Annotated in this window: 55 protein-coding genes (1 of these 55 running past the window's edge); 31 read left to right on the top strand and 24 right to left on the bottom strand. The window is 71.0% G+C overall.

The features are described 5' to 3' along the window. The 4 genes in view from CLV30_RS21990 to CLV30_RS21975 are tightly spaced (at most 54 nt apart) and all read right to left on the bottom strand, a layout consistent with a single transcriptional unit that may run on beyond the window. Positions 1-611, bottom strand: the start of a protein-coding gene (locus CLV30_RS21990) for a CYTH and CHAD domain-containing protein (protein WP_106539387.1). Its footprint begins 973 nt before the window's first position; the window shows 611 of its 1,584 coding nt (coding positions 1-611); its start codon is at positions 609-611; its stop codon lies beyond the left edge, outside the window. Next, complete coding sequence (locus CLV30_RS21985; RefSeq protein WP_106539386.1) at positions 608-2,686, bottom strand: RNA degradosome polyphosphate kinase; 2,079 nt, start codon at positions 2,684-2,686, stop codon at positions 608-610. Before CLV30_RS21985 ends, CLV30_RS21990 begins: the two co-directional genes overlap by 4 nt. Before the next feature lie 54 nt (positions 2,687-2,740). Further along, entirely contained in the window at positions 2,741-3,670 is a 930-nt protein-coding gene (gene mshD, locus CLV30_RS21980; RefSeq protein WP_106539385.1) for a mycothiol synthase, read from the bottom strand. Between the two features lie 24 nt (positions 3,671-3,694). After that, the gene (locus CLV30_RS21975) at positions 3,695-4,474 is read right to left on the bottom strand and encodes a winged helix-turn-helix transcriptional regulator (RefSeq protein ID WP_106539384.1); all 780 of its coding nucleotides are present in this window, start codon (positions 4,472-4,474) and stop codon (positions 3,695-3,697) included. A 93-nt stretch (positions 4,475-4,567) separates the two neighbouring features. Between CLV30_RS21975 and CLV30_RS21970 the strand changes: the two genes are divergently transcribed. From CLV30_RS21970 to CLV30_RS21940, 7 genes are all read left to right on the top strand, one after another. Further along, positions 4,568-5,431 (top strand): alpha/beta hydrolase, encoded by an 864-nt coding sequence (locus CLV30_RS21970; protein ID WP_106539383.1) that lies wholly within the window; start codon positions 4,568-4,570, stop codon positions 5,429-5,431. 7 nt (positions 5,432-5,438) lie between these two features. Continuing rightward, the gene (locus CLV30_RS21965; RefSeq protein WP_106539382.1) at positions 5,439-5,699 is read left to right on the top strand and encodes a MoaD/ThiS family protein; all 261 of its coding nucleotides are present in this window, start codon (positions 5,439-5,441) and stop codon (positions 5,697-5,699) included. Between the two features lie 85 nt (positions 5,700-5,784). Next, a complete protein-coding gene (locus CLV30_RS21960) occupies positions 5,785-6,744 on the top strand; it encodes a hypothetical protein (RefSeq protein ID WP_129710958.1) in 960 nt (319 codons plus the stop codon). A 69-nt stretch (positions 6,745-6,813) separates the two neighbouring features. Then, positions 6,814-7,230, top strand: a complete 417-nt coding sequence (locus CLV30_RS21955) for a thioredoxin family protein (protein WP_106539412.1) — start codon at positions 6,814-6,816, stop codon at positions 7,228-7,230. Between the two features lie 268 nt (positions 7,231-7,498). Further along, positions 7,499-7,966: a DUF4395 domain-containing protein gene (locus tag CLV30_RS21950; protein WP_106539380.1), complete on the top strand. Its 468-nt coding sequence runs from the start codon at positions 7,499-7,501 to the stop codon at positions 7,964-7,966. Then, a complete protein-coding gene (locus CLV30_RS21945) occupies positions 7,963-8,811 on the top strand; it encodes a sulfurtransferase (RefSeq protein WP_106539379.1) in 849 nt (282 codons plus the stop codon). Before CLV30_RS21950 ends, CLV30_RS21945 begins: the two co-directional genes overlap by 4 nt. A 3-nt stretch (positions 8,812-8,814) precedes the next feature. After that, a complete protein-coding gene (locus tag CLV30_RS21940; RefSeq protein ID WP_106539378.1) occupies positions 8,815-9,108 on the top strand; it encodes a DUF1416 domain-containing protein in 294 nt (97 codons plus the stop codon). Positions 9,109-9,230: 122 nt separating this feature from the next. Here the strand turns inward: CLV30_RS21940 and CLV30_RS21935 are convergent, their stop codons facing one another. Next, complete coding sequence (locus CLV30_RS21935; RefSeq protein WP_106539377.1) at positions 9,231-9,593, bottom strand: DsrE family protein; 363 nt, start codon at positions 9,591-9,593, stop codon at positions 9,231-9,233. Positions 9,594-9,748: 155 nt separating this feature from the next. Between CLV30_RS21935 and CLV30_RS21930 the strand changes: the two genes are divergently transcribed. Continuing rightward, the gene (locus CLV30_RS21930; RefSeq protein ID WP_106539376.1) at positions 9,749-10,267 is read left to right on the top strand and encodes a heme-binding beta-barrel domain-containing protein; all 519 of its coding nucleotides are present in this window, start codon (positions 9,749-9,751) and stop codon (positions 10,265-10,267) included. 49 nt (positions 10,268-10,316) lie between these two features. Further along, positions 10,317-11,324 carry a CAF17-like 4Fe-4S cluster assembly/insertion protein YgfZ gene (ygfZ, locus tag CLV30_RS21925; RefSeq protein ID WP_106539411.1) on the top strand — a complete coding sequence of 336 codons (1,008 nt, stop codon included), beginning with the start codon at positions 10,317-10,319 and terminating at the stop codon, positions 11,322-11,324. Here the strand turns inward: ygfZ and CLV30_RS21920 are convergent. After that, entirely contained in the window at positions 11,321-12,184 is an 864-nt protein-coding gene (locus tag CLV30_RS21920) for an NAD-dependent epimerase/dehydratase family protein (RefSeq protein ID WP_106539375.1), read from the bottom strand. The genes ygfZ and CLV30_RS21920 overlap by 4 nt on opposite strands. A 21-nt stretch (positions 12,185-12,205) precedes the next feature. After that, entirely contained in the window at positions 12,206-12,643 is a 438-nt protein-coding gene (gene dtd, locus CLV30_RS21915; protein ID WP_106539374.1) for a D-aminoacyl-tRNA deacylase, read from the bottom strand. 92 nt (positions 12,644-12,735) lie between these two features. Here dtd and CLV30_RS21910 point away from each other — a divergent pair, with 92 nt between their 5' ends. Next, positions 12,736-13,728 carry an asparaginase gene (locus CLV30_RS21910; RefSeq protein ID WP_240723254.1) on the top strand — a complete coding sequence of 331 codons (993 nt, stop codon included), beginning with the start codon at positions 12,736-12,738 and terminating at the stop codon, positions 13,726-13,728. A gap of 14 nt (positions 13,729-13,742) precedes the next feature. Here the strand turns inward: CLV30_RS21910 and CLV30_RS21905 are convergent, their stop codons facing one another. Further along, on the bottom strand, positions 13,743-14,990 hold the full coding sequence (locus CLV30_RS21905) for an APC family permease (RefSeq protein ID WP_106539373.1): 1,248 nt from the start codon (positions 14,988-14,990) through the stop codon (positions 13,743-13,745). A gap of 122 nt (positions 14,991-15,112) precedes the next feature. Between CLV30_RS21905 and CLV30_RS21900 the strand changes: the two genes are divergently transcribed. The 4 genes from CLV30_RS21900 to CLV30_RS21885 are packed head-to-tail and all read left to right on the top strand — an operon-like array spanning position 15,113 to position 17,681. Then, positions 15,113-16,429, top strand: a complete 1,317-nt coding sequence (locus CLV30_RS21900) for a glycoside hydrolase family 15 protein (RefSeq protein WP_106539372.1) — start codon at positions 15,113-15,115, stop codon at positions 16,427-16,429. A gap of 48 nt (positions 16,430-16,477) precedes the next feature. After that, the gene (locus tag CLV30_RS21895; RefSeq protein WP_276319992.1) at positions 16,478-16,831 is read left to right on the top strand and encodes a helix-turn-helix domain-containing protein; all 354 of its coding nucleotides are present in this window, start codon (positions 16,478-16,480) and stop codon (positions 16,829-16,831) included. 5 nt (positions 16,832-16,836) lie between these two features. Then, positions 16,837-17,295: a hypothetical protein gene (locus CLV30_RS21890; RefSeq protein WP_129710959.1), complete on the top strand. Its 459-nt coding sequence runs from the start codon at positions 16,837-16,839 to the stop codon at positions 17,293-17,295. A 59-nt stretch (positions 17,296-17,354) separates the two neighbouring features. Further along, positions 17,355-17,681 (top strand): DUF2516 family protein, encoded by a 327-nt coding sequence (locus tag CLV30_RS21885; RefSeq protein WP_240723264.1) that lies wholly within the window; start codon positions 17,355-17,357, stop codon positions 17,679-17,681. Positions 17,682-17,785: 104 nt separating this feature from the next. Here CLV30_RS21885 and CLV30_RS21880 read toward each other — a convergent pair whose 3' ends face one another. Next, a complete protein-coding gene (locus CLV30_RS21880) occupies positions 17,786-19,165 on the bottom strand; it encodes a serine hydrolase (protein WP_129710961.1) in 1,380 nt (459 codons plus the stop codon). A 347-nt stretch (positions 19,166-19,512) separates the two neighbouring features. Between CLV30_RS21880 and CLV30_RS21875 the strand changes: the two genes are divergently transcribed. Further along, positions 19,513-22,053: an ATP-dependent Clp protease ATP-binding subunit gene (locus CLV30_RS21875; protein WP_106539367.1), complete on the top strand. Its 2,541-nt coding sequence runs from the start codon at positions 19,513-19,515 to the stop codon at positions 22,051-22,053. Positions 22,054-22,127: 74 nt separating this feature from the next. Here CLV30_RS21875 and CLV30_RS21870 read toward each other — a convergent pair whose 3' ends face one another. Then, the gene (locus tag CLV30_RS21870; protein ID WP_106539366.1) at positions 22,128-22,592 is read right to left on the bottom strand and encodes a hypothetical protein; all 465 of its coding nucleotides are present in this window, start codon (positions 22,590-22,592) and stop codon (positions 22,128-22,130) included. A 101-nt stretch (positions 22,593-22,693) separates the two neighbouring features. Further along, complete coding sequence (locus CLV30_RS21865; protein WP_106539365.1) at positions 22,694-23,113, bottom strand: hypothetical protein; 420 nt, start codon at positions 23,111-23,113, stop codon at positions 22,694-22,696. 190 nt (positions 23,114-23,303) lie between these two features. Between CLV30_RS21865 and CLV30_RS21860 the strand changes: the two genes are divergently transcribed. Beyond that, the gene (locus CLV30_RS21860) at positions 23,304-24,047 is read left to right on the top strand and encodes an HAD-IIA family hydrolase (protein WP_420841985.1); all 744 of its coding nucleotides are present in this window, start codon (positions 23,304-23,306) and stop codon (positions 24,045-24,047) included. Between the two features lie 133 nt (positions 24,048-24,180). Here the strand turns inward: CLV30_RS21860 and CLV30_RS21855 are convergent, their stop codons facing one another. The 4 genes from CLV30_RS21855 to CLV30_RS21840 all read right to left on the bottom strand — a co-directional run bounded on the left by CLV30_RS21855 (position 24,181) and on the right by CLV30_RS21840 (position 30,108). After that, positions 24,181-25,929: a serine hydrolase domain-containing protein gene (locus CLV30_RS21855; protein WP_106539363.1), complete on the bottom strand. Its 1,749-nt coding sequence runs from the start codon at positions 25,927-25,929 to the stop codon at positions 24,181-24,183. After that, positions 25,926-27,236, bottom strand: a complete 1,311-nt coding sequence (locus CLV30_RS21850) for an exo-beta-N-acetylmuramidase NamZ family protein (protein ID WP_106539362.1) — start codon at positions 27,234-27,236, stop codon at positions 25,926-25,928. Before CLV30_RS21850 ends, CLV30_RS21855 begins: the two co-directional genes overlap by 4 nt. Positions 27,237-27,261: 25 nt before the next feature. After that, positions 27,262-29,118 carry a glycoside hydrolase family 3 protein gene (locus tag CLV30_RS21845; RefSeq protein WP_106539361.1) on the bottom strand — a complete coding sequence of 619 codons (1,857 nt, stop codon included), beginning with the start codon at positions 29,116-29,118 and terminating at the stop codon, positions 27,262-27,264. Positions 29,119-29,229: 111 nt separating this feature from the next. Continuing rightward, a complete protein-coding gene (locus CLV30_RS21840; RefSeq protein ID WP_211300103.1) occupies positions 29,230-30,108 on the bottom strand; it encodes an A/G-specific adenine glycosylase in 879 nt (292 codons plus the stop codon). Positions 30,109-30,464: 356 nt separating this feature from the next. Between CLV30_RS21840 and CLV30_RS21835 the strand changes: the two genes are divergently transcribed. After that, a complete protein-coding gene (locus CLV30_RS21835; RefSeq protein WP_129710962.1) occupies positions 30,465-31,664 on the top strand; it encodes a hypothetical protein in 1,200 nt (399 codons plus the stop codon). A gap of 275 nt (positions 31,665-31,939) precedes the next feature. Here the strand turns inward: CLV30_RS21835 and disA are convergent, their stop codons facing one another. Beyond that, positions 31,940-33,034 (bottom strand): DNA integrity scanning diadenylate cyclase DisA, encoded by a 1,095-nt coding sequence (disA, locus tag CLV30_RS21830; protein WP_106539359.1) that lies wholly within the window; start codon positions 33,032-33,034, stop codon positions 31,940-31,942. A 169-nt stretch (positions 33,035-33,203) separates the two neighbouring features. Next, on the bottom strand, positions 33,204-34,571 hold the full coding sequence (gene radA, locus CLV30_RS21825) for a DNA repair protein RadA (protein WP_106539408.1): 1,368 nt from the start codon (positions 34,569-34,571) through the stop codon (positions 33,204-33,206). Between the two features lie 357 nt (positions 34,572-34,928). On the opposite strand from radA, the gene CLV30_RS21820 reads away from it, so the two are divergent. Further along, positions 34,929-36,638, top strand: coding sequence for an LPXTG cell wall anchor domain-containing protein (locus CLV30_RS21820; RefSeq protein ID WP_106539358.1), 1,710 nt, complete (start codon positions 34,929-34,931; stop codon positions 36,636-36,638). A gap of 85 nt (positions 36,639-36,723) precedes the next feature. Here CLV30_RS21820 and CLV30_RS21815 read toward each other — a convergent pair whose 3' ends face one another. Further along, positions 36,724-37,476: a DUF3109 family protein gene (locus tag CLV30_RS21815; protein WP_106539357.1), complete on the bottom strand. Its 753-nt coding sequence runs from the start codon at positions 37,474-37,476 to the stop codon at positions 36,724-36,726. An 86-nt stretch (positions 37,477-37,562) separates the two neighbouring features. On the opposite strand from CLV30_RS21815, the gene CLV30_RS21810 reads away from it, so the two are divergent. The 3 genes from CLV30_RS21810 (at position 37,563) to CLV30_RS21800 (ending at position 40,321) form a co-directional block, all read left to right on the top strand. Next, positions 37,563-38,513: a Ppx/GppA family phosphatase gene (locus CLV30_RS21810; RefSeq protein ID WP_106539356.1), complete on the top strand. Its 951-nt coding sequence runs from the start codon at positions 37,563-37,565 to the stop codon at positions 38,511-38,513. A gap of 141 nt (positions 38,514-38,654) precedes the next feature. Then, complete coding sequence (locus tag CLV30_RS21805; protein WP_165358565.1) at positions 38,655-39,380, top strand: M15 family metallopeptidase; 726 nt, start codon at positions 38,655-38,657, stop codon at positions 39,378-39,380. A gap of 80 nt (positions 39,381-39,460) precedes the next feature. Continuing rightward, the gene (locus CLV30_RS21800; protein WP_106539354.1) at positions 39,461-40,321 is read left to right on the top strand and encodes a sugar phosphate isomerase/epimerase family protein; all 861 of its coding nucleotides are present in this window, start codon (positions 39,461-39,463) and stop codon (positions 40,319-40,321) included. A 257-nt stretch (positions 40,322-40,578) separates the two neighbouring features. Here CLV30_RS21800 and CLV30_RS21795 read toward each other — a convergent pair whose 3' ends face one another. Further along, a complete protein-coding gene (locus CLV30_RS21795; protein WP_106539353.1) occupies positions 40,579-41,061 on the bottom strand; it encodes a hypothetical protein in 483 nt (160 codons plus the stop codon). A 445-nt stretch (positions 41,062-41,506) separates the two neighbouring features. Between CLV30_RS21795 and CLV30_RS21790 the strand changes: the two genes are divergently transcribed. The 10 genes from CLV30_RS21790 to CLV30_RS21745 all read left to right on the top strand — a co-directional run bounded on the left by CLV30_RS21790 (position 41,507) and on the right by CLV30_RS21745 (position 49,532). Beyond that, entirely contained in the window at positions 41,507-42,112 is a 606-nt protein-coding gene (locus CLV30_RS21790) for a TetR/AcrR family transcriptional regulator (RefSeq protein ID WP_106539352.1), read from the top strand. Positions 42,113-42,210: 98 nt separating this feature from the next. Further along, positions 42,211-42,987: an ABC transporter ATP-binding protein gene (locus CLV30_RS21785; RefSeq protein ID WP_106539351.1), complete on the top strand. Its 777-nt coding sequence runs from the start codon at positions 42,211-42,213 to the stop codon at positions 42,985-42,987. Continuing rightward, positions 42,984-43,712, top strand: coding sequence for an ABC transporter permease (locus tag CLV30_RS21780; RefSeq protein WP_106539350.1), 729 nt, complete (start codon positions 42,984-42,986; stop codon positions 43,710-43,712). Before CLV30_RS21785 ends, CLV30_RS21780 begins: the two co-directional genes overlap by 4 nt. A gap of 141 nt (positions 43,713-43,853) precedes the next feature. Further along, positions 43,854-44,783, top strand: a complete 930-nt coding sequence (locus tag CLV30_RS21775) for a proline dehydrogenase family protein (protein ID WP_106539407.1) — start codon at positions 43,854-43,856, stop codon at positions 44,781-44,783. Further along, positions 44,780-45,586, top strand: coding sequence for a pyrroline-5-carboxylate reductase (gene proC, locus CLV30_RS21770; RefSeq protein ID WP_106539349.1), 807 nt, complete (start codon positions 44,780-44,782; stop codon positions 45,584-45,586). The genes CLV30_RS21775 and proC overlap by 4 nt, the downstream gene beginning before the upstream one ends. Before the next feature lie 4 nt (positions 45,587-45,590). Further along, entirely contained in the window at positions 45,591-46,781 is a 1,191-nt protein-coding gene (locus CLV30_RS21765; protein WP_106539348.1) for an acetoin utilization protein AcuC, read from the top strand. Positions 46,782-47,005: 224 nt separating this feature from the next. Next, positions 47,006-47,224 carry a helix-turn-helix domain-containing protein gene (locus CLV30_RS21760; RefSeq protein ID WP_106539347.1) on the top strand — a complete coding sequence of 73 codons (219 nt, stop codon included), beginning with the start codon at positions 47,006-47,008 and terminating at the stop codon, positions 47,222-47,224. Positions 47,225-47,381: 157 nt separating this feature from the next. Then, complete coding sequence (locus CLV30_RS21755) at positions 47,382-47,483, top strand: 30S ribosomal protein bS22 (RefSeq protein ID WP_106539346.1); 102 nt, start codon at positions 47,382-47,384, stop codon at positions 47,481-47,483. 88 nt (positions 47,484-47,571) lie between these two features. After that, positions 47,572-48,612: an NAD-dependent epimerase/dehydratase family protein gene (locus CLV30_RS27080; protein WP_129710964.1), complete on the top strand. Its 1,041-nt coding sequence runs from the start codon at positions 47,572-47,574 to the stop codon at positions 48,610-48,612. Then, positions 48,609-49,532 (top strand): lysophospholipid acyltransferase family protein, encoded by a 924-nt coding sequence (locus tag CLV30_RS21745; RefSeq protein ID WP_205740723.1) that lies wholly within the window; start codon positions 48,609-48,611, stop codon positions 49,530-49,532. Before CLV30_RS27080 ends, CLV30_RS21745 begins: the two co-directional genes overlap by 4 nt. A gap of 132 nt (positions 49,533-49,664) precedes the next feature. On the opposite strand, the gene CLV30_RS21740 is transcribed toward CLV30_RS21745, so the two are convergent. From CLV30_RS21740 to CLV30_RS26115, 5 genes are all read right to left on the bottom strand, one after another. Continuing rightward, positions 49,665-50,516: an HAD family hydrolase gene (locus CLV30_RS21740; RefSeq protein WP_106539343.1), complete on the bottom strand. Its 852-nt coding sequence runs from the start codon at positions 50,514-50,516 to the stop codon at positions 49,665-49,667. Positions 50,517-50,607: 91 nt separating this feature from the next. Next, positions 50,608-51,687 carry a LacI family DNA-binding transcriptional regulator gene (locus tag CLV30_RS21735; protein WP_205740724.1) on the bottom strand — a complete coding sequence of 360 codons (1,080 nt, stop codon included), beginning with the start codon at positions 51,685-51,687 and terminating at the stop codon, positions 50,608-50,610. Between the two features lie 130 nt (positions 51,688-51,817). Next, a complete protein-coding gene (locus tag CLV30_RS21730) occupies positions 51,818-54,976 on the bottom strand; it encodes an alpha-L-rhamnosidase (RefSeq protein ID WP_106539342.1) in 3,159 nt (1,052 codons plus the stop codon). A 131-nt stretch (positions 54,977-55,107) separates the two neighbouring features. After that, positions 55,108-55,398: a LuxR C-terminal-related transcriptional regulator gene (locus CLV30_RS21725; protein WP_205740725.1), complete on the bottom strand. Its 291-nt coding sequence runs from the start codon at positions 55,396-55,398 to the stop codon at positions 55,108-55,110. A gap of 333 nt (positions 55,399-55,731) precedes the next feature. Beyond that, positions 55,732-56,043, bottom strand: a complete 312-nt coding sequence (locus tag CLV30_RS26115) for a hypothetical protein (protein ID WP_129710965.1) — start codon at positions 56,041-56,043, stop codon at positions 55,732-55,734. Positions 56,044-56,291 lie beyond the last annotated feature (248 nt).

Below are 56,291 nucleotides of genomic sequence, written 5' to 3'. Positions count from 1 at the left end.
ACGGCCCCGGCGGTGGTCAGGGCTCCGGTGACGCTGTCGACCGGGATGCCGTGCTCGCGCTGCTCGAGCTCCAGCTCGCGGAACCGCGCGGACACGTCGCCGTCGGCGTCGAGCACGTGAACGGTGTCGTCGACGAGCTCCGCACCCGGCCCGTCCGCGCTCGTGAGCAGCCACCGGTCACGGGTGGTCCGCAGCGTGGAGACCAGCCGCACGGGCGCGTCCCGCACGATGACCCGGACGACGTCGGTGAGCTGGGCAGGCGGCGTGCCGGTGCCGTCGAGCGGCAGCCGGATCTCGTCGCGGACCCCCGGTCCGGACGACGCCACCGGCAGTTTGAGCTGCCACCCGTTGTCGCCGTCGCTGTCGCCAGTACCGTCGCCGGTGTCGTCGCCGGTCCGGCGGCGGCAGGTGATGCCCTCGCGGGCCAGCCGCAGGTCGTCGGTGTCGTAGTACGCCGACGTCAGCTCGACGCCCCCGAGCTCGTCGACGGACGCGACACCGTCGATGGCGGACAGGTCGGGCATCTCGAACAGGCCGTGCACCCGGAACTTCTGCTCGACCTCGCGGGCCGAAGAGGTCCGGGGCTGAGTGGGTTCGTCCGTCGGGCTCACGTACCTGACCTCCGGCGTTGCTTGCGTTCGATCAGCGCGTGTTGCAGGTCGAGCAGCGGCTCGTCGTCGGGCCCGCGGTACTGGCGCACCCAGTCGCCGTCGGGCAGCAGGTGCCAGGACGCCGTCCCGGGGTCGAACGCGAGGTCGAACAGCCCGTTCAGCTCCTGGAGGTGCTCCGGACGGCACAGCCGCACCAGCGCCTCGACACGGCGGTCGAGGTTGCGGTGCATCAGGTCGGCCGAGCCGATCCAGTGCTCGGCGTCGCCGCCGTTCTCGAACGCGAAGATGCGTGAGTGCTCGAGGAACCGCCCCAGGATGCTGCGCACCCGGACGTTCTCGGACAGCCCTTCGACGCCGGGGCGCATCCCGCAGATGCCGCGGACCCAGATGTCGACGGGCACACCGGCCATGGACGCCTCGTACAGCGAGTCGATGATCGACTCGTCGACCAGGCTGTTCAGCTTGAACCTGATGCGGGCGGGCCGCCCGGCGCGGTGATGCTCGATCTCACGCTCGATGCGCTCGACGATTCCGCTGCGCAACGAGTGCGGGGCCACCAGCAGCCGCTGGTACTCCGACTCGATCGAGTATCCGGACAGGGTGTTGAACAGGTGGTTCGCGTCCTCGGCGACCTCCGGATCGGCCGTGAGCAGCCCCAGGTCCTCGTAGCCGCGCGCGGTTTTCGGGTGGTAGTTGCCGGTGCCGATGTGGCTGTAGCGGCGGATGGTGCCGCCGGCCTCGTCCCGGACCACCAGGCACAGCTTGCAGTGCGTCTTCAGCCCCACCAGCCCGTACACGACGTGCACGCCGGACTGCTCGAGCTTGCGGGCCCAGGTGATGTTGGCCTGCTCGTCGAATCGTGCCTTGATCTCGACGAGCGCGAGCACCTGCTTGCCGGCCTCGGCGGCGTCGATCAGCGCGTCCACGATCGGCGAGTCGCCGCTGGTGCGGTACAGCGTCTGCTTGATCGCCAGCACCCGTGGATCGGCGGCGGCCTGCTCGATGAACCGCTGCACGCTCGTGGAGAACGAGTCGTACGGGTGGTGGACCAGTACGTCGCCCTTGGAGATCGCGGCGAACATGTCCGCCGGCGCAGCCGACTCGACGTCCGGCAGGTCGCGGTGCGTGGCCGGCAGGAACGGCCGGTACTTGAGCTCGGCACGGTCGAGGTCGGCGATGTCGTCGAGCCCGGTCAGATCCAGCGGGCCGGGCAGCATGAACGTCTCGCCGTCGCTGACCCCCAGCTCGCGCTGGAGCAGGTCGAGCACGTACGGGTCGACCGTCTCCTCCACCTCGAGGCGCACCGCCGGGCCGAACCGCCTGCGCATCAGTTCGCGCTCCATGGCGGTCAGCAGGTTCTCGGCGTCGTCCTCCTCGACCTCGACGTCCTCGTTGCGGGTCACCCGGAAGGTGTGGTTCTGCAGCACCTCCATGCCCGGGAACAGCTGGTCGAGATGGGCGGCGATGACGTCCTCGAGCGGGACGAAGCGCTGATCGGCCACGGGCAGGAACCGGGCGAAGTTCGGCGGCACCTTGACCCGGGCGAAGTGCTCGGTGTCGTTGCGCGGGTTGCGCAGCGACACCGCGAGATTGAGGGACAGGCCGGAGATGTACGGGAACGGGTGCGCGGGGTCGACGGCCAGCGGCGTCAGCACCGGGAAGATGCGCTCGGTGAACAGCCGTCGCAGCGACGTCTGCTCGGCCTCGTCGAGGTCGTCCCAGCGGTCGACGTCGATGCCCTCCTTGTCCAGGGCGGGCAGCACGTCCGAGCGGAAGCACCGCGTCTGCCTGGCCATCAGCTCACGGGTGCGGTCGAGAGTGCGTTCGAGCTTCTCGCGCGGCATGAGGCCGCCGGCCGCGGGAATCGCGACGCCGGCGGCGATGCGCCGCTTCAACCCCGCGACCCGGACCATGTAGAACTCGTCCAGGTTGCTGGAGCAGATGGCCAGGAACCGTGCCCGCTCGAGCAACGGCAGGTCCGGATCCTCGGCGAGCTCGAGCACCCGGGTGTTGAACGCCAGCCAGGACAGCTCCCGATCGAGGTAGCGGTCCTCGGTCGTGTCCGTCTCAGCCATACGTCAATGCTGGCACGCTCGGGTGAACGGCCGGTAGCTCCTGATCGGCGTGAATCATGGCGATTCCGGGCGCCGGTAGGCGACGTCGACGGCGTAGCGCCGGAAGCCCATCCGTTCGTAGAGGTGCACCGCGGCGGTGTTGTCGCCCTCGACGTACAGCTGCACCGTGCCGACGCCGGCGACGTCGGAGAGATGGCGCAGCCCGGCCGCCGTCAGCGCCGCGCCGAGCCCGCGCCCGTGCGCCGACGGAGCGACACCGAGGACGTAGATCTCGCCGATCGGGCCCCCGGGCGAGTCGTGAGGCGGGTTCGGGTCCTGCGGGTGCACCTTCGTCCAGTGGAAGCCGAGCAACCGGTCGTCGGCGTCCACGGCGAGCAGGAACCCGGCCGGATCGAAGTCCGGCTCCGACTCGGCGGCCTCGATGTCCGCGCGGGTCTGCCCGCTCTGCTCGGGGTGCCAGCTGAAGGCCGCGTTGTTCACCTCCAGCCACGCGTCCTCGTCCTGCCCGATCACGAACGGGCGGATACGCACGCCGTCCGGCGGGACGACGGCGCCCGGCGGCGGAGTGCCCGGTCCGACGTCGCTGCGCATCTGCAGCAGCTCGCGAGCGCGTTCGAGCTCGTGCCGCGCCGCCAGTGCCCGGGCGCCGGGATGGTCGCCGTGCGCCCAGAGCCACAGCTCGCCCGGTGTGCGCTCGAGCAACTCCCGGACCAGCGCGCCGCCGCGGCCCTGCCGGCGGTGGCCGGGATCGACCACGAGCTCGGCGGCGAGACGGTCACCCTGCTCGGCGCTGAACGCGGCACCGAGCAGCGCCGCGTCCGAGCCGGTCGACGACAGCGCCAGAGTGCTGTGACCGCCGGCGACGGCACGCCACACGCCGTCGGAGAACGGCGCGGCGCCGTCCACGGCACGGGCGCGTTCGGCCAGCGTGCGGACCTCTTCGAGTGTTTCCCGGCCGAGTGCGGCGGCGTCGATGATGCCCATGCCGCGAGCGTATGCGCGCCGGCGTCACTCGCTCGCGGAAGCCGGCTCCGTGTCGGCCGGCGCGGACCGGCCGGTGGACGGCGGGTCCTCGTCCGGCGGTGTCACCTCGGTGGACTGCGCACGCGACGAGCGCGACTGCGGCGGGACGAAGCGGTAACCGACGTTGCGGACTGTGCCGATGAGCGCCTCGTGGTCGGCGCCGAGCTTGGCGCGCAGCCGGCGGACGTGGACGTCGACCGTGCGGGTGCCGCCGAAGTAGTCGTAGCCCCACACCTCCTGCAGCAGCTGGGCGCGGGTGAACACCCGTCCGGGGTGCTGGGCGAGGAACTTCAGCAGCTCGAACTCCTTGTAGGTGAGGTCGAGCGTGCGCCGCGCCACCTTCGCGGTGTACGTGGCCTCGTCGATGACCAGGTCGCCGGAACGGATCTCGTCCGGGGCCTCGTCGCCGGACGAGGCGAGCCGGCCCTGGGCGAGGCGCAGCCGGGCCTCGACCTCGGCCGGGCCCGCGGAGTCGAGCAGGACGTCGTCGACGCCCCATTCCGCGTTGATCGCCGCCAGCCCGCCCTCGGTGACCACGGTCATCAGCGGAACGTCGACGCCGGTGGTGCGGATCAGCCTGGTCAGCCCGCGTGCCTGGGTCAGGTCACGACGGGCGTCGACGACGACGACGTCGCCGGTGGGCGCGTCGACCAGCGCGGACGCTTCGGCCGGCAGGACGCGGACGTCGTGCAACAGGAAGCCCAGGGCGGGCAGCACCTCGGTCGATGGCTGCAGGGAGTTGGTCAGCAGGACGATGGATGCCATGGAGACCTCCTGTTGGTGGTCGTCCTCGTCGAAAACGCAAGAGGGACCTGGAGGCGTCGTCGCCCAGGTCCCTCGTGGGGAAGAATAGCGGATATGAGGAACTGGCTCGCGAGCGAGGCCCGTCGCGCGCAACGCGCCACGCGCTCCGGGCAGGGCCGCCGGCTGCTCGCGGCCGACGGCACACTGCTGCACGCGTGGCATTTCCCGCCCCATGACGGCGGCCGCGACGACCTCGCCATCGTCGTCGTGCACGGGTTCACCCAGAGCTCGCGGAGTCCGCAGATGCAGCGCATCGGGTGGTGGCTCAGCGGCCACGCCGGTGTCGTCCTGCTCGACCTGCGCGGTCACGGACGCTCGGGCGGGCACTCCACGCTCGGCTGGCGCGAGGTCCACGACGTCGACGCGGCGGTCGACTGGGCGCACTCGCTCGGGTACGCGCGGGTGGCGACCGTGGGGTTCTCGCTCGGCTCGGCGGTCGTGGTGCGCCACGCCGCGCTGCACCGGGCGACGCGGGCCGTGGTGGCGGTGAGCGTGCCCGGCGAATGGCACTACCGCGGCACGGCGGCGATGCGGACGCTGCACCGGCTGATCCTGACGCGGCTGGGCCGCGGGCTGCTGCGGCTGACGCGGCGTACCCGAGTGTCACCGGCGGGCTGGGCCGAGCCGCAACCGATCGACCCGCGCGCCGCCGCGGCCGAGCTGGACGTGCCGCTGCTGGTCGTGCACGGCGACCGGGACGACTATTTCCCGTTGCACCACGCCTGGCACGTGCATTCGGCCGCTACGGACGCCACGCTCTGGCTCGAGCGCGGGTTCGGGCACGCCGAGGCGGGCGCTACCGAGGATCTGATGGTGCGCATCGGCGCCTGGGTCTCGGAGCAGGTTCGCGCCGACGGCTCCGGCGCGGAGGGCTCCGGTGCGGATGGTTCCGGCGCCGACACGACCAGCCGGGCGTGAGGCCGGCATGGCGCGGGTGACGATGCGGTACTGGGCTGCGATGCGTGCCGCGGCCGGGGTGAACGAGCAGCTCGTCGACGCGGACACGCTGGACACGGCGCTGCGGGCGGTCCGTGCCGGCCACGAGGACGATTCCCGGTTCGCCCGTGTGCTGGGCATCTGCGCCGTGGTCGTCGACGGCACGCCGGCGGGAGCGCGTCCGTACCGCGACATCGTGCTGCACGAAGGATCCGTCGTCGAATTGTTGCCTCCGTTCGCCGGCGGCTGAATCGGAGGACGCGCCGGGGCAGTCGTTGTGGAGTTGTTGCCTTTTCGGCGCAGGGAGGCCATCGGGGTCTGCCAGCATTTCTGACGTGCCCTCCGTTCACGCTTCGTTGGCTGTCGCCGCCCTGGCGGGTGTGTTGGCACTCGCATCGGCTTCCGGCAGCCCGGCGCTCGCGGGCGGAGTGGCGCTGGTGGTGCTGCTCATCGCACTGGGCGCGGTGCGAACGGCCGGCTTCCCGGCGGCCCGCTGGGCCGGTGGGCTGGCGCTCGTCTCCGGACTGAGCGCGCTGGTCTGGACGTTCGCCGAAGAGACCTCGGAACTGACGCCGATGGGTGCGGTGCTCGCGCCCACCGTCACACTCGCCATCGCGGTGCAACTGTGGCGCCGGCATTCGCGCGCCGGCGTCGTACGGTCGCTGACCGTCAGCGTGACGTCGTGCGTGCTGGCCGTGTTGCCGGTCAGCTGGCTGGCGTTGCGCGAGGCCGTCGACGGTGTGCACTCCGTGGGCCTGGCCCTGGTGGGCGTCGCGGGCGTCGCGCTCCTCGAGACGTTGCCGATCTCGCGTGCTGTGCGGCGCGTGGGCGGCGTCCTCGTGGCGGCCGTGGCGGGTGGGACGCTCGTCATGACGGTCGAGCAGGTCAGTGACGCCGTGCCGGCGGTCAGCGCCGTCGTCGTGACCGCCTTCGCCGGGCTGCTGGCCGCCATCTCGTTCGCCGTGGTCGACCGCCTGGCCGACGAGGCCACGGGGGTGCGCGCCCCGGCCGTGCCGCCGGACGACGTGTCGGAACGGGTGCCGCACGGAGCGGGCCACGCGACCGGTCGGCAGGGCGCGTCCAGGGAGCCCGGACCGCCTGCGGCCGCTGCCGAGCAGCCGATCTCCGAAGCGTCCCGGGACAGCGACGATGACGCCGCGGGTCCCGGCACTGCCGGCGACGGTGTGCCGCCGCGGGGTCATTCGGTGGCCGCGCTGCTGCCGTTGCGGGTGACGCTGCCGTTCGCCGCTGCCGGGCCGGCGGCGTACGTGCTCGGACGGATCTTCGTCGGCTGATCGGCGCGCCGCACGGCGGCGCGTGACGCACCCGGAACACGGCCACGCCGTCGTGGTGTTGTGCTGTGCGTGACCGGTCTGCTCGTGGTCGTCCTCGTGCTCGTCGCCGCCACCGTGTTCGGTGTGTGGTGGCGACGCCGTGACGGCCGGGTGCGAAACCTCGACGGCGGAAGTGAGGACGACGTGGACGTGCTGTCCCCGGACGACATCGGCCACGAGTTCGGGTCCCGCGCGACACTCGTGCAGTTCTCCACCGCCTTCTGCCAGCCGTGCCGGGCCACCAGGGCGACGCTCGCGCACGTGGCGTCCAGCACCGACGGCGTGGTGCACGTCGAGATCGACGCGGAGGCCAACCTCGACCTGGTCCGCCGGCTCTCGGTGCTGCGGACACCGACGACGCTGGTGCTCGACGACGGCGGACGGGTGGTCGTACGGGCCAGCGGTGCTCCGGCGTTGCGTGACGTCCGGGCGGCGCTGCCGGATTGATCGGGCCGGCAGTAGCCACAACTTGAGACGACCCGTCTTGGAATATGGACGTTGCGGTGACGGGCCGTACGCTGCGCCGTAGGCTCGCACTATGTTCCGCACAGAGCTCTGGAAGCGACGCGCCATCGACTTCGGTCGTGCCGCGTCCATGCTCTGTCGACTGTCCTGACGGGGAACGCCCGCACCTGTCGCCACTGTGCCGGCCGGCGTTCCCGACGTAGACCACGTCCGTCACCGTCCACCCCGGACCAGTCAGGTCAGGAGAGTCATGCGAGCCACGCCAGCCGTCCGGCGCGAGATCGACCCCCGTGGGCCCCGCTTCGCGGCCGCGCTGACGACCGTCGTGCTCGCGGCCGTCCTGATCACCCAGAACGCGTGGCTGCTCGCCGCGCAGACGGCCGTGTTCGCCGTGGGTGCGCTCGCCGGACCGGCGGCCGCACCGTACGGGCGCCTGTTCGCCCGGGCGGTCCGCCCCCGGCTCGCACCGCCCAGTCAGTTGGAGGACGCGGCGCCACCGAGGTTCGCCCAGGCGGTGGGGCTGGTGTTCAGCCTCACCGGGCTGGCCGGACTGCTCGGCGGCGTCGTCGTCCTCGGCTACGTCGCGGTCGGGGCCGCGCTGGCCGCGGCGTTCCTGAACGCCGCGTTCGGCCTCTGCCTCGGCTGCGAGACCTATCTCGCCTACCGGCGTTCGTTCCTGTCCCGTTCCGCACACCACACCACGGAGGTCGCTCCATGAGCCGTGAGTCCACCCTCGTCTCGGCCGATTGGGTCGAGCAGCATCTCGACGATCCGAAGGTGGTGCTCGTCGAGGTCGACGAGGACGCCACCGCGTACGACAAGAACCACATCCGCGGCGCGGTCAAGGTCAACTGGACCACCGACCTGCGTGACCCGGTGCGCCGCGACTTCGTGACCAAAGAGCAGTTCGAGCAGCTGCTCGGCCGGCTGGGCATCTCGACCGACGACACGGTCGTGCTCTACGGCGGCAACAACAACTGGTTCGCCGCCTACGCCTACTGGTACTTCAAGGTCTACGGGCACGAGGACGTGCGCCTGCTCGACGGCGGCCGCAAGATCTGGGAGCTCGAGAGCCGCGAGCTCGTCGACGCGGTTCCGCAGCGCAGCGCCACGACCTACACCGCGAAGGAGCCCGACGACTCCATCCGCGCGTTCCGCGACGAGGTCGTCGGCGCCATCGGGCAGCAGAACCTCGTCGACGTCCGCTCGCCCGACGAGTTCGCCGGCCGGCTGCTCGCGCCCGCACACCTGCCGCAGGAGGTCTCGCAGGTCGCCGGGCACATCCCGACCGCGGCCAACGTGCCGTGGAGCAAGGCGGCCAACGACGACGGCACGTTCCGCTCCGACGACGAGCTGCGCGCCCTGTACAGCGAGGCCGGTGTCGACTTCGACAAGGACACCATCGCCTACTGCCGGATCGGTGAGCGCTCGTCGCACACCTGGTTCGTGCTGCGCGAGATCCTCGGCGTGCCGAACGTGAAGAACTACGACGGTTCGTGGACGGAGTACGGCTCGCTGGTCGGCGTGCCGGTCGCGACCGGCGACGAGCCCGGGACGGTCTGAGCGATGTGCGGAGCGACCACCGGAGGCGTCTCGCTGGACGGCGTCGACGTCTCCAACCAGACCGTGATCCAGGGCGTCGTCCAGCGTGACGACGCACCGCTGGCCGGCGCATACGTGCGGCTGCTCGACGCGACCGGCGAGTTCACCGCGGAGGTGCCGACCAGCGCCACCGGGCAGTTCCGGTTCTTCGCGGCTCCGGGCACCTGGACGGTGCGGACGCTCGCACCGGGCGCCGACACCGTCGACCGCCCCGTCGTCGCGAACACCGGCGTCACCGAGGTCGACGTCCACCTCTGACGTTGGGAATGATCACGTTCCGCATGCGCTGGCCATCACCAGGCTTGTGCATGCGTCACCAGGCATGCAGGCCTGGTGACGCATGGGATTCCATGCGGAACGTGATCATTTTCGCAGTGGCGTCAGTAGACGAGCGCGCGGGCGTCGTCGGCCAGGATCTCTTCGACGAAGGTCGGCGCTCCGGCGATGCGCACGCCGGTGAGCACGTCGTCCGGGCCGATGTCGCGGCGCGCGGCGCACTGCGTGCAGAGCGTGACGGTGCCGCCGGCGATCAGCGCGTCGAGCAGGTCGGGCAGTGGCGCCGCATGCGGCAGCTCGAACTGCGCCGCGCGGCCGGGCAGCGCGAACCACGCCGACTCGCCGGTGAGCCACAGCGAGACCGTGGCGCCCGCCGCGAGCGCGGAGGAGGCGACCGTGAACGCCTGCGAACAGCGCTCCGGCGCATCGGTGCCGGCAGTGACCTTGACCACGAGGACACGCTCCATGGCCGCCAGCCTACGGCGCGGCTCGGCACCCCGTTAGACTCGCCCCGTGCTCGAATTCGTGTTCACCAGCATTCTCGTCCTGGTCAGCGTCGCTGCCGGGCTCATGGCCATGCTCGTGCTGCTGAAGCTGTACAAGGGTCAGGCCTGAGCGCGCCGTGATCGAGATCCCGGACGACCTGCACGAGGCGTGCCTGCCGCTGGTCTGGCTGCTCGGCCGCTGGGAAGGCGTGGGGCTGGGCGACTACCCCACCATCGAGGCGTTCCGTTTCGGCCAGGAGGTCGAGTTCACCTACCTGCCGGGCAAGCCGTTCCTGTCGTACACCAGCAAGAGCTGGATCCTGGACGACGACGGCAACTTCGTCCGTCCGGCGGCACGCGAGACCGGCTACTGGCGCCCGCAGGAGGGCAACGAGGTCGAGGTGCTGCTCACGCACCCGACCGGGTTCGTCGAGATCTATCTCGGGCAGGTGGAGACGGCCAAGATCGAGATGGCCACCCGGGGCGTGCTGAAGACCGAGGGTGCCAAGGACTACCGCACCGGACACCGGCTCTACGGCCTGGTCGAGGGCAAGCTGATGTACGTCTACGAGATGTCCGCCATGGGCCACGAGCTGCTGCCGCACCTGTCGGCGGAGTTGCACCGGGTGACCGGTTCGTCGCAGGCGCGCGAATGACGACCCGGCGCCGGGATGCGCACGGGCCGTCGTGGTGTTTCATCACGACATGAGCGCCGATCAGACTTACCGCAGCCCCTGGCTCGACCTCCCCGGCGCGGTGGCGGCCACCGAGCCCGACGTGGGCGTCGCGTCGCACTACGGTGATCCGCTCCGTGAGCAGCGCCGGCTCGCCGCCGGTCAGGGCGCCGTCGACCTGTCGCATCGTGGCGTGGTGCGGGTGTCCGGCCCGGACCGGCTCCACTGGCTGCACCAGTTGCTCACCCAGCACGTCGAGCATCTCGAGCCGTATCGGGCGACGTCGGCGCTGATCCTGGACGCACACGGGCGCGTCGAGCACGCGTTGTACGGCGTCGACGACGGCGCCGCGGTGTGGTTCCACGTCGAGCCCGGCACCACCCAGGCGCTGGTCGACTACCTGCGCTCGATGACGTTCTGGTCGCGGGTCGAGATCGACGACCTCAGCGCCGACTACGCGGTCGTGTGGGAGCCTCGCTCAGAATCTGACGAGCCGGTCACGCCGGACGCTTCGCCGGTCCGGGTGACCGACCGTGGCCGTGAGCGGTTCGTGCCGCAGGCTGAACTGCGCGACTTCCTCGGCGATCCGTCCGAGGCGGCCGGCACCTGGGCCTACGAGGCGCTGCGCGTCGAGGCGCACGAGCCCCGTCTCGGCCGCGAGACCGACGAGCGCACCATCCCGCACGAGGTCGGCTGGATCGGCACAGCCGTGCACCTGGACAAGGGCTGCTACCGCGGCCAGGAGACGGTGGCCCGGGTGCACACGATGGGCCGGCCGCCGCGCCGGCTGGTCATGTTGCACCTCGACGGCTCCGACGAGCACCTGCCCTCCCGCGGCGACGACGTCCAGCACGGCGAGCGGGTCGTGGGCTACGTCGGCACCGCGGTGCACCACCACGAGCTCGGGCCGATCGCGCTGGCCGTCGTCAAGCGCAACGTGCCGGTCGACGCCGACCTGGTGGCGGGGGGCGTCGCGGCTGCCCAGGACGTGGTTGTCGACCCCGAGGCCGGTCTGCACGTCCGTCCGCAGCTGCGCTAGCGACCGCCGGCCGCCGCGGAGTCGCGCCAGCTGTACCGCGGCGCGTAGCCCAGTTCGCGCCGCGCCTTGTCGATGGCGAGCAGTGTCTCGTGCTCGCCGACCTCGCGCCGGCGTGGCACGTCCGGGTACAGCTCGCCGAGCAGCGAATCGTTGGACGCGGTCATGACCGTGTCGGCGTTGGCGATGACGAAGACGTCCGCGCCGGTCCGGTCGGCCTCGAGCGCCAGCCGGAACGCCTGGGCCGCGTCGCGGGCGTCGATGTAGCCCCAGAGGTTCCACTTCCGCACGGACGGGTCGTCCTGGAAGCCGGGGAAGACCTGGTAGTCGTCGGGCACCATGACGTTCGACAGGCGCAGGCCGATGATCTTCGTCCGCGGGGTCCAGCGGCAGAACTGTTCGGCCATGGTCTCGCCGAGCAGCTTGGACAGGGAGTACGAGCTCTCGGGACGCCCGGGGTAGTCCTCGTCGACGGGAACGTACGGGGGAGGGACGTCGAACGGCAGCCCCAGGACGGTCTCGCTGGAGGCCCAGACGATGTTCCTGATGCCGAGCTGCCGTGCCGCCTCGAAGGCGTTGTAGGTGCTGGTGATGTTCGTGTGGAACGTGACGTGGTTGGTCGCCAGCCCGGGGGCCGGGATCGCCGCCAGGTGCACGATGCCGGTGACGTCCGACACGGCGTCGTCGATGCCCGCGAACGCGGCGATCGTGTCGCCGAAATCGGTCAGGTCGACGCGGCTGTGCGGCACCTCGGGATCGGCCGGCGGGACCAGGTCGACGGAGGTGACGTCGTACCCGTGCGCGGTGAGTTCGTCGATGCAGGCACGCCCGGCCGTGCCGCTGCCGCCGGTGACGATGATCATGGCTGCTCCTTCACGGTGCGGCTACGCGTCGAGTATCAGGGTCACCGGTCCGTCGTTGACCAGTGACACCTGCATGTCCGCGCCGAAGGCGCCGGTCGCGACGGTGGCGCCGAGCTCGCGCAGCGCGGCCACGAACGCCTCGACCAGCGGTTCGGACACTGGGCCCGGCGCGGCAGCGCCCCAGGACGGCCGGCGCCCCTTGGCGGTGTCGGCGTAGAGCGTGAACTGGCTGACGACGAGCACGGGTGCGCCGACGTCGGCGGCGGACTGCTCGTCGTTCAGGATGCGCAAGCCCCACACCTTGCGGGCCAGCTTCGCCGCCGTGCCAGGGTCGTCGTCGTGGGCCACGCCGAGCAGAACGAGCAGCCCCTGACCACCCGCACCGGGGTCGATCTCACCGATGACCTCGCCGTCCACCCGGACGGATGCCGACGCGACCCGCTGTACCACTGCGCGCATGCCGTCAGATCCTGCCACCTCGCCGAGGTGCCCGGCGATGGTGGTGCGTTTACCAGCACCATGGTCCCGGTAAACGCACCACCATCGGCCGCATGACAGGATCGTCCGCGACCGAGGAGGGTGACATGGACACGGACGACGCCGTCGTGGTGGCCGAGGTGGACAGGTCCGGGCTGGTGGAGTCGCGCCACCACGGCTCGGTGGCGGGCATCGGCGCCGACGGCACGCTGGCGCTGCGCGTCGGAGCGGTGGCGCGACCGATGTATCCGCGGTCGGCCAACAAGCCTGCGCAGGCGGTGGCGATGGTGCGTGCCGGGCTGCCCCTGGACGGCGAACTGCTGGCGCTGGCGGCGGCGAGCCATTCCGGGGAGGACTTCCACCGAGACGGCGTCCGCGCGATCCTCGCCGAGGCGGGCCTGGACGAATCCGCGCTGCGCAACACGCCCCGCCGGCCCATCGACCCGGATGCGGCCGATGCCGACGTCCGCGCGGGCCGGGGTAGCTCGGCGCTGGCGGCCGACTGCTCGGGTAAGCACGCGGCGATGCTGCTGACCTGTGTGGTGAACGGTTGGCCGACCGACGACTACCGCGACCCGGCCCACCCGTTGCAGCGGCTCGTCCGGGAAACGGTGGGTGAGCTGGCCGGCGAACCGGTGGCGCACACCGGAGTGGACGGGTGCGGAGCCCCGGTGTTCGCGATGACCCTCGACGGGCTGGCGCGGACGTTCGGGGCGATCGCGTCGGCGGAACCCGGCAGCGCCGAGTGCCGCGTGGCCGAGGCCGTCCGTGCGCACCCGGAGTTCGTGAGCGGCACGACCCGGGACGAGGTGCCGCTGATCCGCGGCGTCACCGGTCTGGTCGTCAAGTCCGGTGCGGAGGGGGTCCTGGCGGCCGGGCTGGCCGACGGCCGCGCCGTCGCCGTCAAGATCGACGACGGCGGGGCGCGGGCACGCACGGTGGTGCTGGCGGCCGCGCTGGAACGGCTCGGCGTGGACGTGTCGGCCCTGGACGGTCTGCGGAGCGTGCCCGTACCGGGCGGTGGTGAGCCCGTCGGCGCGGTGCGTGCGTCGGCCGCGTGGTCGTGACGGAGGTCGCGCACTCAGCGGGCGTGGATGCGTGCGGCGGCGGCGCGGACCAGCATGACGCCGGCAAGCACGGCCGCGCCGGTCGCCACGGTGCGCCACGGCAGCGCGACCGCGAGCAGCACACACGAGACCAGGCCCAGCGCGGCCAGCACCCGGGGGTGGCTGCGTTCGCGCGCGGCCAGGCGCCACGCGGCGGCGTTCGCGACCGCGAAATACACCAGCACGCCGAACGCGCTGGCTGTGAGCGTCTCCGCGAGGTCACCGAGCAGCACCGCCAAAATCGTCAGCCCGGACGCCGCCAGCTCGGCCCGGTGCGGAATCCGCCTGCGTGGATGGACCGCGGCCAGCGCGCGCGGCAGGTCGCCCTCGGCGGCCATCGCGAACGACGTCCGGCCGATCCCGGCCAGCAGGGACAGCGCAGCGCCGAGTGCGGCGACGACGGCCGCGGCGACGACGAACGGCGCCAGCCGGTCGACTCCGGCGACGTCGACGACGGCATGCAGCGGCCGCTGCGCCGCCGCGGCGCCGGACGGGCCCAGGGTGAGCAGCACCGCGAGCCCGACAGCCGCGTAGAGCACGAGGACGAGCAGCAGCGAGACGGTCACCGCGCGCGGTATCGACCGCGGGTCGCGCACCTCCTCGCCGAGTGTGGTGATCCGGGCGTAGCCGGCGAACGCGTAGAACATCACCGCTGCCGAGCCGAGAACCGCCCACGGACCGACCCCGTCCGCAGCCGCCGTGAGGTCGACGCCGTCCGGTCGGTTCAGCGGCGCCGCGACGGCGACAGTCACCAGAACCGCGACCACGAACGCCACCAGAACCTTCGACACCGTCGCCGTCGTGCGCACACCGGCCAGGTCGACCGCCGTGACCGCGACGACGGCGGCGAGCGCGACGGGCACGTCGTGCGCGGGCCAGAGGTAGCCGCCCACCGCCAGCGCCGCGGTGGCGCACGACGCGGTCTTGCCGAGGACGAACGCGTACCCGGCGACGGCGCCCCAGTGCCGGCCGAGACGCTCGCGGCCGTAGTGGTAGGCGCCACCCGAGCGCGGGTGTACGGCCGCGAGCTGCGCCGTGGACGTGGCGTTGCAGTACGCCACGAACGCGGCGATCGCCAGCCCGGCGAGCAGCCACGGCCCGGCCAGGTCCGCTGCCGGGCGCCAGGCGACGAACACGCCGGTCCCGATCATGGCCGCGAGCCCGACGGCGACGGCGTCGGTGGTGCCCAGCCGTCGCGACAGCCGGGAGTCCGATGTGTTCAACGTAGGCCGTCCTCATCGAGTCGACGGGCTGGTCACCAGTGCACCAGAGATAGCACCCGTCGCGTGGCCGGTGGTGCTCGCTGGGTGAACGGCCGGTGACGGCGGGACGTACGCTGGGGGCCGTGCGTGCGCTTCGCCGCTCTGGCTGGCGTGTCGGGCTGCTGGCGGTGGTGGTCGTCATCGCCGTGCTCGGCATGGCCCCGACCAGAGGGACCATCCTCGAGTTGCGCGCCGGCGGCGTCACCACCGGGCCGTCGGGCGCGGTGAAGACCGTGCCACCGACGGCCCCGGACCGGTTCGTCGACGGCACCAGCGTGCTGGACTCGGCGGACCGCTCGGACCCGTCGGTGGCGGAGCGCATCCGCTCCGACCGCTCCTGGCTGCGCTCCGGGTCCGTCCCGGGCGCGGGCGAGTTCCGCGGGATGGCCGAACGTGCGCTGCTCGACCTCCGGGTGCTCACCTCCGACACGGGTGCCCTGATGGCGGCGCCGGTGACGGCGTGGCGGCACGTCTGGCCGCGGGACGCGTCGTTCGCGATCGCCGCGTACTCGGTCACGGGTCATCACGCTGAGGCCGCCGACGTGTTCGGCTTCCTGTCCCGGGTGGCTCCCGCCGACGGGCGCTGGGAGGCGCGCTACCGCACCGACGGGTCCGGCCCACCGGACGACCGGCCGCAGCAGCTGGACGGTTCCGGCTGGGTGCTGTGGGCGCTGTGGACGTTCGTGCACACCGCTCCGGACGACGAGCTGGTGGACGACGTCGTGTCGGCGATGCGCCCGGCCGCTGTCGCGTCGGCGGACGCGATCGTCGAGTCGCTCGGCGACGACGGGCTGCCGGAGGCGTCGTCGGACTACTGGGAGAAGTCCGAGGAGAAGGTCACCCTCGGAATCGCGGCCCCGCTGTCGGTGGGGTTGCGTGCGGCGGTGGACCTCGCCGGCGTGCTGGACGTCGACCCGGCGCGGTGGCGGTCGGCGTCCGACAGGCTCGACGAGGCCGTCGACGAGACGTTCGGCGCGCATGGTTACCCGCGGACACTGCCCGACGGTGGTGACGACGCCGCGGTGACGTTCCTGGCGCCGCCGTTCGCGCCGGTCTCCGATCCGGTGAGTGCGGCCGTGGAGGACGCCGAGCGGTCGCTGCGGGTGCCGAACGGCGGGCACCGTCCCGGCGAGGTCTGGACCAAGGACGTCGGCGTCGCGTGGACGCCCGAGACGGCGATGTTCGCGCTGGCGCTCGCCGGGCAGGGTGACCGCGAGGGCGCCGAACGGCTGCTGACCTTCCTCGACGAACACCGCACCCCGCAGGGCTCGCTTCCGGAGAAGGTCGACGCGAGGGCCGACCCCGCGTCCGTGGCCCCGCTGGCCTGGACGTCGTCGCTCGTGCTGCTGACGCTGACGGCGCTGGACGGTGAGCTGCCGGTCGTTCCTGGGCCGGACTGACCGGTGGGTGCTTGCTAGTGCTTGCAATAGTTAGCTAAGCTGTCGGCCGTGACCAAGGTCGACGTCGGCGAGTTTCTGCGCGAGCAGCGGCGGGGGGCGAAGCTGTCGTTGCGCCAGCTCGCCGAGCTGACCGGGGTCAGCAACCCGTACCTCAGCCAGATCGAGCGCGGGCTGCGCAAGCCGTCGGCCGACGTCCTGCAGCAGATCGCCAAGGCGCTGCGGATCTCGTCCGAAGCCCTGTACGTCCGGGCCGGACTGCTCGACGAGCCGGGCCCGGGCCGTGACGTCGCGGACGCCGTCCTCGCCGACCCCGCCCTCGACGAGCAGCAGAAGCGGGCACTGCTGGACGTCTACGCATCGTTCGTCGCCGCCAACCGCGGCGACGGTGCCCAGGAAAGGTGACCACCATGACCGACCTGCCCACCATCGACCGGACACCGTTCTACGCCGCCGCCGGCGCGGCCGACGCTGCCGTGACCTCGCTGCGTGAGCTGCCCGCCCGGCTGGGCGAGGCCGTCAACGACCCGCAGCTGCGCGTTCAGCTGCGGCAACGGCTCAGCGCGCTGCCCGCCGACGTCCAGGCGTTCCGGCACGGATTCCCCGACACGGTGTTGCAGGTCCAGAGCCGCGCCGCCGACCTGCCGCAGCGCGTGCGCGAGCGCGCCGGGACGGCGACCGGGCAGGCCGTGCGGGCCTACCGCGGCTTCGCCGACCGGGGCGAGGGCGTCGTCGGGCGGCTGCGCGGCGAGGCCGCCCCGGTGGTCGGCGAGGCGGTGTCCACGGTGCGCGGCCGGGTCGCCGACGCGGCGGAGGGAGTCGCCGCCGTCACCGAGAAGGCCGCCGACGACCTCGCGGCGAAGCGCTGAGCGGTACCCGCTGACGATCAACGCCGAGCGGGTCGTCACGTACAGTGGTGTGGGTGAACATGTTCGGCGACTTCCAATCCTGGCTGCTGATCCTGTTGGGCGTGGCCGCGTTGGCGCTGAAGGGGTACGCGTTCATCGACGCGATCCGGGTGCCGACGCAGGCCTTTCCCGCTGCCGGCAAGCTGACCAAGCCCATCTGGATGGGCATCCTCGGTGTCGCCGTGCTCGTCGAGATCGCCGTGTTCCCGGCGCCGTTGTTCCTCGTGAACCTGCTCGGTGTGGTGGGCGCGGCCGTCTACCTGGTCGACGTCAGGCCCGCGGTGCGCGCGGTGGGCGGCGGGAGCCGTGGGTCCAGCACACGAGACGGCCCCTACGGCCCCTGGTGAGCACGAGCGATTCGCCTCGGGCCGCGGCTGCGCGTCACGAGGCGAATCGGTGCGTCACCAGGGGCCGTAGGAGTGGTGACGCATGAATTCCATGGTGAACGTGGTCATTCCCGGGCCAGCAGGGTGAAGGCGTCCTCGGCGAGCGAGAAGAACGCCGAGTGGTCCTGCAACGCGGCGGCGTCCGTGGAGGCCGCCTGCATCACGTAGACGTACCGTTCGCCGTCGGAGCGTTCGCCGTACCAGCTGCCCGTGACCACGCCCGGCGCGCTCCCGCCCTTGTAGGCGACGTACGGCCAGCGGTTCTCGTCGATGGTGACCCCGCGGTTGTGGCCCAGGATGGTGCGCAGCATCCGGGTGTCCGGGTCGGAGCGGTCCCGCTCGTGCAGGCCGACCAGGGCGGCACAGATGTCGTGCGCGGAGCCCAGCCAGCTGACGCCGGACGGCCACGCGGGGTCGTCCACGTCTCCGGCGGCGACGTCCAGCGCGCCGGACGTCAGCGAGGCGAGCAGCCGGCGCCGTTCGGCCTCGTCCGCCTCGCTCCAGCGCGACCGGCGCTCGCCCGGGCCCCAGCCGACGGCGAACAGTTCGCGGGTGGTCAGGAACGGCTGGTTCAGCGCCGGGTCGGCGTGGCCGAGGTCGGCCATGGCCGCCTCGACGGCGTCGCGGCCCACCAGGTCGGCCAGCATGTCGGCCGCCGTGTTGTCGCTGATGGCGATCATGCCGGCCGCGGCCTTCGACACCGAGACCTGCGCCCCGTCCGGCCTGTCCTGCAACCGGCCCGACGGCAGGCTGCGCACCTCGTCGGTGACGGCCAGCTGATCACTCCAGCCGATGCCGCCGTTCTCGACCGCCGCGGCGACCGCGTCGAGGACGTACAGCTTGAAGATCGACGCCATCGGCTGCGGCTCGCGCGGCTCGATCTCGGTGACCGGCTCGCACCGCCCGTCGTCGGTGACCCGGGCCGCCAGCAGGTTGACGTCGGCGTCGAGCGCGGTGAGCTGCTCGTGCACCTCCGCCCACGAGTTCGCGGTCTCGTCGTCGCCGGAGTCGGGACGGATGAGCAGGGTGGCGATCGTGCCGTCCCCGCCGAGCGAGATGACCATCCGCCACGGCTCGCCGGAGCCGTCGTGCAACCGCACGACGGCGTCGCCACCGACGGCGTCGACGTCGACGGGCGACCACGGGCCGGCCGGGCGCAGCTCGTCGAACACGGTGTTCACCTCCGCCGGAGGCACCTCGTCGAGGAACCTCGTGCCGAAGCGCCGGCGCGCCTCCGCGGCCGTGGGCCCGGTTTCGAGGGCGAGCTGGTCGAGCACCCACCGGGCCTGCCGGCCGACCGCCGAGTGGGGCAGGCTCACCGGTGGCTGGACGGACCCGGTCGCGGTGGCCGCCGGCGGGGACGTCGACGCGCCTGCCGACCCGGTCGCGCCCGGGTCGGTGCCGGTCGCCCCCGTGCAGCTCGCGAAGGTGGCCGCTGCCATCATGACGGCGACGGTCGGCACGAAACGCCGACGAGCGAGGCCCACCCACCACCCCCGTGTCCCGGAGACGAACATCTGCGTCAACTCTACGGAGCGGCGCCGCCGCGTGATCACCGGCCACCCGCCGCGGTCTTCGCCCGCAGCGAACTCGGGCCTGTGCAGGCCCCTGGAGTGGAACATCGGGCACCTGACGTGGTGTTCTTGCGGCACGTAACGTACGACAGATCCGCCGGCGTCTCATTCCCCGGGCACGACGCCGAGAACGCGACGGCAGGCGGAGATAGCATCGAATGGTCAGATGTGGGGGCCCGGGTCTCTACAGCCGACCGCTCGGCAAGGAGCGCCAGAAGATGTTCGAGAGGTTCACCGACCGCGCGAGGCGCGTTGTCGTCCTGGCCCAAGAAGAGGCCCGGATGCTCAACCACAACTACATCGGTACCGAGCACATCCTCCTCGGGCTCATCCACGAGGGCGAGGGTGTGGCGGCGAAGGCGCTCGAAAGCCTCGGCATCTCGCTCGAGGCCGTGCGTCAACAGGTCGAGGAGATCATCGGCCAGGGCCAGCAGGCGCCGAGCGGGCACATCCCGTTCACGCCGCGGGCCAAGAAGGTCCTCGAGCTGAGCCTGCGTGAGGCGCTGCAGCTGGGGCACAACTACATCGGTACCGAGCACATCCTGCTCGGGCTCATCCGCGAGGGCGAGGGCGTGGCCGCCCAGGTGCTGGTCAAGCTCGGCGCCGACCTCAACCGAGTCCGTCAGCAGGTCATCCAGCTGCTGTCCGGGTACCAGGGAGGCAAGGAGGCCGCCACGGCGGGCGCGGGCGCGCAGGGCGAGGCTCCGTCCAGCTCGCTGGTGCTCGACCAGTTCGGCCGTAACCTCACCCAGGCCGCACGCGAGGGCAAGCTCGACCCGGTCATCGGGCGTGAGGACCAGATCGAGCGGGTCATGCAGGTGCTGTCCCGCCGCACCAAGAACAACCCCGTGCTCATCGGCGAGCCCGGCGTCGGCAAGACCGCAGTGGTCGAGGGGCTGGCGCAGGCGATCGTCAAGGGCGAGGTCCCCGAGACGCTGAAGGACCGGCACGTCTACACGCTCGACCTGGGCGCGCTGGTGGCCGGTTCGCGCTACCGCGGTGACTTCGAGGAACGCCTCAAGAAGGTGCTGAAGGAGATCCGCACCCGCGGCGACATCATCCTGTTCATCGACGAGATCCACACGTTGGTGGGGGCCGGTGCCGCCGAGGGAGCCATCGACGCCGCGTCGATCCTCAAGCCGATGCTGGCCCGCGGCGAGCTGCAGACCATCGGCGCCACCACACTCGACGAGTACCGCAAGTACGTCGAGAAGGACGCCGCCCTGGAGCGCCGCTTCCAGCCGATCCAGGTGTCCGAGCCGACGCTCGCGCACACCATCGAGATCCTGAAGGGGCTGCGGGACCGCTACGAGGCGCACCACCGGGTGTCCGTCACCGACGCGGCGCTCGTCGCGGCCGCGCAGATGGCCGATCGCTACATCTCCGACCGGTACCTGCCGGACAAGGCGATCGACCTGATCGACGAGGCCGGTGCCCGACTGCGGATCCGCCGCATGACGGCGCCACCGGACCTGCGAGAGTTCGACGACCGCATCGCCGAGGTCCGCAAGGACAAGGAGTCCGCGATCGACGCGCAGGACTTCGAGAAGGCCGCGTCGCTGCGCGACAAGGAGAAGCAGCTCATCGCCCAGAAGATGGAGCGGGAGAAGCAGTGGAAGGCCGGCGACCTCGACGTCGTCGCCGAGGTCGACGAGGAGCTGATCGCCGAGGTCCTGGCGTTCTCGACCGGCATCCCCGTGTTCAAGCTGTCCGAGGAGGAGACCTCCCGGCTGCTGCACATGGAGGAGGAGCTGCACAAGCGGATCATCGGCCAGGAAGACGCCATCCAGGGTCTGTCCAAGTCGATCCGCCGTACTCGCGCCGGGCTGAAGGACCCGAAGCGTCCCGGTGGCTCGTTCATCTTCGCCGGTCCGTCCGGTGTCGGTAAGACCGAGCTGTCCAAGACGCTGGCGGAGTTCCTCTTCGGTGACGAGGAGGCGCTGATCCAGCTGGACATGAGCGAGTTCTCGGAGAAGCACACCGTCTCGCGGCTGTTCGGTTCACCTCCGGGCTACGTCGGCTACGAGGAGGGCGGCCAGCTCACCGAGAAGGTGCGCCGGCGTCCGTTCTCCGTGGTGCTGTTCGACGAGGTCGAGAAGGCCCACCCGGACATCTTCAACTCGCTGTTGCAGGTGCTCGAGGACGGCCGGCTCACCGACGCCCAGGGGCGTGTGGTCGACTTCAAGAACACCGTGATCATCATGACCACGAACCTGGGGACGCGCGACATCGCCAAGGGCGTCAACCTCGGGTTCTCGGCCGCCGACGACGACTCCGCGAGCTACGAGCGGATGAAGTCGAAGGTCACCGAGGAGCTCAAGCAGCACTTCCGGCCGGAGTTCCTCAACCGTGTCGACGACATCGTGGTGTTCCACCAGCTGACCGAGGAAGAGGTGCTGCGCATCGTCGACCTGCGGACACTCGAGCTGGACGAGCGGCTGCGTGACAAGGACATGGGTCTCGAGCTGACCCAGGCCGCCAAGGAGCTGCTCGCCAAGCACGGGTTCGACCCGGTCATGGGCGCGCGGCCGCTGCGGCGGACCATCCAGCGCGAGGTCGAGGACACGATGTCGGAGAAGATTCTCTTCGGCGAGCTCAAGGCCGGCGAGATCGTCGTGGTCGACGTCGAGGGTGAGGGAGCGGAAGCCCGCTTCACCTTCACCGGTAACCCGAAGTCCGAGCTGCCGGACGTCGCTCCGGTCGGAGCGGGCGCCGCGGGCGGCACGGCCTCGTCGGGCGAGAGCGAGTCCGGCTCGTAACACCGGTTCCGAACCGACGACGGCCCCGTCATCCACCTGCGGATGACGGGGCCGTCGTCGTGTGGTGCGTCGGGTCAGCTCCCCGGGGTGGCGGTGGCGCCGCTGCCGCCGAGGTCGATGTCGCACTCGTCCTTCGCGTGCGTCGAGATGTTGTCGGAGTTCGTCTGGAGGTCACCGAGACCCTGCAGCTTCTCCTTGACCTTCGGGTCCTGCATGGCCTCCGGGTCCGACATGTCGATCTCGGACAGTGTCTCGAGCCCGCCCACGAGGGCCTCCCAGTCGGCCTTGACCTCCTCGGGAGCGACATCGGCGATGCCCTGGAACGAGTCGACCATGCCCGAGAGCTGGTCGGGGTTGGTCATGGCGCTGCCGGCGTTGGCGAACTCCTCGTTGACGCTCTTGAGCTCGTCGCAGTAGCCGCCGCCATCGCTGCCGGCGGTGGTCTCGCCGCCGCCCTCGCTGTCACCGCAGGCGGTGAGCGAGATCGCCAGGGCGCTGGCTCCGAGCAGCGAGAAGGCGGTCTGGGTGATTCGGGTCATTTCTTGATCTCCTGAAAATGGTTATTCGGTCAAGCCTGGGAGACCATACACGATGGATTCGGCCTGCATATGTCCGTTTCGGACCGTGGGAACGGACGGCGTCAGTTCTGCGTGCCCGCGCTGAGATCGAGGTCGCACTCCTCCTGCGCGTGCGTCTCGATGTCCTGCGTCTGGGTCATGTCGGCCTGCAGCCCTTGGAGCTGGTCGGCGACCTGCGGGTCGCTCATCGCCTCCGGGTCGGTCGGGTCGACCTCGAGCCCGGCCAGCGTCGTGAACGCGTCGGCGAAGGCGTGCCAGTCCTGTTTCACCTCTTCCGGCGCGGAGTCCGCGATGCGCTGGAACGTGTCCGCCGCGTCCGCGATCGCCGCCTGATCGGCCATGGCACCGCCGGCGGAGAACTGCGCGTTCGCCCCCTCGAGCTGGTCACAGTATTGCGACCCGCTGCCGTTGCCACAGGCGGTCAGCGCGAAAGTGATCGCGCTCACTGTGAGCACCGAGGCGGCGGTTGTGACACGGTTCATTTCTGAGCTCCTGAGCTGAAGTGTTGGGCAAACCGGAGCGACGGTATCCGACGCGGCTTACAGCTGTCCGCCGTTTCGGATCAACTGACCGGTGTGCCCAGGTATGTCCGTCACCGCGGCGTGCGTGCCCGTCCGACCCTCTACAGTGGGTGGCGTGAGCGACCGCGAGATCGAATGCTGGCTGACCGACATGGACGGCGTGCTGGTCCACGAACAGCAGGCCATTCCCGGCGCCGCCGAGTTCCTGCAGCGGCTGGTCGACCGGGAGCGACGATTCCTCGTCCTGACGAACAACTCGATCTACACTCCACGCGACCTGCAGGCGCGGCTGGCGCACTCGTCCGGCATCGAGCTGCCGGAAAGCGCCATCTGGACGTCGGCGCTGGCGACTGCGCAGTTCCTGAACGACCAGAACCCCGAGGGCAGCGCGTACGTCATCGGTGAGGCGGGACTGACCACGGCCCTGCACGAGGTCGGCTACGTGCTGACCGACAGCAACCCCGACTACGTCGTGCTCGGCGAGACACGCACCTATTCGTTCGAGGCGATCACGAAGGCGATCCGGCTGATCGGGCGGGGTGCGCGGTTCATCGCGACGAACCCGGACGCCACCGGGCCGTCCGCCGAGGGGCCGCTGCCGGCGACGGGCGCGGTGGCCTCACTGATCACCCGCGCCACCCGCCGCGACCCCTACTACGTCGGCAAGCCGAACCCGATGATGTTCCGCAGCGCGCTGAACCGCATCGAGGCGCACTCCGAGACGACCGCCATGGTGGGCGACCGGATGGACACCGACATCGTCGCCGGGATCGAGGCGGGGCTGTCGACGTGGCTGGTGCTCAGCGGCTCGACCAAGCGCGAAGAGATCGCCGGGTACCCGTTCCAGCCCAACCACGTGGTGGGCTCGGTCGCCGATCTCGTCGACCTGATCTGACTGAAGGACGGCCCGCACGTTCGATGGGGGTGTGGTTGCTGGGGTTCTGGCACCAGTAACCACACCCCCATCACCGCCGGAGCGCCGTCTACCCGGTGATCCGGCACATCACATCGTGGCGTCGGCCCGGACGTCAGCGAGAGGTGAGGGTCCAGCCCTTGGCGTCGAACCGTTCCGGGTGCTGCTCGCCGTGGAAGGTGGGCAGCCCGCGGGTGTGCACGCGTACCCCGTCGACGACGACACCACGGCCCGTGTACAGCGGATCGGTGCCGTAACGCCAGCGCAGCGTCGCCGACCCGGTCACGTCGGGCAGGTCGGCGCGGGCGCGCCACCAACGCCGGTCGTGGTAGCCGCTGACGACGCCGTCGCCGGCCGTGATCGACGAGCCGCCACGCCGGGCGGTGAACGGTACGGGATCCCACGTCGCGCCGCCGTCGGTGGAGATCTCCAACCGGAACGGGTCGGTGCTCTCGGTGTCGGCGAACAGGTCGAACGTGAGCGTGGAGTCGTCGCGCAGCTGCACCGGCAGATCCAGCGTGGACGTCGTCGAACCCGTGTCGTGCGCGGCCCACGCCGTCGAGCCCGACGCCGGAGGCACGGCCATCGAGTAGGCGAGGTGGTGCGCGACGGCGCGCCGCGCCGGGTTCACCGAGCCCCAGTTCCGCGACGGATGCACCCGGTTGGTCAGCAGGATGACGAACGAGCGCGACTGCGGATCGATGACCATGCTCGTACCGGTGTAACCGGTGTGACCTGCCGTGGAAGGCGCCGTCAGAGCGTCCATGTACCAGCGCTGGTCCAGTTCGAAGCCGAGGCCGTGCGCGTCGCCGGGGAACTCGGTGTTCTCGTTGGTCAGCATCGTCTCGACGGTGGCCTTCTCGAGGATGCGGGCGCCGTCGTAGACACCGCCGTTCAGGATCGCCTGCGCCAGCCGCGCCAGGTCGCGGGCGGTTCCGAAGACGCCGGCGTGGCCGGCCACGCCGCCCAGCGACCACGCGTTCTCGTCGTGGACCTCCCCGTGCACCATGCCGCGGTCAGGGCTCGCCTGGTACTCGGTCGCGGCGATACGAGACAGCTCGTCCGGTGACGGGTTGTACCCGGTGTCGACCATGCCCAGGGGCTCGGTGATGCCGTCGCGGACGAGCTCGTCCAGGCCCCGCCCGGTGACCTCCTCGGCGACCAGCCCGGCGGTGATCATGTTCAGGTCCGAGTAGTCGTAGGCGGTGCCCGGCTCGGTCCGCGGGGTCGTGTTCATGACGGCGTCGATGCGTTCCTGGACAGTCGCCCAGTTACTCCACAACGGGATCCACGGGACCAGCCCGCTGGTGTGCGTCAGCAGCTGGCGGACGGTGATGTCCTGCTTGCCGTTCGCGGCGAACGCGGGCAGGTAGTCGGCGACCGGCGCGTCCAGCTCGATCCGGCCCGCCTCGACCTGCTGCAGCACCACGATGGTGGTGAACAGCTTGGACACCGAAGCGAGGTCGTAGATCGTGTCGGTGCTGGCACGGATCCGTTCGTCCGCGGGCAGCGGCGTGCCCTCGCCGTCGGCGTAACGCAAGGACCACCCCGCGGCGTCCTCTGCCACGACCGCACCTGCGTGCGCGGCCAGCACGACGGAACTGGCGTACAGCGGATGCTCCTCGCCGGGCGCGGGCCGGGTGAACGAGGCGGCGTCGGTCGTCAGCGCGTCGATGCGGTCCGGGTCGAGCCCGACGTCTCCCGGCGCGGCGTCGTGCAGGACGGTGCCCGGCGCCATGAATCCGTCGGCGGGGCGGTCGAACCGGGCGGCCGGATGCTCGCCGGCGGTGGCGGTCAGCAGCGTGCCGGACAGGGCGGTGGCGCACACGGCGACGGCGGCGGTGCGTGCGGCCCGGGCGCTCATCGACGGCCCCGGTAGATCAGGTACTGCTGGCGCAGCCGGTCGAAGTCCGCCAGCTCGTCCTGCCAGGACGCGACGATCTCGTCGGCCGAGGCGCCGGCGTCGACCATCACCCGTAGCCGGTCGGAGCCGTGCAGCAGGTGGATGAAGCCGTCGCTGGTGCCGCCTCCGCGCCAGGCGAACTCGTCCGGGTAGCGCCGCTTCAGCGTGGTGATCATCGTCACGCCGGTGCGGATCGCGTCGAACACCGCCGGATTGGTGACGTGCACCTGGACGCCGCCGCAGGTCTCACCGGTGAACTTGCTGAACGTCGGCACGTAGTACGCCTCGCGGAAGTCGACCCCGGGCAGCTCGGCGGCGTTCAGATCGTCGGCCCAGTGGTAGGTGCCGTAGGGAGCGCCGATCAGTTCGAACGGACGCGTCGTCCCGCGACCCTCGGAGGCGGCCGTGCCCTCGAACAGACAGGTGCCGACGTAGGCCAGCGCGGTGTCCGGGGTCGGCATGTTCGGGCTCGGCGGCGGCCAGGGGAGCCCGGTCGCCGCGTACACCTCGCTGGGGCGCCACCCCTTCACCGGCACCACCTCGAGGTCCTCGACCATGGCGCCGGCGTCCTCGGGCAGGAACTCGGCGTTGAACAGCCGGGCGAGCTCGCCGACGGTCATGCCGTGCTGCTGCACGATGTAGCGCTGCCCGATGCCGGACTCGTACCCGGGCTTGAGCATCGGCCCGAACGCGGTGCCGCCGATCGGGTTCGGCCGGTCCAGCACGACGAACTTCAGCCCCATCCGCGCCGCTGCGCGCATCGCCGACCACATGGTCCAGATGTAGGTGTAGAACCGTGCGCCGACGTCCTGGATGTCGAAGACGACGAGCTCGACCCCGGCGTCGCCGAACATCCGCATGAAGCCGGCTTCCTGTGCTCCGTACGCGTCGTAGACGGTGACGCCGGTCCGCGGGTCGGTGAAGGTCCCTTCGGAGTCTCCGGCCTGCGCGGAGCCGCGGAACCCGTGCTCGGGCCCGAACACGGCCACGAGGTCGATGTCACCCGCGGCCACCATGCTGTCGACGATGTGCGACGCGTCGTCGAGGATGCCCGTCGGGTTGGAGATGACGCCGACGCGGTGCCCGCGCAGCGTCGCCCAGCCGTCGTCGGCCAGGCGCTGTGCTCCGGTGCGCACCCGGCGGCCGGCGGCGGCCCGGGCGGGCTGGGCGTCGTCGGTGCCGGTCGCGGCGGACGCCGCGGTCGTGGCTGTGGCGGTGGCCGCGGCGACGCCGAGACCCGTTGTGGTGAGGAACTGACGGCGGTCCATGTGAGTCTCCCGGCGCGGTGGCAGATCAGGACTGGGTGGCGACCGGCCAGGTCAGGCCGGTGCCGATCGGGTACAGCGGTGAGCCGTCGGCGGCCGGCACGTCCACCGGCAGGTGACCGGCGGGAGCGGTCTCGCCGGTGATCACCTTCGCGACGCTCTCCATCGAGACGGTCGTGGTCGAGTAGGCGGCAAGGAACGCCGCCTGCTCCGGCAGGTAGGCGACGTCGTACGCGTCCCGGGCGGCAACGGCGGCGACCGGGTTGCCGGTGCCGGTGACCTCGGCGACGAGCCGGCGCTGCCGTCCCTGCGGGTCGGTGCGTTCGGTGTCCCACGCCCGGGACGTGACCACGACGGTGAGGTCGTGCCCGGCAGCGGCGCCGACCGTGTCGGCGATCTCGGTGTCGCTCGGCCGCGTCCCGGTGACCAGCAGGTCGACCCGCATGCCGCGGCGTCTTAGCGAGTCGGCGAGGGCATGCCCCGCCGACCAGCTGGCGGACGCGAGCTGGACCGATCCGCCGGAGGCGCCGACCGGCAGTACGGGCGCGCCGTCCGGCCCGTCGTTGCGCAGCGCCGTGATGGTCGGGTCGGTGATGCGCTGCGCTGCCGCCACGTGGGCGCGGTTCCCGACCCGCCGACTGACCGCGGGGATCTCGACCTGCGCGTCGGCGACGATGCCGCGGCGCCACTTCAGCTCGAGGAGCCGGGTGACGCTGCGGTCGAGGCGGGCCTCGTCGATCTCGCCGCTGCGCACCGCGTCGAGGACGGAACCGACCATGGTGTCCATGTGCCCGTCCTCGGGCACCAGCAGCTGATCGACGCCGGCTTTCAGGGCCAGGACACCGGCCTGGTCGGAGCCCCAGTTCTCGACGATGGCGTCCATGTTCAGAGCGTCGGTGACGATCACGCCGTCGTAGCCCATCTCCTCACGCAGCAGCCCGGTGATGATGGGCCGGGACAGCGTGGCCGGGTCTTCCGACGGGTCCAGGCTGGGGACGACGATGTGCGCGGTCATGATGACGTCCACGTCCGCGGCGATCGCGGCCTGGAACGGCGGCCGGTCGAGCTTCTCCCACTGCGCGCGGGTGTGGTCGATGCGCGGCAGATCGACGTGGCTGTCCTCGGTCGTGTCGCCGTGCCCCGGGAAGTGTTTGGCGGCCGACGCGACGCCGCTGCCACGCTGGTAGCCGGTGACCTGGGCGTGGACGTACCGCGCGGCCATGCCGGGATCGGAGCTGAAGCTGCGCACGCCGATGACGGGGTTCTCCGGGTTGACGTTCACGTCGGCGACCGGAGCGAAGTTCTGCGAGATGCCGACCGCCCGGAGTTCGCGCGCGGTGATCATGGCGGCGCGCCGGGCGTCGCGGGTGCTGCCGCCGGCGGCCAGCGCCTGGGCGCCGGGGAACTCGGTGGCCGGGGCCGGCATCCGAGCGACGATGCCGGTCTCCTGGTCGGCCGCGATCAGCAGCGGGGGAGCGCCGGCGTCGGCGGCGGTGGTCTGCAGCCCGTTCGACAGCTTCGCGACCTGCGTGGGGTCGTCGACGTTGCCCGACCAGGAGAAGTAGATGACGCCGCCGAGCCGGTACTTCTCGACCACCTCGGCGGGGGTGGCGACGCCGTACGCAGCCCGGTTCTTCGCGGCGTGCTCGGCGGACACGTCGGTGGGGTGGCCGCCGTACACGTGCGTGACGAACAGCTGCCCGACCTTCTGTTCGAGAGTCATCCGCTCGAGCACGGACCGGACGTAGGCGTCCTTGCCGCCCGGGACCGCGGGCGACCGGCGGGTGGCGGCCGCCGGAGCGGCGATCGGGACGGCGGCGCATGCGGCCGTCAGGGAAGCCGTGAGCACACGGCGACGGGACATCGAGCCGGACCAGTGCAGCATGTGGAGCCTCCCGATGGGGGCGGTTGCCGTTTTCACGTAACCAGCGTGCTGCGGAACGTAGCGAAATGATTACCCACGGTCAAGAGTGGTCAAGGCCGGACATCACAGACATCAGGCGCGAGGGAGTCGATAGTGCTGACCGTCGAGCGGTTCCACCAGCCCGTCGGCCACCAGTCCGTCGAGAGCCCGTTCTCGCTGCATCGCGTGCGACCACACCGCGTCCAGCTGGTCCTTCGGCACCGGTCCGTGCGCCTCGCGAAGCACCGCCATGAGCCGCCCACGGGCCTGGCGGTCCGTCCCCGTCCAGGGCTGGCCGCGGCGCGGAGGGCCGTCGTCGTCCGGATGTCCGGCCCGGCGCCACGCACAGGACGATGCGATCGGGCACTGCGTGCAACGCGGTGAGCGTGCGGTGCACACGACCGCGCCGAGCTCCATCACCGCGACCGACCAGGCCGGTGCCTCGGCCTCGTCGGGCAGCAGGTCGTCGGCGAGTCGCCGTTCCGCGGCCGTCGGAGCCGTGGGCGGATACCGCGTGCCGGTGACCGTGCGCGCCAGTACCCGCCGGACGTTCGTGTCGAGCACGGAGCGACGGGCGCCGAACGCGAACACCGACACCGCCGCCGCCGTGTACTCGCCGACTCCGGGCAGGGCGATCAGATCGTCGTACTCCGCGGGCACCGCGCCGCCGTGCCGCTCGGTGATGACCCGGGCGGCACCGTGCAGGCGTAGCGCCCGTCGCGGGTAACCCAGCCGGCCCCACGCCCGGATCGCCTCGCCGGACTCGGTGGCGGCGAGATCGGCGGGTCGTGGCCAGCGCGCCATCCACTCCCGCCACACCGGCTCGACCCGGGTGACCGGCGTCTGCTGCAGCATCACCTCGCTGACCAGGACTCCCCATGGCGTCCGGTCGTGCGCGCGCCACGGCAGGTCGCGAGCGTGGGCGGCATACCAGGACAGAACGGCGTCGTGCACGCGTCGATCCTCACACATGGCCGCGCGGCGGTTCTCGTGCCGGCCGGGTGGAGTCATCGTGAACACGATGCGCAACGCTGGTGGTCGACGCGGCGAATTCCACTCGAAGCGGAAGTTCGAACGAGCGAGAAAAGATGATTGACCGGTACGTCGGTAACACAAGATACGGATGGTGCGAATCGGACTATATTCGCTATAGACACGATTGTGACCTGCGACGACGCACCCGTGGCGGGGGTGGTCTGAAATCGTTGACATGTAGTTCTGTGTCTGGTTAGCGTCAGCGTCGGAGTGCTCGTCGAGCATCCCATCCGTCAGGTCGAAACGAATTGGCTGCGGATGATTTTTCCGGTTTCCAGGGAGAGGGAATGACTATGAGCATGACTGGCGGCGGACGTTCGCGTCGAGCTGCGGTCAGGGCGGTAGCCGGTGCTGCGGGCAGCGCGCTCGCTGTCGGCGGCGTCGGTGTGGGGCTGCAGGCCCACGCCGCCGAGTCGGACGACGCCACCGCCGGGTCGGACGACTTCCGGATCGTCGCTGACGGTTACTACGCCACGGCCGAGGTCACGACCGGCGGCGACGTGCCGCTGCCGGTGCCGGACGTCGACGCCAACGTGACCGTCGGTCAGATCGAGTCGGAGGCCAACTCCGCCGGCATCGAGGGCGAGGACGAGGGCGTGTACACCCGCGCGTTCGGCACGATCGCCAACGTGGGCGGCATGGGCACCGACTTCGACGTGCCGTACCTGGTCGAGCAGGTCGCCCTGCCCGAGAAGGACGACACCGCGACCTACGGCGTCCACGACCTCCAGATCCCGGTCGTCGGCGGCCTGGACGCCATCTCCGGCGAGGTCAAGGCCAACTGGAACAACGACCTCGTCACCGAGGGCTCGGAGGGCGGCGTGCTGACGTCGCTGTACTCCGGCGTCGGTCAGCTCGATCTGCTCGACCCGTCGCAGCTGGGCCCGGTGACCCACCTGCTGCCGAACGCGCTCCCGCTCGGCGAGCCCGCCGTCTCCGTCGGCGCCGGCCAGCTCGAGCAGGAGACCGGGACGTTCGCCAAGGACGACGGGACGCTCGGCGGCTACGCCGAGGTCCGGGGCCGCTTCGGCGACGTGAGCATTCTCGGTGGCGCGGCCAACGGCGGGATCTCCGTCGGCTTCGCCGGCTCCGACGACGGCGACACCCCGAACGCGTGGGGTCGTCTCGAGGCGACCGGTGAGCCGGGCGGCGCCAGCTTCGACTACGAGCTGCCGGCGCTGGAGCTGCAGGTCGGCGACAAGGAGGTCGTCGACGTCGAGCCGGGCTTCGACCAGACCTTCGAGGTGAACGGCGTCTCGGTGAACCTCAACTTCGCCGACTACCGCGACCAGGACACCGTGCTGGCCGAGGACGGAACGGTCGCCTCGGCTTCCGGCGGCGGACTGTCGCTGCGGGTCACGCTGAGTGCCCCGGTGCCGGTCGTCGGCGACGTCGAGATCGGCAGCGCCGAGATCGGGCTGCTGAGCTTCCCGGAGCTGTCGGTCGAGGTGCCGCAGGGCGGCATCGCCGAGGAGGCCGTGCTGTACAACTGAGGTGACCGTCACGCCCTGAGCTAGTCAGTGGCAGTCGGGAACACTCGGAAACAGCCGTTGGGGCCCGCACCGTCCAGGTGCGGGCCCCGCGTGCGTGGAAAATGACCACGTTCACCATGGAATTCCCTGCGTCGCGTCACCACCCTTGCAGGCCTGGTGACGCGTGCACTCGCCTGGTGATGTGTGCCTCGCCTGGTGCCGGGGACGGCGCGGTTGCCGCGCCGGCCCGCGTGTCCGACGGAGGCGGTTCCGGGACGCAGCGGGTGCGGACGACCTCAGACGTAGCGTTCGAGGATGCTGGATTCCGCCAGCCGGGAGAGGCCCTCGCGGACACTGCGGGCGCGGTTCTCGCCGACACCGTCGACCGCCTGCAGGTCGTCCACGCTGGCGGCGAGTAGCTTCTGCAACCCGCCGAAATGATCGACCAGACGCTCGATGACGCTGTCGGGCAACCGCGGCACGCGAGCGAGCAGCCGGTAACCACGCGGGCTCGCCGCCGCGTCGAGCTGTTCGCCGCCACCGGGGAACCCCAGCGCGCGGGCGACGGCGCCGAGATCGAGGAGTTCGGTGCCCGACAACCCGTCGAGCGCCGCGATCGCGTCGGCGAGCGACCGTCGCCGGCGGCCCGAGGCCGTCGGCAGATAGTCGCGGATGACCAGCTCACGGTCGACGTCGACGCCGGCGACGAGCTCGTCGAGCTGGAGGCTGAGCAGCCGGCCGTCGGTGCCGAGCTCGACGACGTAGCCGTCGATCTCGACGGAGATGCGGCGTACCATCTCGAGGCGCTGCGCGACGGCGACGACGTCGCGGACGGTCACGAGGTCTTCGATCTCGAGCGCCGACAACGTGCCGGAGACCTCGTCCAGGCGGAGCTTGTAGCGCTCGAGCGTGGCCAGCGCCTGATTGGCGCGGGAGAGGATCTGCCCGGCGTCCTCGAGGACGTAGCGGATGTCGTCCACGTAGATGGCGACGATGCGCATCGACTGACTGACCGAGATGACTGGGAAGCCGGTCTGTTTGGCGACGCGCTCGGCGGTGCGGTGACGGGTGCCGGACTCGGTGGTCGGGATCGACGGGTCCGGCACCAGCTGTGTCGCGGCGGCGAGGATCTTCGTGCAGGCACGGTCGACGACGATGGCGCCGTCCATCTTGGCGAGTTCGCGCAATCTGGTGGCGCTGAACTCGACGTCGAGTGTGAACCCGCCCGTGGTCATCGCCTCGATGGCCTTGTCGTGGCCGAGCACCACGAGTGCGCCGGTGCGGCCCCTGAGCACGCGTTCGAGTCCTTCGCGCAGGGCGGTGCCCGGCGCCACCGCTTTCAGAGCCTGGCGCAGTTTCGCGTCGGCGCCGACTCGATCGTTGCCCTGCACGTAACCCCTGTCGTGACCTGACGGTTGAACGTCGTGTTTGAAGTGTACGGCTCGCCGGTGTCGTTTCGGCAGACGACATTCGGCGTCGGAACGAACAGTCTATGACGTTTCGTATCGCCACGGGACGGCGGACGGGCGCTCCGGCGCGGGCTCGGAGTTCGCCAGGCGATCAGGGTATCTGAGGCGGTGCGGGCCGGCTGGCGGCGGCCAGCGCCTGCCCGACATCGGCGACCTCCACCGCCTGGATGCCGGACGGGACGGTACCGGGATCGGCGGGGACCAGTGCGGTGGTGAAGCCCATCCGCTCTGCCTCGGCGAGGCGTCGCTGCAGTCCGGTGACGTGGCGGATCTCTCCGGCCAGGCCGACCTCGCCCAGTGCGATGACGCCGTTGCGGGTGGGCGTCCCGGCCTCGGCGCCGGCGACGGCGAGCAGGACGGCGAGGTCGGCAGCCGGTTCGGACAGCTTGGCGCCGCCCACCGTCGACGTGTAGACATCGCTGCCGCCGAGCTTCACGCCGCCACGGCGTTCGAGCACGGCGAGCACCATGGAGACCCGGGACGAGTCCAGCCCGCTGTTCGCGCGCCGGGGCGTGGCCAGGGCCGACGGAGCGACGAGCGCCTGCACCTCGCCCAGCAGCGGGCGCCGCCCCTCGAGGGTGACGGTGATGCACGTGCCCGGAACGGCCGCCGCGTGCTGGGAGAGGAACAGCCCGGTGGGATCGGCCAGCGACGTGATGCCGGAGTCGGAGAGATCGAAGCAGCCGACCTCGTCGGCGGGACCGTAACGGTTCTTGACGGTGCGGACCATGCGCAGCCGCGAGTGCCGATCGCCCTCGAACTGGAGCACCACGTCGACGAGGTGCTCGAGGACCCTGGGGCCGGCGATGCCGCCGTCCTTGGTGACATGCCCGACGAGGATGGTGGCGATGCCGCGTTCTTTCGCGGCGCGGATCAGCGCTGCTGCGACCTCGCGTACCTGGGTGACGCTGCCGGCCGCGCTGTCGACGGCTGGGCTGGACACGGTCTGCACGGAGTCGAGCACGATCAGGGAGGGGGCGACCTCGTCGATGTGCGTCAGCACCGCCGCCAGATCGGTCTCGGCCGTGAGGAACAGCGCGTCGGCGACGGCGCCGGTGCGTTCGGCGCGCAGCCGCACCTGGGCGGTGGACTCCTCACCCGTGACGTACAGGGCTCGCCCGGCCTCGTGCGCCCAGCGGGCGGTCACGTCGAGCAGCAGGGTCGACTTGCCGACGCCGGGCTCCCCGGCGAGCAGAATGACCGCGCCCTGAACCAGGCCGCCGCCGAGCGCACGATCGAACTCGCCGACGCCGGTGGGCCGCGAGCGTGCGACCTCGAGCTCCACCGAACCGATGGGCCTGGCGGCCTGGGTCACCGCGGCGGCCTGAGTGTTGCTTGCCCGTGCTCCGGTGAGCTCCGCGACCGTGCCCCATGCCTGGCATTCTCCGCAGCGCCCGACCCACTTGGCCGTGGTCCAGCCGCATTCGGAACACCGGTAGGTCTGCGTTGCCTTTGCCATGGTCGCCACGCTATCGGCCGGCGCCGACATCCCGTGGCGCCGAACCCGCCCGCACATGCCGACCGTCGGCGCTGAGCCTCTCAGGCATCGTCGATGCCCGGATGGTTCCAGATGTTCGGCTCGGTATGACATCACGGCACATCCGACGGTTCCCTATCCACTCGGCGCTTTGCCGGGACGGCCAGGAATCACGCTGATAGTGAAAGCAGTGTGGCGAACATGCTGTGGCTGATTACAGCCGCGTATTCATTCTGACAATCAACTTGACACGCCTCCCATCTGCGCGGAAGGTTCTCAACGTCGGGCGACGAGTTTGTCTATGGCCCGGTACAAACCTGCGATGATTCGAGGGGAATTGTGTTCAAGACAGTGCTACGCGGTGCCGTTGTAGCCGGTGCCGCGCTGGCCGCGTGCCTCACCGTGAACGCGACGGCGGTCGCGGCGGGCGAGCAGGCCGGTTCCGACAAGGGCAGCGCCTCGAGCAGCACCACCGAGTCCGGTCTGGGCGGTGCGCTCGGCATGCTGAAGGACCTGGGGGGTGTGACCGACAGCCCCAAGGTCGACGGTGCGCTCGACAGCCTCGGCCTGGACGGTGTCGACATCGGCAACAACGTCTGTGCGCTGCCGTGGCTGTGGCAGGGTCCGTTCAACATCTTCGTCGGCGGCCAGGAGGCCTACTACGAGGCGTGTAACGGCAGTGACGGCGGCAGCGGGGTGTCCGTTGGCGACGGCATCAACATCCTGAACAACGGGAAGAAGGAGTACGGGGACGGCATCAACGTCCTCAACAACACCTGCGCGGCACCCTGGCTGTGGCAGGGCCCGGCCAACGGCGCCGTCAAGGACCAGGGGGCGTACTACGTCGTCTGCAACAGCGAGAAGGCGACCTACGGCGACGGTGTCAACGTCCTCAACGGCGCGTGCGCGCTGCCGTGGCTGTGGCAGGGCCCGGTGAACGTGTTCACCGAGGGCCAGGAGGCGCACTACGTCGCGTGCAACAGCGACGGGACGACCTACGGCGACGGCCTCAACGTCGGCAACAACGTCTGTGCGCTGCCGTGGCTGTGGCAGGGCCCCGTCAACGGCTTCTCGAGTGGACAGGAGGCGCACTACACCGCCTGCAACAACAACGGGACGCTGACCGGCGACGGTGCCAACATCCTGAACAACGCGTGTGCCGCGCCGTGGCTGTGGCAGGGCCCGATCAACGCCGTGCTGGGTGACCAGAAGGCGCACTACACCGCCTGCAACAACACCGGAAGCGAGTCCGGCGACGGGCTGAACGCGCTCAACGACGCGTGCGCGCTGCCGTGGCTGTGGCAGGGCCCCGTCAACACGCTGATCGGAAGCCAGGAGGCCTACTACGCGGCGTGCAACACCGCGGACGACGGCACTGAGGTGGACGGCACTGAGGTGGACGGCACTGAGGTGGACGGCACCGAGGTGGACGGCACCGAGGTGGACGGCACCGAGGTCGACGGCACCGAGGTCGACGGCACCGAGGTCGACGGCACCGAGGTCGACGGCACCGAGGTGGACGGCACCGAGGTCGACGGCACCGAGGTGGACGGCACCGAGGTCGACGGGACCGAGGTGGACGGCACCGAGGTGGACGGCACCGAGGTGGACGGCACCGAGGTGGACGGCACCGAGGTCGACGGGACCGAGGTCGACGGCACTGAGGTGGACGGCACCGAGGTGGACGGCACTGAGGTCGATGGGACTGAGGTGGACGGCACTGAGGTGGACGGCACTGAGGTCGATGGGACTGAGGTCGATGGGACTGAGGTGGACGGCACTGAGGTGGACGGCACTGAGGTGGACGGCACTGAGGTGGACGGCACTGAGGTGGACGGCACTGAGGTGGACGGCACTGAGGTGGACGGGACCGAGGTCGACGGCACCGAGGGCAGCGGCGACGACGTCGCAGACGACGAGTCGGAGAACGAAGCCCTTCCCGACACCGGTGCGGGGAACCAGCTGTGGATCCTCGGCGCCGGCCTGATGCTCGCCGGCGGTGCCGCGGCACTGTTCGCCGGCCGCAGGCAGCGGACGGTGCAGCACTGATCTGAGCCGGTCCGTACGAATCGCCGCTGGGCCCGCACCCTCTCCGCGGGCCCAGCGGTTTCGTCTGTCGCGCTTCCGCCCGCGCTCAGCGCGCCCGCGACGCAACCGTCGCGGGATGCTCCAGCAGCGGTAGCTGCGCCGCCTCGAACGCGGCGCAGTGCCTGGCGAGCTCCTCGTAGGCGGCATCGCCCATCAACGCCCGCAACTCCGGTTCGTTCGACACGTAGACCGGATCGCGACCGACGTGCGCCTCGGTCGCGGTGGTGCAGTACCAGTCCATGTCGTGCCCACCGGGCCCCCAGGCGGCGCGCTCGTACTCACCGATGGTGATCTCGAGATACGTCGTGCCGTCGGGGCGTTCGACGTCGCGGTAAGCACGGCGGATCGGGAGCTGCCAGCACACGTCCGGCTTGGTCTCCAGCGGATGCCGCCCGCTCCGGAGGGCGTAGGCGTGCAGGGCGCAGCCGACCCCGCCGGCGAACCCGGGCCGGTTGTGGAACACGCAGGCGCCGTCCACGACACGCGTCTTCCGGTCGCCGTCCTCGTCGGTCTCGACCACACCACCGCGGAGTCCCTCGCTGCGCAGTTGCCAGTCGTCGTCGGTGAGCTCCGCGGCGAACTCCCGCACCCGGCGCTCGTCGGCATCGTCCGAGAAGTGCGCGCCGTGGGTGCAGCATCCGTCGTCCGGCCGGTCGGCGTAGATACCTGGACAGCCCTGACCGAAGATGCACGACCAGCGGGACGTCAGCCAGGTGAGATCGCACTTGAGCACCTGGCCGCTGTGTGCCGGGTCGGTGAACTCGACCCAGCTCCGTGCGCCGGTCGCCGGTGTTTCCATGACAGCGAGCCTACGAGACACGACCCCGTCGATGCTGTCGCTCGCAATCGCGCGCGGGTGCGCGCGGCACCGGTATGGTCGGCAGCGTGCGTATGGGTGTCCTGGATGTCGGGTCGAACACGGTCCATCTGCTGCTGGTCGATGCTCACCTCGGTGCGCGGCCATTGCCGGCATACAAGGAGAAGACCGACCTGCGCCTGGTCGAGCTGCTCGACGAGGACGGTTCCATCAGCACCGACGGGGCCGAGCGCCTCGTCGAGTGCTGCCGCCGTGCGGTCGAGGTCGCCGAGGACAAGGGCGCCACGTCGATGCTCGCGTTCGCGACGTCGGCGCTGCGTGAGTCGATCAACGGCAGCAAGGTCCTGGACGAGGTCCGAGACCGTGCCGGCGTCGACCTGCAGGTGCTCAGCGGCGAGGACGAGGCGCGGCTGACGTTCCTGGCGGTGCGGCGCTGGTACGGCTGGTCCAGCGGACGGCTGCTGTGTATCGACATCGGCGGCGGGTCGCTGGAGATCGCCGCCGGCCTGGACGAGGACCCGGACGTGGCCGTGTCGCTGCCGCTCGGCGCGGCTCGGTTGACCCGTGACTGGTTCAGCGACGATCCGCCGTCGGCGGACGAGATCCGCGAGTTGCGCCGCCATGTCCGCGCCGAGATCGCCGAGATCGTGGGCACCGTGAACCGTTACGGCCTGCCGGACCAGGCGGTGGCGTCGAGCAAGACCTTCCGGTCGCTGGCGCGTGCCGCCGGTGCCGCGCCGTCCGCGGACGGACAGTACGTCCGGCGGACGTTGAGTCTCGACGACACCAAGGAGCTCGTGACGTCGTTCTCGTCGATCTCCGCTGTCGAACGTGCGAAGGTTCAGGGCGTGTCGTCCGGCCGCTCCGAGCAGCTACTCGCGGGTGCCGTCGTGGCGGACGCCGCGATCGACCTGTTCGACGTGACCAGTGTGGACATCTGTCCGTGGGCACTGCGTGAGGGGATCATCCTGCGCCGCCTCGACCAGCTCGAGAGGCCGCATGCCGGAAATCGGGCATAACGGGTTACAGTCGACATGCTGTGATCGACTCGTGACCCGACCATGGAGGCCTGCCGCGTGCCAGCCGCCCGCCACGCCGCGTCCCGGCGCGTAGCACGTGCGCGGCGTCGCCAGCATCGCCGACGTTCACGGTGGCTGCTCGTGGCGGCGCCGTTCGTGACCATCGGGGTCGCCGGCATGGCCGTCTCGCAGACGCACCTGGACGGTGACCCCGAGCTGGAAGCCGTCGGCCCTGGGTGGTCGACTCCGCCCGCCGACGTCGAAGCGATGCGCTCGGCGGCCGCGGACGATCCGGCGCGGTCCGACCCGTCCCGGTCGCCGCTCTCGTCACCGCCGACCCGCTCGGACGGGTCGCCTTCACCCTCGACACCGTCGCCTTCGACACGTCCGCCGAGTGCCACCCCGTCGTCGAAAACGTTCCCACCGGTCGATGGCTGCACCGCGACCGCGCCCGAGGACGACACGGCCAACGGCGAGCTGGACTCGGACAGCCTCTGCGAGATCGGCAACGGGCACGCCCTGCGCCCGGACGCCGCGGCGGCCTTCGTCGCGCTGGACGAGGCCTACGCGGACGCCACCGGCGCGTCGCTGGTGGCATGTGTCACCGACTCGTACCGCAGTTACGACCAGCAGGTCGAGTTGAGCGAGGAGAAACCCGGCCTCGCCGCCGAGCCGGGCACCAGCAACCACGGGTGGGGGACGGCCGTGGACATCGGATGCGGCGCCGAGCTCTTCACCGGTGCGCTGCACGAGTGGCTCATCACCCACGGCACCGAGTACGGCTGGCACAACCCCCGCTGGGCTCGTAGTGACGGTGTCCGGCCGGAGCCGTGGCACTGGGAGTACGACCCGGATCTGCTGCGCTAGCATCGACGGAACAGCAGGCGCGCCCGCCGCCTCCGCTTACGCTTGAAGGCGTGTCGGAGCTGCGTCAGAGGGCTGGAGGGGTGCTGCGCGTGCCGGAGGCGCCCGTGGGTCTCTCCACGGCGTCGGTGTACCCGCAAGGCGTGGCGACCGCGTTCGAGATGGCGGCGATGCTGGGTTACGACGGCGTCGAGCTGATGGTGTGGACCGATCCCGTCAGTCAGAACATCGACGAGATCGAGCACCTGTCCCGGCAGTACGGCATGCCGGTGCTGTCGGTGCACGCTCCGTGCCTGCTGATCACGCAGCGGGTGTGGTCGCCCGACCCGATGACCCGGCTGAGCCGGTCGTTGGAGGCCGCGGCCAGGCTGGGCGCACCGACGGTCGTCGTCCACCCGCCGTTCCGGTGGCAGCGCGAGTACGCGCGTACGTTCGTCGACCGGGTCGCGGAGCTGGAGGCGGAGTCCGGGATCGCGATCGCGGTCGAGAACATGTACCCGTGGCGGGCGGCCGGACGTGAGGTCGCGGCGTACGCGCCGGACTGGGACCCCACGGACGAGGGCTACCGCAACATCACGCTGGACGTGTCGCACGCGGCCGTGGCCGGCATGGACTCGCTGGCGATGGCCGAGGCGCTGGGTGACCGGCTGACGCACCTGCACATGACGGACGGCACCGGATCGGCACGCGACGAGCACCTGATTCCGGGACGGGGCACGCAGCCGTGCTCCGCGGTGCTGGAGCGGCTCGCTCGCACCGGATGGTCCGGGGCGGTCATCCTGGAGGTGACCACACGGCGCGCGCGGACGACCGCCGAGCGCGAGGCCGACCTGGCCGAAGCGCTGGCGTTCACCCGGCTCAACCTGGCCGCCTCGGTCAGCACCGCCTTCGCCGTGGGGGCCGACGGGACGGCCGAGGTGGTGGCGCGCGACCCGGCCGGATGAGCACCGGGCGGCTGGGTGAGCGGGGCGCGGGAACGGGCCGGACGAGAAGGGGTGGCCCGCGTCCGGGCAACCGGCCCGGCCACGAACGACGCGCCGGTGCCGTACGGCGACCGGCGCGTGAGTCACACGGACGACGCGGGAGAGGCGCCCGTCGGCCACGGCCGTGACCGGACCGTTGGGCGGCCTCCCGCGCGCGTCGTCGACCCACGAATCTCCGGCGGCGTCATCGACGACGGAGACCCGCGATGTCAGCTGCCTTACGGCAGCAGCTGCGTGCCCTCGGGGAGCAGCTCGGTGAGCGGGGTGCCCTCCGGGAGCAGCGTCTTGATCTCGCCCTCGAGCTCGGCCGGCACCTCGGCGCCGCCGCCGTTGCACGCCACGTACTCGCCGTTCTGGTTGCCGACGAAGACGTTGAACGGGCCCTGCCAGAACCACGGAAGTGCGCAGACGTCGTTGCCGAAGTTGATGCCCTCGGCCGCTGCCGCCTCGTCGCTGTCCATGCCGTTGCAGGCGGTGTAGGAGCCGTCCTGGTTCTCGACCAGGACGTTGAACGGGCCCTGCCAGAACCAGGGCAGGACGCAGGCGTCGTTCAGGATGTTGATGTCGCCCGCTTCGGTCATCTCCGTGACCTCGGGGACACCGGCCGAGTCGGCCTCGGTGGCCGAAGCCGTGGACGTGAACCCGACACAGGCTGCAAGCGAGGCGCCTGCGACCAGTGCGCCGCGCAGTACCTTGTTCACTACATTTCTCCTTGGATGATGAAATGTTGATTGACGATGGTCGTGCTGATGATGCGCATCGGGTAGAAGCCTCCGTTCTCAGATGACCCATGTCAAGCACCTTGTCGATGAGTCACCTCAATGGTCGAGGCGAGCCGCGAACGGCCCGGTGTGGATCGGCGACATTTCGACCCGCGCGTGAATGCGAACGATGCCTCGATGCGGCCGATGTCCCGAATTTTGCCGGCCGAATACCGCCGGATGTCGGAATAGTGCGTGATCCGGTCTGTGCGGGCGGAGATCCCGAGTCGGGTACCATGCGGCCAATTGAAGGCGAATGACCGGAGGTGCTCTTCGTGCGTCCCGCGTGCTCCGGCGAGGCGGCCGGGCGCCTTGACGATACGAGCGGGTGGCGGCAGATTCATCACGTGATGAGTTCTGGTCCACGGCCTCTGTCCGCCGGCACATGGTGAGCGGGTCTCGCGCCGGTCGCCGGCGAGGCGCGCCGGACACGAAGGGCGAGATCCTCGCCGCCGCCCGGGTCGAGTTCGGTGAGAAGGGGTACGACCGCGCGTCCGTGCGTGGCATCGCCGCGCGTGCCGGCGTGGACGCGGCGTTGGTGCACCATTACTTCGGCACCAAGGAGAAGCTGTTCCTGGCGGCTCTGGAGATCCCGTTCGACCCGGAGGCGATCGCGGCGCGGATCGCCGACGGCGGCCTCTCCGGTCTTGGTGAACGCGCGGCGCGGACGTTCCTCTCGGTGTGGGGCGACCCGGACAAGCGGGCTCCGTTGCTGACGTTGCTGCGGTCGGCGATGTCCAACGAGGCGGCGGCCACGATGCTCCGCGAGTTCGCCACCCGGATGATCCTCGGTCGGGTGCTGGCGGCTTTCGACGGCCTGCCGGATGCGCGGCTGCGTGTCGAGGCGATGGTCTCGCACCTGTTCGGCCTGGTCATCACCCGCTACGTGCTGCAGCTCGAGCCGATCGCGTCGACGTCGGACGAGGACGTCATCGCGCTGGTGGCGCCGGTGCTTCAGGCCTACGTCGATTCCGCGATCGCGGAGCAGTGATCATCAGCGCTGCACTGCCGCTGTGGCGGTAACTGATCCCTGATGATCAGCCCGAACGGTGTTGACCCGGGCCGGGTTACGCGCGCAATATTCATCGTATGATGAATTTATCGGCAGGCCGGTCGCCGGGGGACACGTCCCGTGCGGCCGACGCGGCCGTCCGGGCCCGCGGCCTGCGGGTGGTCCGCGGCGCACGGACGGTGCTCGACGACTTCGACCTCGACGTCCGGCAGGGCACGCTGACCGGGCTGCTCGGACCCTCCGGATCCGGCAAGTCCACGCTGATGCGCGCGATCGTCGGAGTGCAGCGTGTGGCTGGCGGCGCCGTGGACGTGCTCGGCCGGCCGGCCGGGGCGAAGGTGCTGCGCGACCGCGTCGGATACGTGACGCAGGAACCGGCCGTGTACGGCGACCTGACGATCCGGCAGAACCTCCGGTACTTCGCCAGGGTGCTCGGCGCGCCCCGCAGCGACGTCGACCGGGTCATCGACCAGGTCCAGCTCGGCTCGCACGCCGACCATCTGGTGTCGCGGCTGTCAGGCGGGCAGCGCTCCCGTGTGTCGCTCGCGACAGCCCTGCTCGGCACGCCGGAGCTGATCGTTCTGGACGAGCCCACGGTCGGGCTCGACCCGGTCCTGCGCGTCGAGCTGTGGGGGCTGTTCCACCGCATCGTCGAGGCCGGCGCGACGCTGCTGGTGTCCAGCCACGTCATGGACGAGGCCGAGCGCTGCGAACGGCTCGTCCTGCTCCGCGAGGGGTCGCTCCTCGCCGACGACACCCTTCCCAACCTGCTCGAACGGACCGGAACAGGCGATGCCGAGCAGGCCTTCCTGAAGCTCATCGAGCAGGCGGACAACGGAATGAGGACCCCATGAGTCTGCGCATCACCCTGGCGACCGCCGCCCGTGTCCTGGCACAGCTGCGGCACGACCCGCGCACGATCGTGATGATGCTCGCCGTCCCGAGCCTGCTGATCAGCCTGCTGTGGTGGGTCTACGACGGCGGGCGGCTGTTCGACGTGGTCGGGCCGGCGCTGCTGGCGATCTTCCCGTTCCTGGTCATGTTCCTGGTGACGTCGATCGCGACGCTGCGCGAACGGACGTCCGGAACGCTGGAGCGGCTGCTGGCGATGCCGACGGGCAAGCTGGACTTCCTGCTCGGTTACGCCGTCGCCTTCGGCTCGGTGGCGCTCGTCCAGGCGGGTGCCACCGCCGCTGTCGCGGTCGGGCTGCTCGACATGCAGACCGCCGGCCCGGCGTGGATCCTCGTCGTCGTCGCCGTGTTCGACGCGCTGCTCGGGGTGGCCCTCGGGCTGTTCGTCAGCGCCTTCGCGTCCACCGAGTTCCAGGTCGTGCAGTTCATGCCCGCGTTGATCCTTCCCCAGTTCCTGCTGTGCGGGCTGCTGGTACCTCGCGACGAACTGCCGGACGTGCTCGGCGCCGTCTCGGACGTCCTGCCGCTGTCCTACGCGGTCGATGCGATGCGCGACGTCCAGGCGGCGACGGACCCGGCGGTCGCCGGCGACGTCCTCGTCGTCGTCGGGTTCTCGGTCGCGTTGCTCGCCCTCGGCGCGGCGACGTTGCGACGCCGGACGCCCTGAACCCGCGGCGGGCGCGGAACCGGTGGAGCGTCCCCGGACGGGCGGCAGTCCCGCGGCGCGACCGCACCTGCGCCGTAGCGTGCCGTACCCTGACGGAAACGTACTGCCGGATACGGAAGGGCGACCGCCTTGGCCGGGTCGATGATGCGTTCGATGTTGCTCGGAGCGTCGCGGAGCGGGCGCCTGCGACGCACGGTCGAGACCGTACCGGTGACGCGCAACCTCGTCGCGAGGTTCGTGCCCGGGACGGACGAGAGCGACGTCGTCCGCGCGGCGGGTGAACTCGTCGACGACGGGCTGACGGTCACCATCGACCACCTCGGTGAGGACGCGGCGGACCGGAACCAGGCCGACGCGGTCACCCGCGCGTACGTCTCCCTGCTGCGAGCCATGGGCGAAGCCGGGTTCGGGCCGGAGGTCGAGGTGTCGGTGAAGCTCTCGGCGGTGGGGCAGGCGCTGTCGGGCGAGGGCACGGCCGTCGCACTGGACAACGCGCGGCGGATCTGCGCCGCGGCGGACGGCGTCGGCACGACCGTGACCGTCGACATGGAGGACCACACCACCACCGACGCGACGCTCGCCACGGTGCGCGAGCTGCGCGCGGACTTCCCGAGCGTGGGCGCGGTGCTCCAGGCCTATCTGAAGCGCACCGAGGCCGACTGCCGCGACCTGGCCTACGAGGGCTCGCGGGTGCGGCTGTGCAAGGGTGCCTACGACGAGCCGCCGAGCGTCGCGTTCACCGAGCGCGCCGACGTCGACCGCTCCTACGTGCGGTGCATGAAGGTGCTCTTCGGCGGCCGCGGCTACCCGATGATCGCCACGCACGACCCGCGCATCGTCGAGATCGCCGGGTCGCTGGCCGCGCGGCACCGTCGTGAACAGGGCAGTTACGAATACCAGATGCTCTACGGTGTACGGCCACGCGAGCAGCGACGGTTGGTCCGTGCGGGCGAGCGGGTGCGGGTGTACGTGCCCTACGGCGCGGAATGGTACGGGTATCTGGTGCGGCGGCTGGCCGAGCGGCCGGCCAACATGGCCCTCTTCCTACGATCGGTGGCGAGCAAGAAATGACAGTGGCGATTCTCGGCGCGGGCGTCATGGGCGAAGCCCTGCTCTCCGGCCTGGTGCACGCGGGCCGCCGGGTCTCCGAACTGCTGGTGACCGACCGGCGTCCCGAGCGTGCGGCCGAACTGACCGAGCGGTACGGCGTCGAGGTCGTCGACAACCCGGCGGCCGTCAAGCGCGCCGACACCGTCCTGGTGGTGGTGAAGCCGCAGGACATGGGTGCGCTGCTGGACGAGATCAGCGACTCCGCCCGGCCCGGGCAGCTCGTGGTGTCGCTGGCGGCCGGCATCACCACGACGTTCATCGAGTCCCGGCTACCGTCCGGGGTCGCCGTCGTCCGGGTGATGCCGAACACGCCCGCGCTGGTCGACGAGGGCATGTCCGCCATCTCGGCGGGCTCGCACTGTGACGAGGCGCATCTGAGTGAGGCCGAGGGGCTGCTGCGCTCGACCGGGAAGGTGGCGCGCGTCCCCGAGAAGCAGTTGGACGCGGTCACCGCCATCTCCGGGTCCGGGCCGGCGTACGTGTTCTACGTGGTCGAAGCGATGATCGAGGCCGGTGTGCACATGGGCCTGCCGCGCGCCACCGCCACCGAGTTCGTCGTGCAGACCCTGGTCGGCTCGGCCAAGCTGCTGTCGGACACCGGCGAGCACCCGACGGTGCTGCGCGAGCGGGTCACCTCTCCGGGCGGAACCACCGCCGCCGCGCTGCGCCTGCTCGAGGACGGCAAGGTCCGGGCGGACTTCCTGGCGGCCATGGAGGCCGCGCGGGACCGGTCGCGCTCGTTGTCGTCCGGCGAGCCGGTGTGACGGCATGAACGAGCCTCGCTGCGCCGCGCACATCGCCTGGGACGATGCGCTGACCGGCTACGATTTCGGCCGCGGACATCCGATGAGCCCGGTGCGGCTCGACCTGACCATCCGGCTGGCCCGGGCCATGGGCGTCCTGGACCGCCCGGACGTGCGGGTCGTCGCGCCGAAGATGGCCGACGACGCGGCCCTGACCAGCGTGCACACCGCCGAATACGTCGCGGCGGTCCGTGCGGCGGGAGCCGACCCGGCCACCGTCGACCTCGAGCACGGGCTCGGCACCGACGACGACCCGTGCTTCACCGGGATGCACGAGGCGAGCGCCGGTATCGTCGGCGGCACCGTCGAGGCGGCCCGAGCGGTCTGGGACGGCCGGGCGCTGCACGGCGTGAACGTGGCCGGCGGCCTGCACCATGCGATGGCCGATCACGCGGCCGGCTTCTGCGTCTACAACGACGTCGCCGTCGGCATCCGCGCGCTGCTCGACGCCGGAGCCGAACGGGTGGCCTACGTGGACGTCGACGTGCACCACGGCGACGGCGTGCAGGCCGCCTTCTACGACGACCCGCGGGTGCTGACGGTCAGCCTGCACGAGTCGCCGCGCACCCTGTTCCCGGGAACCGGCACCCCGAACGAGACCGGGGCGCCGTCGGCGGAGGGCAGCGCCGTCAACGTGGCACTGCCGCCGGGCACCAACGACGTGGGGTGGCTGCGCGCGTTCCACGCCGTCGTGCCGCCGCTGCTGCGCTCGTGGAAACCGCAGATCCTGGTCACACAGCACGGCTGCGACGGGCACCTGGACGATCCCCTGGCGCACCTCGCGCTGACGGTCGACGGCCAGCGTGCGTCCTACGTCGCCCTGCACGAGCTGGCACACGAGCTGTGTGACGGGCGGTGGGTGGCCACCGGCGGCGGCGGATACGCCGTCCTCGACGTGGTGCCGCGCGCGTGGACACACCTGCTGGCCATCGCCGCCGAGGCGCCGATCGCGCCGGAGACGGACATCCCCCAGTCGTGGCGCGACCACGTCGGGGCGGTGTACGGGCGCGGTGCGCAGCTGCGGATGACCGACGGCGCCGCGCCCGAGGCGACGGACTGGAACGACGGCTACGACCCGGCCGAATGGCTCGACCAGGCCGTGCTCGCGACCCGGAACGCGGTGTTTCCGCTGCACGGCCTGGACCCCGGCCACTGACGGCGTCGCCGTCCTGACGACCATGAGGATCGGCCGGGGGAGGAGAGCCCGCGCCCGCCGCGGAAGCGGGGCGAAGGTCACAAGATCGGATCAATCGCCGCGCGCGGCCGATTCACCGGGCCGTCCCCCTTTCCCATCCGTCACATCCGCCACTACGATCGAACGACACGTAGCCGTAGACGGGCGTCGACGAGGAAGCGCCGGCGGCGCGTGGTGGAGGGGCGATGACGACGAACGGACCGGAAGCACCGTTGGGAGAGGTGCGCTTCCTCACCGTGGCCGAGGTGGCGACCGTGATGAGGGTCTCGAAGATGACCGTGTACCGCCTCGTCCACGCCGGCACGCTGCCGGCGGTCCAGGTCGGACGGTCTTTCCGCATCCCCGAGAGCGCGGTGCACGAGTACCTGCGCGAGTCCTACGTCCACGGGATGGAAGCCGGCTGAGCGCCTGCTCCGTGCTGTAACGATTGGATCACGCACCCGGGCCCGCGGATAACCTGTGTCGGTGCGCGCGGGCTCCCCGTGTTGCCGAGGAAGTCCGCGGCCGCTGTGCGGTCCTGCGGAGCGGACACGACCGACCGAACCGAGTGAGGGTGGCCCCGTGGGCTCTGTGATCAAGAAGCGCCGCAAGCGGATGGCGAAGAAGAAGCACCGTAAGCTCCTGCGCCGCACGCGAGTGCAGCGACGTCGTCAGGGCAAGTAGGCCGTCGGCGGGCCCGTACCGGGTACACCACGGCCACGGGCGGCGCCGGCGATAAGCTGGCGGCCTGCGTGACGGGAGGGTCGATCCGGTGTCGAGGGTGGTCATGGTCGTCGGGGTGGCCCGGCACCTGGGCGCGCTCCTCGCCGAGCAGCTCTCCCACGACGACCGCGTCGACCGCGTCGTCGGCATCGACGTCGTCCCGCCGGACGACGACATCGGCGACGCCGAGTTCGTCCGGGCCGACATCCGCACCTCCGACATCGGCCGCGTCATGCAGCGAGTCGAGCCGGACACCGTCGTACACATGAACATCCTGGCGACGCGGTCCGACGCGGGTGGCCGCTCGCCGCAGAAAGAGATCAACGTCATCGGCACCATGCAGCTGCTGGCGGCCTGCCAGCGCGCGGCGTCGGTGCGCACAGTGGTGGTGAAGTCGTCCACCACCGTCTACGGGGCCGGCGCTCACGCTCCCGCGCTGTTCACCGAGGACATGGTGCCGGGAGCGCTGGCGCGCGGCGGGTACGAGAAGGACGCGAGCGAGGTGGAGGCCTACGTCCGCGGATTCTCCAGGCGCCGCCCCGACGTCCACGTCAGCATCCTGCGCTTCGCCAACGTCCTCGGGCCCACCATCCGCACGGCGCTGTCCGAGTACTTCGCGCTGCCCGCCGTCCCGTTCGTCGCCGGGCGCGACCCGCGGTTCCAGCTCGTGCACGAGCAAGACTGCCTGGACGCGTTGCGGCACACCACGCTGGGCGAGCACACCGGCATCGTCAACGTCGCCGGCGACGGCTTCCTCGTGCTCAGCCAGGCGCTGGCCAGAGCCGGGCGCCCGGCGGTGCCGCTGCCGACCCTCGGAACGCCCCTGGTCGGCGGGCTGATGCGACGTACCGGCGTCGCCGACATGGATTCCGCGCAGGTGCGTTTCCTCACCCACGGGCGCGGCGTCGACACGACCAGGATGCGCGAGCAGCTCGGGTTCGAGCCGGCGTACAGCACCATGGCCACGTTCGACGAGTTCGTCCGGGCACGCGTCACCGGTGGTTTCGACTCGCACGCCGTGCTCGCCGCTGCGCGGCAGGTGCGTACCCGCCTCGCGGACGGGCTCGGCCACCAGAGAGGGCAGCCGTGACCGGTCCCGACGAGCCTGACGACGACCAGAGGGCCGGCGCGCTCGACCGGGTGGCCGCAGCGGCCGGCCGGTTCGTGCGCGAGCGGCTGGGGCCCGACGCCGAGCGGTTGGCGTCGTTCGCCGGCAGACGGCTCACCGGCGAGTTCGAGGTCGATGCTTTCGGTTTCGACGAGGACCTCACCGAGACGGTGCTGCTGCCGGTGCTGCGTCCGCTGTACCGGCACTGGTTCCGCGTCGACGTGCGCGGTGTCGAGAACATCCCGGACGACGGGCCGGCGCTGGTGGTGGCCAACCATTCCGGAACGCTGCCGGTCGATTCACTGATGACGCAGCTGGCGGTGCACGACGAGCACCCGCGGTCGCGGCACCTGCGCACACTCGCGGCGACGCTGGTGTTCCAGCTCCCGGTGATCTCCGACCTGGCGCGCAAGGGCGGTTCGACGCTCGCGTGCAACGACGACGTCCAGGCGCTGCTGTCGGCCGGCGAGGTCGTGGGCGTGTGGCCCGAGGGATTCAAGGGCGTCGGCAAACCGTTCGCCGAGCGTTACCAGCTGCAGCGCTTCGGCCGCGGGGGGTTCGTGGCGGCCGCGCTGCGCACCGGGACACCCATCGTGCCGTGCTCGGTGGTCGGCGCGGAGGAGATCTATCCGATGGTCGCCAACGCCGGTTACGTCGCGCGGCTGCTCGGGTTGCCGTACTTCCCGGTCACGCCGACGTTCCCGTGGCTCGGCCCGCTGGGGCTGATCCCGTTGCCGTCCAAGTGGCTGATCGAGTTCGGCGAGCCGATCCGCACCGACGAGTACCCCGCCGGAGCGGCGGACGACCCCATGGTGGTGTTCGAGCTGACCGACCGTGTCCGCGACACCATTCAGCAGACCCTGCACGAGCTGCTACAGCTGCGGGGCTCGGCGTTCGGCTGACCTGTGGTGGTCCGGGCTGATCGGGAGCGGCCGTCACCAGGCGAGTGCACGCGTCACCACCCTTGCAGGCCTCGTGACGCATGGAATTCCATGCGGAACGTGATCATTTTCGGTCCGGTCAGGCAGGGCGGCTCAGCGGCGGCGGGCGGCGGCGACACCGACCACCGTTCCGGCCAGTGCGCCGATGCCGGCGGCGATCGCCAGCGTCGTGGTGCGCCGGCGACCCCGATAGTCCCGGACGCGCCAGTCGCGTTCCCGGGCGTGCCGCCGCAACCGGCGGTCCGGGTTGACCGCACAGGGGAAACCGACCAGCGACAGCATCGGGATGTCGTTGGCGGAGTCGCTGTAGGCCGAGCACCGCGACATGTCGAGCTGCTCGCGCCGGGCCAGGGAGGCGACCGCGGCCGCCTTGGCCTCGCCGTGCAACAGGTCGCCGTCGAGGCGGCCGGTGTAATGGCCGCCGACGCGCTCGGCGACCGTTCCGAGCGCTCCGGTCAGCCCCAGCCGGCGAGCGATGACCGCAGCGACCTCGACCGGGGCGGCGGTGACCAGCCAGACCCGCTGGCCCTGGTCGACGTGCAACTGCGCGATGGCCCGGGTGCCCGGCCAGAGCTTGTGCGCCATCCACTCGTCGAAGGTCTCCTCGGCGACGTCGGCGAGCTCGGCCACCGACCGCCCGGTGATGAAGGACAGCGCGGCCGCCCGGGCCTCGTGGATGTGCTCCGCGTGCTCGGCGCCGAGCGCGAACCGCGCCTGGCGCCGGGCGAAGCGCAGGATGTCGGCGGTGCGCAGGAACCCCCGGGCGTGCATGCCCCGAGCCAGGTAGAACAGCGACGCGCCCCGGAGCAGTGTGTTGTCGAGGTCGAAGAACGCCGCCGACCGGGTGTCGGCCGGCACGTCCAGCCCGGCCACTGCCTCCGCGGTCCGCGCCGCGAGCTCGCCAGTCATGGCCGAGCGGCGGGCAGAAGTTCGCCGCAGCCGCATGGTCGCCCAGGGTACAAGGAATTCCCACCCCGATGGCGTCACGCGCGGCGGCTGTGGACGAACGATGGTGCTGGAGCCGGACCAACCGGATTCAGGGCGTCGCGGTGGTCGAGTTTCGGACGGTGAGGTGGGGCTGAAAGACCACGCGCTCATGCTTGGCATCGGCGCCCATCGGGAGTTCCTTGAGCAGGAGTTCGGTCGCGACGTGCCCCAGCTCGTACTTCGGCTGGCCGATGGAGGTCAGCGGGACGGGTGCCTCGGCGGCGAGGTCGACGTCGTCGTAGCCCATGACGGCGACGTCGCCGGGGACGTCGCGGCCGACCTGAGCCAGGGCCCGGGTGACGCCGATGGCCAGCAGGTCGTTGGTGCAGAAGACCGCGTCTGGAGTGGAGTCGAGCGCGAGGAGCTGGTCGACCGCGCTGACCCCGGCGTGGATCGTCATGGTCGAGTTGACCACCTCGATCAGGTCGTCGGCGGAGCGGCCGGCAGCGGACAAGGCCCGGCGTGCGCCGCGACGACGGTCGGAGCACTGGCGCAGCGATGTGGGCCCGTTCACCAGGGCGATGCGCTTGGCACCCAGGCCAAGCAGGTGCTCGATGGCGACCTGGCCGCCCCGCACGTCGTCGACCGCCGCGGAGGAGTAGTCGCTGAGCTTCGCCGAGCGGTCGACCAGGACGACTCCGGAGCCGCGGTCGCGCAGCCGGGACAGCCCGGAGGGGATGGCCCCGATGGGGTTGATGAGAACCCCCGCGACCCGCTGCTCCTCGAGTACGTCGAGGTAGCCGTTCTGCTTGTCGATGTCCTGATCGCAGTTGCACAGCACGACGACGTAACCCTGCTGGCCGGCAGCGTCGACCGCTCCCCGGGCCACGTCGGCGAAGAAGGGGTTGGTGATGTCGGGTACGACCAGGCCGATCATCCGGCTGCGCCCCGTGCGGAGATCCGCCGCGCCGCGGTTGGGGACGAAATCGAGGCGCTCTATGACCTGTTCGACCCGCGCGAGCGTCGCCTCGGAGACCTTGTCCGGCCGGTTCAGGACATTCGAGACCGTGCCCACAGAGACTCCGGCGAGGCGGGCCACTTCACGGATGCCGGTCAGCGGTTTCGCGTTGGAGCCTCGCGGCGCGTGTCGCTTGCGTTCGCCCGGCATCTCCACCTCGTTCCGGCTCATTCATCGTGTCCACCGATTCTGCCACGTACGACCTGGTGAAACGCCGATCAGCAGGCTCCTTCCCACGTTTGGCCGAGTTCCACCCGATCGGCACGTGTCAGGGTCGAACCCCGGACCGACGTCCGGCGATTCACCAGGTGCGGCGGGCGGCGCTCCAACCGAGCTCACCGAGGTGGAACGTCACCGCGACAGTCTCCGCACCCGGACGGTGCACGATGTCGTCCGGGCCCGCAGACCGAAACCGCACCCCGGCTTCGACGGCGGTGATCGCCGACCGGCCGGCCCACTCGGCGACATCCAGCGCGACGCGGTTCCAGCCGGCCGGCCAGGTCCCGGCCGTGGCCTCCGCGACGGCACCCTCGGCTCCGTGGACCCGAAGTACCAGTTCCGGGCGCCTGTGCGGCTTGGGCACGCACAGGTCGATCAGGCCATAGACGAACTGCGCGGCCGTCAGATCCATCGGTCCGGCGAGAACGAGGCGGAGCAGGTGAGGGACGTCGGGCTCGACGTCCCCCCGGCCGGTCAAGCGCAGGACCGGCCCGGGCACCTGGGCGTGCGGCACGGGCATGCAGTGCAGGCCGTGGTCGAGGACGTCGAGGCCGGCGACGTCGACCGTCGGGACCACGGCCGATGTCGCCGCGGGCAGCCAGTTCTCCCCGCCGGACACGTCCGCGGCCGTCTCGGCAAGAGCCGGCTGCCGGCCCGACGGCAGCGAGACCGGGGGCACCGCGAGCGGCTTCGGCCACATGCCATGGACACGGTGGCGTCCCGGCCCGACGTCGACGGGCTCCGCGCCGGGAAGCCGGACCGCCGCGGCCGCGCCCACCGGCACTTCGACGTCGAGCCACAGGTCGTCGCCGTCGCGCTCCCACGCCACGCGCACCGTGCCGCGCACGGTCTGGGTGACGCTGGACGCGCGATCGACGCCCTCCACGGGCTGCGGCGCGACCTCGAACCGGCGGAAGCCGGCCGCCGTTGGTCGCAGTCCCACCAGGCCGGTCCACACCCAGCCAGCGAACGGACCGCCGAGACCGACGTGGTCGAGTGAGCCGGTGCCCGTGTTGCTCGGGTCGATCGACCAGTTCTCCCACAACGTGCCCGGACCGTCGACGAGCATCGAGCCGATACCGGGCTGTTCGGGCTGGTGGACGGCGTCGCTGATCACCTGGGCGCGATCGGTCGCGGCCAGCGCGCGTACCAGCGTCGTGGTCGCCGCGAACCCCGTGCTCGCACGGTTGCCGCGCGCCCGGACGTCGCGCTCGATGGCCACGGCGGCATCCTCGGCCTCGCCGGGGCCGACGAGGCCTGCGACGACGGCGACCGCGTTCGCGCCCTGCGAGCCGTTCGCCCAGACGTCGCGGCCGGAGTCGCGGAACACGGCACGGGCGGACGTCCGTAGGCCGGTGGCCTGGTCGCGCCGCCGTTGCCCCTCGGCCCCGTCGCCGAACTCCTCCTCGAGTGCGGCCAGCGTGTCGAGGGCATCAAGTGTCGCACCGGTGTGCAGCAGTTCCGGCGGCGTCTGGGCCAGGCCCAGCCAGTCGTGGCCGTAGCTGATCTCGGCATCGCGGACAGCGCCGTCACGGACCAGGCTCAGCTGGTAGTCGACCCATCGCCGCAGGGCGGGCAGGTGCTCGGCAACGAGGACGGGGTCGCCGTAATGCAGCCAGTGCCCGAGCAGGACGCGCTGTAGCGCCGACCCCCACACGGGATCCGACGGTGGTGCTTTGGGCGGGATGGCGGGTACGACCGCCGGGATGCTGCCGTCGGTGCGCTGACTGGTCGCCAGGTCGCCGAGCCATTTGCGGTAGAAGCCGCCGAGATCCAGCTGGGCGAGCGCGAGGTCGGTGGTGGCGGCGGCGTCGCCGGTCCAGCCGGCTTGCTCGCGTGTCGGGCAGTCCTCGGGGATGCCGTGCAGATTGTTGAGCTGGGTGCGCCTTGCGGCCCTGACCAGGCGCAGCATGGTCGGGTCGTCGGAGTCGAATGCCGCGGCGTCCGGCAGGTCCGAATGCAGCACGAGCCCGGTGACCGCCGCCTCGGCGTCGTCGGGGAGCCCCATGACCTCGAGATACCGGAACCCGTGGAAGGCGAACCACGCCTCCGCGACGTCGTCCGGTTCGCCGGTGCAGACGTATTCCACCGACTGCCGGTGCCGGGCGCCGTCGTACGGCATCTTCAGGTTGGTCGTGTCGACGGATCCGTCGGGTCCCAGCAGCTCGCCGTGGACGACGACGATCTCGGTGCCGGCCGGCACCGTGTCGCGCAGCGTCACCCGGGAACGGCCGGCGATGTTCGTCCCGACGTCGTAGACCCGCCGCCCGGGCCCGGGCCGGCCGATCTCCGTCGCTGTGCGTTCGGCCACGGCGCGGATCGGCGGCGCCGGGTCGGGCACGATGCGCGACGGCATCCCGGGCTCGCCGGGTGCGACCACGGCCACGGGTTCACTTGCGTCGGTCGCGGCATGCCGGGGGTCGTGTCGCTCGACGTAGAACGCCTCGTCGACCACCACCTGGGACGGACGTGAGGACCAGTCGGCGCCCGTGCCCGCGCGCACCACTGAGCCGTCGCCCAGCACGGCGACGACCTCGGCGAGCAGTCGCGGATCGTGCCCGCATCTCGCCCAGTGACTCGCACCGAGGTCGATCTCGAGCGTGGTCGAACCGGCGGTGAGCAGGTCGGTGACGTCATAGGTGCGGTAGAGCGCCCGCACGGCGTCGGTGCGCGACGCCTCGGCGGTGCCCGGATTGACGACGTCGCCGCCGACCCGCGCGCGGTAGACGCCCTGCGCGGTGACGTGCAGGCGGGCTCGCACCGGAGCGGCCGGGAGGTCGATGGCACCGACCACCGTCCGCGGCGAGGACACCGAGACCCATGCCGCTCTCCAGTCCTCGGCGCACAGCGGACCGGCCTCGATCGCGGCGGGCTCGGCCCAGCCCGACCAGGCACCGTGCTCGTCGCGGGTCCGGACCGTCCACCGGTACCGGCTGTACGGCGCCACGTCGGCGTCCGGCCGGATCCACGTCGACTCCGCCGACTCGACGACACCTGACGACCACGTCAGCGAGACGTCGCCGGCCGTGCGCGGATCGAGGTCGTCCGGTGCGAGACGCACCTCGTACGCGGTCTGGGTCTGCCCGTCGCGCACCAGCGGCACGATCCACGAGAACCTCGGCCGTGCCGCGGACACGACGTGGACGACCCGGGACGGGGGCGGCGGCTCGCTCGCGCCGAGCGGCCGGTGGTCGTCGACCCAGCGGAGCGTGGGCACGGGGCTGGTGTCGTGGTCGGTCACACGTGGTCCTTACGCATCAGATCGAGGAGATCGGGCGCGCGGTCGGAGTGCCGGCGCGCGGCGTCGGCGTCGTAGGGCCGGCGCCGCCAGGCATGGCCGTGGCTGTCGCAGATCACATGATCACACCGATGTCAGATGAGTTGGCGCCGCGCCGCCCAGGCGACGACCTGGATGGTGCTGGACACGCCGAGGCGGTCGCACAGGGCCCGGGAGCGACGGCGGACGGTGCGGTCGGACAGGTCGAGTCGCCGCGCGATGGCCTCGATGCACAGGCCGTCGGCGAACAGGGAGATCAGAGTCAGTTCGTCGGCCGAAAAGACCCGGCGAGGGTCGTCGGAGGCCACCGGGCACACCCGCAGGTGCGGCACCGGGCGGACCGGGGCACGCTCGGCGAGCGCGGCGGAAAAACGGTTCATCGTCATGGGCGTCGACCTGTTCGTGTCAGCGGACTGTCGCCGAAAATGACGTTTCAATGAAGTGAACGTACGGGGTCGGCCAGATGTGGTCAACACTTCGACGGTAACGATTTGAGACGATTCAACCCCTTGCAAGTGCGCCCAGGTCGCATCCATGCCCACCTGAGCGCACCGAAGACGAGAAGCGGCGAACGGAGCCCGGTCCCCCCGGTTGGTCGTATTCTCGGGTACTGGTGCGCTGACGTGGGCGCGGTTGGCCGAGGCGATCGGAAGCCGTGAGCGCCGGGGGCGCCGCGGTCCGGGCATAAAACCGTGGTGAAACGATCAGGTGCCGACCGGCTACGCGTCCGGGCTGCACCACCCGGCGGAGTCCAGCTGGAAGTGCGGGTTACAGGTCGGGTCATTGGCGCCGAACGCCCACATCGCCAGCTCCACCCGGTCGACCGGGGAACGACCGGCCCAGCCGGACACGTCGAGGCGGATCTCGTTCCACGTGTTGGCCGCGGAGGGCCTTCGGTGCCGGGCGGCTGCGTCGATCTCGACGTTCGCGACCCGCTTGCGGCCCAGCCGTAGCGTAGTAGTGCACGACAGTTGTACAAGACATCGGGTGTGTCGCTGGTTGGTGGCCGGTATCGGCCATGGTGTTGACATGGGTGTGGGTGTGCCCATGTGATTGGTGAGATTGAAACGGATCAACACTGTCGGTGTGGTGTCTGGGTGTTTCGTGGGCACGCGCCCGGGTTGCATGAGTGGGCGGTTGGTCTGGGTGCCGAACCTGCAATCGTGATTGGAGCTGGATGATGGCGGCGGAGGATCGTGGGAGTGGGTGGCCTGTTGTGGTGCGGCGGTTGTCGGCTGTGGTGGTGGCGGGTGCGGTGGTGCTGTTGGGGCAGTCACCG

The sequence above is a fragment of the Haloactinopolyspora alba genome (assembly GCF_003014555.1).
Lineage (GTDB): Bacteria > Actinomycetota > Actinomycetes > Jiangellales > Jiangellaceae > Haloactinopolyspora > Haloactinopolyspora alba.
This window is presented reverse-complemented; position numbering and strand designations above follow the sequence as displayed.

What these genes read in the sequence shown, in the direction of transcription:
- CLV30_RS21760 (WP_106539347.1), top strand. Translation starts at nt 47,006, where the DNA reads ATGACGACGAACGGACCGGAAGCACCGTTGGGAGAGGTGCGCTTCCTC.
- CLV30_RS21965 (WP_106539382.1), top strand. Translation starts at nt 5,439, where the DNA reads ATGGCGCGGGTGACGATGCGGTACTGGGCTGCGATGCGTGCCGCGGCC.
- CLV30_RS21855 (WP_106539363.1), bottom strand. Translation starts at nt 25,929, where the DNA reads ATGAGCGCCCGGGCCGCACGCACCGCCGCCGTCGCCGTGTGCGCCACC.
- CLV30_RS21875 (WP_106539367.1), top strand. Translation starts at nt 19,513, where the DNA reads ATGTTCGAGAGGTTCACCGACCGCGCGAGGCGCGTTGTCGTCCTGGCC.
- CLV30_RS21735 (WP_205740724.1), bottom strand. Translation starts at nt 51,687, where the DNA reads ATGAGCCGGAACGAGGTGGAGATGCCGGGCGAACGCAAGCGACACGCG.
- dtd (WP_106539374.1), bottom strand. Translation starts at nt 12,643, where the DNA reads ATGCGCGCAGTGGTACAGCGGGTCGCGTCGGCATCCGTCCGGGTGGAC.
- CLV30_RS21880 (WP_129710961.1), bottom strand. Translation starts at nt 19,165, where the DNA reads ATGATGGCAGCGGCCACCTTCGCGAGCTGCACGGGGGCGACCGGCACC.
- CLV30_RS21840 (WP_211300103.1), bottom strand. Translation starts at nt 30,108, where the DNA reads ATGTGTGAGGATCGACGCGTGCACGACGCCGTTCTGTCCTGGTATGCC.
- CLV30_RS21780 (WP_106539350.1), top strand. Translation starts at nt 42,984, where the DNA reads ATGAGTCTGCGCATCACCCTGGCGACCGCCGCCCGTGTCCTGGCACAG.
- CLV30_RS21835 (WP_129710962.1), top strand. Translation starts at nt 30,465, where the DNA reads ATGAGCATGACTGGCGGCGGACGTTCGCGTCGAGCTGCGGTCAGGGCG.
- ygfZ (WP_106539411.1), top strand. Translation starts at nt 10,317, where the DNA reads ATGAGCGCCGATCAGACTTACCGCAGCCCCTGGCTCGACCTCCCCGGC.
- CLV30_RS21775 (WP_106539407.1), top strand. Translation starts at nt 43,854, where the DNA reads ATGATGCGTTCGATGTTGCTCGGAGCGTCGCGGAGCGGGCGCCTGCGA.
- CLV30_RS21975 (WP_106539384.1), bottom strand. Translation starts at nt 4,474, where the DNA reads ATGGCATCCATCGTCCTGCTGACCAACTCCCTGCAGCCATCGACCGAG.
- CLV30_RS21935 (WP_106539377.1), bottom strand. Translation starts at nt 9,593, where the DNA reads ATGGAGCGTGTCCTCGTGGTCAAGGTCACTGCCGGCACCGATGCGCCG.
- CLV30_RS21890 (WP_129710959.1), top strand. Translation starts at nt 16,837, where the DNA reads ATGACCGACCTGCCCACCATCGACCGGACACCGTTCTACGCCGCCGCC.
- CLV30_RS21765 (WP_106539348.1), top strand. Translation starts at nt 45,591, where the DNA reads ATGAACGAGCCTCGCTGCGCCGCGCACATCGCCTGGGACGATGCGCTG.
- mshD (WP_106539385.1), bottom strand. Translation starts at nt 3,670, where the DNA reads ATGGGCATCATCGACGCCGCCGCACTCGGCCGGGAAACACTCGAAGAG.
- CLV30_RS21790 (WP_106539352.1), top strand. Translation starts at nt 41,507, where the DNA reads ATGGTGAGCGGGTCTCGCGCCGGTCGCCGGCGAGGCGCGCCGGACACG.
- CLV30_RS21885 (WP_240723264.1), top strand. Translation starts at nt 17,355, where the DNA reads ATGTTCGGCGACTTCCAATCCTGGCTGCTGATCCTGTTGGGCGTGGCC.
- CLV30_RS21920 (WP_106539375.1), bottom strand. Translation starts at nt 12,184, where the DNA reads ATGATCATCGTCACCGGCGGCAGCGGCACGGCCGGGCGTGCCTGCATC.
- CLV30_RS21785 (WP_106539351.1), top strand. Translation starts at nt 42,211, where the DNA reads ATGATGAATTTATCGGCAGGCCGGTCGCCGGGGGACACGTCCCGTGCG.
- CLV30_RS21970 (WP_106539383.1), top strand. Translation starts at nt 4,568, where the DNA reads ATGAGGAACTGGCTCGCGAGCGAGGCCCGTCGCGCGCAACGCGCCACG.
- radA (WP_106539408.1), bottom strand. Translation starts at nt 34,571, where the DNA reads ATGGCAAAGGCAACGCAGACCTACCGGTGTTCCGAATGCGGCTGGACC.
- CLV30_RS21865 (WP_106539365.1), bottom strand. Translation starts at nt 23,113, where the DNA reads ATGAACCGTGTCACAACCGCCGCCTCGGTGCTCACAGTGAGCGCGATC.
- CLV30_RS21950 (WP_106539380.1), top strand. Translation starts at nt 7,499, where the DNA reads ATGCGAGCCACGCCAGCCGTCCGGCGCGAGATCGACCCCCGTGGGCCC.
- CLV30_RS21870 (WP_106539366.1), bottom strand. Translation starts at nt 22,592, where the DNA reads ATGACCCGAATCACCCAGACCGCCTTCTCGCTGCTCGGAGCCAGCGCC.
- CLV30_RS21985 (WP_106539386.1), bottom strand. Translation starts at nt 2,686, where the DNA reads ATGGCTGAGACGGACACGACCGAGGACCGCTACCTCGATCGGGAGCTG.
- CLV30_RS21860 (WP_420841985.1), top strand. Translation starts at nt 23,304, where the DNA reads ATGGACGGCGTGCTGGTCCACGAACAGCAGGCCATTCCCGGCGCCGCC.
- CLV30_RS21940 (WP_106539378.1), top strand. Translation starts at nt 8,815, where the DNA reads ATGTGCGGAGCGACCACCGGAGGCGTCTCGCTGGACGGCGTCGACGTC.
- CLV30_RS21945 (WP_106539379.1), top strand. Translation starts at nt 7,963, where the DNA reads ATGAGCCGTGAGTCCACCCTCGTCTCGGCCGATTGGGTCGAGCAGCAT.
- CLV30_RS21815 (WP_106539357.1), bottom strand. Translation starts at nt 37,476, where the DNA reads ATGGAAACACCGGCGACCGGCGCACGGAGCTGGGTCGAGTTCACCGAC.
- proC (WP_106539349.1), top strand. Translation starts at nt 44,780, where the DNA reads ATGACAGTGGCGATTCTCGGCGCGGGCGTCATGGGCGAAGCCCTGCTC.
- CLV30_RS26115 (WP_129710965.1), bottom strand. Translation starts at nt 56,043, where the DNA reads ATGTCAACACCATGGCCGATACCGGCCACCAACCAGCGACACACCCGA.
- CLV30_RS21740 (WP_106539343.1), bottom strand. Translation starts at nt 50,516, where the DNA reads ATGCGGCTGCGGCGAACTTCTGCCCGCCGCTCGGCCATGACTGGCGAG.
- CLV30_RS21910 (WP_240723254.1), top strand. Translation starts at nt 12,736, where the DNA reads ATGACAGGATCGTCCGCGACCGAGGAGGGTGACATGGACACGGACGAC.
- CLV30_RS21845 (WP_106539361.1), bottom strand. Translation starts at nt 29,118, where the DNA reads ATGCTGCACTGGTCCGGCTCGATGTCCCGTCGCCGTGTGCTCACGGCT.
- CLV30_RS21725 (WP_205740725.1), bottom strand. Translation starts at nt 55,398, where the DNA reads ATGACGATGAACCGTTTTTCCGCCGCGCTCGCCGAGCGTGCCCCGGTC.
- CLV30_RS21850 (WP_106539362.1), bottom strand. Translation starts at nt 27,236, where the DNA reads ATGGACCGCCGTCAGTTCCTCACCACAACGGGTCTCGGCGTCGCCGCG.